The following is a 40,918-nucleotide window of genomic DNA, read 5'->3' as shown; positions in this document are numbered from 1 at the left end:
ATCGTTTCATTTAGTCGTTTGTAAAGGTCTGTTTTTTTTTCGACATATACAACTTTTTTGTTGTTTTTTTTTATTTTATCTCATTGCTAATGGGATAGATAACCCCTCTTTTATCCAAAAAGAGTCTTGTTTTTCAAATCATTTTCTTCTCTCTCCAAAAACGCAAGATTTAAACGATCGTTTCAACTAGTCGTTTTATGAAAAAACATTTAGACCATAAGTATTGATGAGTAATAGCTACAAGCTGTGATGTTGTGTCTATATGAAAAAATCAAATTGTTGAGTAGATTGTGTTTTTTTGATTTATACCTTAAATTCTAATTTTATGAGTAATGTAGTATTTTGGAGACAGGTGTTTCTGGGAGCCTCTTTATTCCTTTGCGGCGGATATCCCATCATCGCTGCGGAAGTTGGCGATTTAACACCAAACGTAGGAACTCGTAGCCTACAACAAGATGGACGTAGAGTCATTTGTACTATTTCAGACAAAGCCGGACCAATTGTAGGGGCAAATGTCCTTGTTAAAGGAACCATTATCGGAAATATCTCCGATATGGACGGACGTGTTATTTTAGAAGGTGTGCCTAGTAATGCGATTTTAGTTGTGTCTTACATTGGCTATGTCAGTCAAGAAATTCCTTTAAAAAGTAGTCAGACGAATGTGAGGATTCTATTGGTGGAAGATACTCAAGCTTTGGATGAAGTGGTAGTAGTTGGATATGGTACGCAATCGAAGAAGGACATTACCGGTTCTGTTGCTGTTGTTTCTACAGACGCTATCCACGAGACTCCGGTGGCGACTTTCGCCGAGGCTTTGCAAGGAAAAGCATCCGGTGTGTATATCTCTAATTCCGGAGGTCCCAGCGGTGAGACTACGATCCGTATTCGTGGTGTGGGTTCTCTTAATAGTTCAGACCCGTTGATTGTTGTGGATGGTGTATCCGGGGTGGATATCAGTTCCGTAAACCCGAATGATATTGAGTCTATGCAAGTGTTGAAGGATGCTTCAGCTACCGCTATTTATGGTGCACAAGGTGCGAATGGCGTAATTATCATTACGACGAAGCAGGGTACGCGTGCTGATCGTGTTCGTGTCTCTTATAATGGATATTTTGGTGTCGCTAAGATGGCTAACAGCGGTTATGATTTGTTGAACGGTTGGGAATCGATGGAATTCGAGGAATTAGGACAGCAGAATCTGTATAACTATCGTGGTTTGGCAACCTCTCATCCTCAATTCGGGCAAATCGCCGCTACGGGTGGTAAAGGTATTTCGATGCCTTATGCGATTAAGCCGGCCGGTTATAGCGAACAGCAGATTATTGATATGTATGGGAGCGTAGAGGCTTGGGAAAAGTCGTATGTAGACGATGGAAGCAGCTCTTGGGCCCGATCCGCATATTATCAGATGTTGGCCGACGGTTATTCCGATGCGGAGGCTCGTAAGGGTACCAATTGGTACGATGAGATTGTACAGACCGGAAAGATCCAAGATCACCAGATCTCTTTGGTGGGTGGTGGCGAGAAAGCTACTTATTCTGTCTCTTTGGGTTATACAAATCGAGAGGGTACGATCCAGAATTCTTATTTCAAACGTTACTCTTTACGTACGAATACGACCTATAATCCTAATAAGTATTTCACGATGGGCCAAAATACGAACCTTGCCGCTATGGAAACGGGAGGAGAGTCTGGTCGTCAAGGAGATGCGAACACGTTCGCTAAGACTTATACCATGAATTCGTGGGTACCTATATATAATGTAGGAGGTGATTATACGGGATCCGTGGCACCTAATGCGGGCCGTGATATTTCCGCCGTGCATCAGGTAGCTATGAATGAGAATGATTGGACACGCATGTTTCATGGACAGACTGCGGTTTTTGCCGAGCTTTCCAATCCTTGGATCGAAGGTCTGAAGCTTCGTTCTCAGTTTAGCGCTCGCTTGAATGGTATGTGGAGTTTGGAGATGACCGAACGTCAAAATATGGCGAACAAAGAGGCTTCTGCCAACAATACATTGACTGAGACGGGCAACTGGCGTTTGAACTGGCAGTGGACAAATACGGCTACTTATACCAAGAAGATTCATGAAGATCATAATATTACCGTTGTTTTGGGTACGGAGGCTATCAAACAAGGTGTCGGCCGTTATATGCAAGGAACCCGTATCGATTACATCTTCGAGAGCGATCCGAATACTTGGACGCTGGATAATGGTTCTTCTTCTAATATAGGTAACTCTAGCCGTTATCAAAGAAAAGTGACTATGTTCGGCCTTTTCGGACGTGCGGACTATTCTTATAAGGGTAAATATTTGGCGACATTCACGATTCGCCGCGACGCTTCTTCCAAGTTTGGTTCCAAGAACCGTTGGGGTAACTTCCCTTCCGCCTCCTTGGGATGGCGTATGTCTGACGAGAAATTTATGGAGCCTACCCGGAAATGGTTGGATGACTTTAAGCTGCGTGCCGGTTATGGTACGACCGGTAATTCGAATATTGGTTCTTACAACTATGCGTTCCAGTATGGTACGGGAAATTATTATATGTATCCTATCACGGGATCGGATTCAGAGACTTCTCCCGGTTATGTGCTCTCGAACTTGGGTGACTCGGACGCTAAATGGGAAACCACAAAAATGTTTAATATAGGTTTCGACCTTACGGCTTTGAGTAACCGATTGACCGCCGGATTTGACTTTTATGTAAAGAATACCTCAGACTTGCTTGTGCCTGCTAACTGGTCTGCGCTGGTTGGTAACGCATCAAAGCCTAGTATCAATATCGGTGATATGAAGAACAGAGGTATTGATTTGTCCATTGGATGGAGGGACAAAGTTGGCGAGTTCGGTTATAACATCACGGCTAACATCTCAAGATACAAGAATGAGGTTACCCGGTTGGGATCTTCTGATTTGTTCAACGATACTCGTTTGAGCAAGGTGAATATTACTACGGTGGGCCAACCTGTCGGAATGTTCTACGGGTATCAGATTGATGGTATTTATCAAAATGAGCAAGATGTTATTTCCTCGGGCGTTCTGCCTTATGGTGTGGCTACGGAAAACGATTTGGTCGCTTCCGCATGGGTAGGCCGATATAAGATGAAAGACGTGAACAACGATGGTAAGATCGATGCGGATGACCGTACGATTATCGGTAATCCTCATCCTGATTTGACCGGAGGTTTCAATATCTCTTTGACTTGGAGAGATTTTGATCTAAGTACTTACATGTATTACTCGATTGGAAATGATTTGTACAAACACTACGAGTACTATACGATGTTTGGAAACTTGCAGTCTAATTATTCGAAAGATCGTTTGGCGAAATCTTGGGATCCGGTGAATAATCCGAACGGTATTTATCCTTTGTGGACAACGACCTCGACCGAGGGCCCCGAGGCTGGTAACGAATCGAACTCCAATTATGTGCAAGATGGTTCTTATCTTCGGATGCAGACGTTGACTTTGGGGTATTCATTGCCTAAGAAGTTGCTGAAGAAGATCGGTTTCGAGAAGATACGTGTATACGGCCAGATCAGTAACGTGTTTACGATAACCGGTTATGATGGATTGGATCCGGAGGTTCGTTCGCATACTTCGTTCGAGAACGAATATGTATCAAGCGATATGAATAAAGGTATCGATTATGGATCTTATGGTATGCCTCGTCAGTTCTTGATGGGTGTGAATGTGACATTCTAACGTATGTGCTTTATAAACGATTAATTTGAATTCATTATGAAAAAAGTTCTTATATATTTTGCGATGGCGGTGGTTCTTGCGTTAGGCAGCACATCTTGTTCCGATTTCTTGGAAATCGAACCTGTAGGTGCGGTTAATGAAACCAATTTAACGGATCAGGAAGGTATTAATTATCTTCTTACCGGCATGTATTCAGCGTTAAATATTCCGGCGGCTACGACGAACTCTTATTTTGGGGCAAGCTTGACGAACTATACGTATGGTGATGTGATGGGCGGTGACGCTAATAAGGGGTCAACGGCTGCGGACCAATCGGACTTCACGTTGTTGGAGACTTTTAGCTTTACGACCGATAATTCCTATATCAAGCGTAAATGGGTGGCAGTATACGATGCGGTGGCTCGTGCTAATAATGTCATGCATTTGGCCGGTTTGATTAAAGATGAGCTTTCCGCTATACCGGGACAGGAGAAAGATTTTTATACCGAGGCCATAGCCCAAGCTCGTTTCATGCGTGGTTTTTATTTGTTTGAGGGTATCAAGAATTTTGGGGCGGCTATTCCTTATGTATCTTTGGAGGATTATGAGTCGTCCGTGAACCCACTGATATCGAATGTGGATGAGAGCGGTAACTATATTTATATTTGGGAACAGGTGGCTGAAGATTTGCAGTATGCTTATGATAATCTTCCCGGCGCATGGCCGGAAGAGCCCGGTCGTGCCAACAAATGGGCGGCTGGAGCGTTTTTGGCGAAACTGAGAATATTCCAGTCTTCTCCCTATAATGGAACGAATGGAACCTCCAACAAATGGACGGAGGCTAAATCGATTTTAGAAACGGTTATCGCTAATGGTACGGATAGCAAGGGCACGAAATATACCTTGACCCCGAGTTATGAGACGCTTTACACGGCGGGCGAGAGCGACTGGACGGGCGAGTCTGTGTTTGACGTCCAGATGGCAATCTCCGGTACGCAGTATTATACCAACGCGATCAATGGTAACTCTCATATCTCATTGTCTGGCAAGATTGGTTCCGGCTGGGGATTCTACCAGCCTTCTTATGACTTGGTGAATGCGCATATGGTGGATGAGAATGGATTGCCTTATCTCGATAAGTCGTATCAAAGCAAAACCTCGGTTACGACAATTGATGGCGATAATGTACCTCATACGGATTTGACGGTTTATACGGATCCTCGGGTTGACGTATCTGCGGGTCGTTTCAATGTCCCCTATATGGATTGGGATATACCGGTTACTATCGATGGCTGGATTCGTGATTTGGCGAATGGCGGTCCGTTCTTGAATAAGAAGAACCTGCCGAAAAAGGCGGATAAGGGAGGCTTGAGCTTGACTACAACCGGTGGCTCAACTGCCAAGAACTTCCACTTGATGCGTGTAGCTGAGCTTTACCTGCTTTATGCTGAGGCTTGTATAGAAACGGGTGATATCAATACTGCCAGAGAATATATCAACAAAGTTCGCGCACGTGCCGCACAAAGTTGTATCATGGCTGCCGACGCGAATAACAATATGGCTTTAACTTCTTCTCCATATGTATTGGAGGATAAGGTGAGCGGAAATACCATTGCTAATACGGCGGCTAATTATCGCATCGGCTTGTATCCCGCGAGTGGCTGGACAGTGGATAAGGCGATAAAAGCCTTGCGTTTCGAGCGTAGGATCGAGTTGGCGATGGAGGGGCATCATTGGTATGATCTTGTGCGCTGGAATGCGGCTTCTGAGGAGCTGGGTAATAAAGGTTCGGGCTTCTTGGCTTATGAAAAGAGATATTTGCTGAAGTACCAATCGGCTACGTATCCGGATAGATTAGTGACACTTCCGATCCCTAACGATGAAATTGTCACCATGGAAGGCGTATTAGTCCAGAATGAGAACTGGAAATAAATTGTAGGTTGATAATCATTGTGGGCCGGGCATGTGATATGTCCGGCCTTTTGTATATTTGTACCGTGAATTCAACAACCCGGTGAGGTTCGGTGTTCTTAAGATAAACAATAAATGAGGATCATTATGAGATTGGTGTATATTTATCATAGCGGATTCGCTTTGGAAGCGGATGGCTTTTCGATCTTGATCGATTATTTCAAGGATAGCGATCCGGACCCGGCCAAGGGATACGTGCGTAGCGAACTCTTGAAGCGTGCGGGCACATTATATATATTAGCGTCGCATTTCCATCCGGATCATTTTAATCCGGAAGTATTGAAATGGAAAGAGCAGAAGCCGGATATCAAATATATCTTTTCCAAGGATATATTGAAGCGTCGGAGGGCCAAGGCTGATGATGCTATTTATTTGAAGAAGGGGGATGCCTATCAGGATGAACTTCTGACCATCAAGGCATTTGGTTCCACGGATGTGGGGATCTCTTTCCTGATAGAGACAGAAGGCAGACGGATCTTCCATGCCGGCGACTTGAATAATTGGCATTGGAAAGACGAGTCCACCCCGCAAGAGGTAGCCGAGGCTGAGGGTAATTACTTGAAGGAACTGGATATAATAGCGAAAGAAACCTCTGTGATGGATCTCGTCATGTTCCCGGTCGATCCTCGTTTGGGTACCGATTTCATGAGGGGCGCCCAGCAATTTATCGATCGTATAAAAACAAGCGTATTTGTCCCGATGCACTTTTGGGAACGTCCGGCGGAGGTTATGGCTTTCGGCCCTTACGCCGAATCGAAAGGATGTCGTTATATCGTATTGTCTGTTCCGGGAGAAGGGACGGATATATAATATATTATTAATGTATAGGTTATTTTAAACGCATAAATTTATTAGGTATGGAAGTTAAAGGTAGATTTGACCATTTCAATATTAATGTATTGGATTTGGATAAGAGTATCGCTTTTTATAATAAAGCGTTGGGATTGAAAGAGCACCATCGTAAGGTCGCGGAAGACGGTTCGTTTATCTTGGTTTATCTAACGGATGAGCAAACCGGTTTCTTGATGGAGCTGACTTGGCTGCGTGACCGGAAAGAACCTTATGAGCTAGGCGACAATGAGAGCCATCTTTGTTTCCGGGTAGCCGGCGATTATGAGGAGGTACGTAAATACCACAAGGAAATGGGAGCGGTTTGCTTCGAGAATACCAAGATGGGATTGTATTTTATTAATGATCCGGATGACTATTGGATCGAGATATTACCGTTGCGATAATTCTCCATTATTATATAACAATGTTGCTTAACATAAGTTTTCGAAAAAAGAAGATAAAATGACAGGAATCTGTAAAATTTTCTTCAAATCGTATTGCAACTTGTGTTAAACCTCTTATATTTGCTACCTAGAAAGAGGAAAATCATTATTAATCCTAAATATAAAATCATGGAGAAGCCTTATGTAGTAGGTATCGATATAGGTGGTACCAACACTGTTTTTGGTGTAGTTGACGCAAGAGGAACAATCTTGTATAGTGGATCAATTAAGACTGGTAAATATGCAGACGTTAATGACTATGTAGCGGAACTTGCTAAAGGTCTGAAGTCTGTTATTGATCAGGCTGGTGGTCCGGATAAGATTAAAGGTGTGGGTGTAGGTGCTCCGAACGGAAACTTTTTCAACGGATGTATCGAATTCGCTCCGAACTTGCCTTGGAAAGGTAAGATTCCTTTGGCTCAATTGATCAGCGAACAGATTGATGGTATTCCTGTTGCTTTAACAAACGACGCCAATGCTGCCGCTATCGGTGAGATGACTTATGGAGCCGCTCGCGGTATGAAAGATTTTATCGTGATCACTTTGGGTACCGGCGTGGGTAGCGGTATCGTAGTAGGTGGTAACTTGGTATACGGACATGACGGTTTTGCCGGTGAGTTGGGCCATGTTATCATGCGTCGTAACAACGGTCGTCAGTGTGGTTGCGGTCGTCAAGGATGTCTGGAGGCTTATGCTTCAGCTACCGGTGTGGCTCGTACGGCTCGTGAATATCTGGAAATCCGTAAGGACGAGAGTGTTCTTCGCGACTTGGATCCGGATGAAATCACTTCAAAAGACGTATACGACGCAGCTATGAAGAATGATAAGATCGCTCTTGAGATTTTCGAGGCTACCGGCTCTATGTTGGGAGAGGCTTTCGCTGATTTCGTAGCATTCTCTAGCCCGGAGGCTATCATTTTGTTTGGCGGTCTTACGAAAGCTGGCGATTTGATCATGAACCCGATTAAACGTTCAATGGAGAAAAATATGTTGAAGGTTTACGCAGGTAAGACTAAATTATTATTCTCTCAATTGAAAGAGAGCGACGCTGCCGTATTAGGAGCAAGTGCTTTGGGTTGGGAAGTAAGAGACCAAAGCGCTGGTTTGGAAGTCTAAATCCGGTTTTACGTATAACGAAAAGACATTTGCGAAATAAGGCAAGCCGCATCTATATTTAGGTGCGGCTTGTTGTTTTTAATTGAATTATAAATCATAAAGTATGAGACATCCGTTGTATCAATTTCAGTTTTGCCCGGTTTGCGGGGCAAAAGCTTTCGTGGAACATAACGAGAAAGCGAAAAAATGTATGGCGTGCGGTTTTGTTTATTATTTCAACCCGTCATCGGCTGTCGCTTGTTTCATAAAGAACGCTAAGGGGGAGTTATTGCTGGTTCGCCGAGGAAAAGAGCCGGCTAAAGGTACATTGGATTTGCCCGGTGGCTTCGTCGATATGTTTGAGTCGGGGGAGGAGGCCGCTCGCCGGGAAGTAAGGGAGGAGACGGGGTTGCATATCCAGAATTGCCGTTATTTGTTTTCCTTACCTAATTTATATATGTATTCCGGCTTTGAGGTGCATACGCTGGATATGTTTTATGAGTGCTTGGTAGATGATTTCAATAACGTGCATGCGGAAGATGATGCCGCCGAGATCGTGATCCTTCGCCCGGAGGATGTGAATCCGGAAGACTTCGGTTTAGACTCTATCCGAAAGGCGGTACCAGCCTATCTTAGAAAATAACAATTAGGAAAATTGTACGAAAATGAAAGATGATATATCTTATCGTTGCAACATGATACATCTTGTCGTTGTAAGATAATACATCTTCTCCCTATAAGGTGTATCATCTTCCATAGAGATAATTTTAGAACGTGTTGTCCTAAATATTAATAGAACTTGCCTTCTGTTTGGCGCATATTACTTATATTTGCGAATTAGAACGAATAGGCACTGAAGTAAGTGCTTGTATTAAAAAGCAAATGAGTGATGAAAAGAATACTTATTCCGCTGTGTCTGGTAGTAGGCAGCCACATGGCAAGCGGGCAGAGATCGTATCAATTTGATGCGCCGAACCGTTTGTTTGTCGAAGGCAAGGAGTTGTTTAGTTTGAAGAATTATTCAGGTTGCATCGATAAGCTGGAGGCGTATAAACAGCATTCCACGGATGCTGACTTGATTCAAGAAGCCGATTATATGTTGGTCTACTCCGCTTATGAGCAAGGCCGTCCCAATGCCGTTGAGTTATTGAAAGATTATCTGGATGTGTACCCGGCTTCCCGTCATGCGGACGAGGTGAACTTCTTGATCGGTTCCGCCCATTTCGGACAGGGAGAGTATCAGAAAGCTATCTTTTGGTTTAACGAATCGAACATTGATATGCTAAGTCCGGAACAACAGGAGGCTTATTGTTTCCGTCTGGCTTATTCCTTGTTGCAAATCGGGGATATGGAGAAGGCCCGTGGTTATTTCGCACGGATCGAGCAGATTGGAACGAAGTACCGGGAAGCGTCTACCTATTATGTCGCTTATATCGATTACGCAACCGGTAAATACAACAATGCCTTGGTGGAATTTACCCGCTTGAAGGACTTGCCTGATTATAAAGAGCGATCCTTGTACTATATCACGCAAATTTATTTTATCCAGAATAAATACGAGAAAGTGATCAGCGAAGGTAAGGAATTGCTAGCCTCTTATCCGGATAGCGAGAACAATAGCGAGGTTTACCGTATCATGGGTAACGCCTACTATCATCTGGGAAATGAGGATCAGGCGATTAATATGCTGAGTAAATATGTATCCTCGACGGATAGCCCGTTGAGGGGCGATTTATATATCTTGGGCGTATGTTATTACAATAAGGGTAATTACAGTAGCGCCGTGAACGCTTTGGGGCGGACCGTACGTGAGAACGATGCCCTTTCGCAGAACGCTTATCTGTATCTGGGGCAAAGTTATCTGAAATTAAAAGATAAGAATAACGCCCGTATGGCCTTCGAGGCTGCCGCGACTTCTTCTTTCGATAAGCAAGTGAAAGAGGCGGCTATGTATAATTACGCTTTATTGATCCACGAGACCGCTTTCACGGGCTTTGGCGAGTCGGTGACAATCTTCGAGGATTTCTTGAATGATTTTCCGAATTCCAAATATGCCGATAAGGTAAACGATTATCTGGTGGAGGTTTATTTGACTACCAAGAACTATCAAGCGGCTCTGAACTCTATCGATAAGATCAAGCATCCGAGCACGAAGATCTTGGAGGCGAAGCAAGATATCTTATTCCAGTTGGGAACGCAGGCGTTCACGAATATGGAATTGGATAAGGCGGTCGATCTTTTCAGCCGTGCGATCTCGTTGGGCGCTTATAATCTGGAATCTCGTAACGACGCTTATTTCTGGCGTGGGGAATCTTATTATCGCCAAGGTGAGTATAACAAGGCGATTTCCGATTATCGTACCTATTTGAATAATACCCGCCAACGTAATACGGATATGTATGCCTTGGCACATTATAACTTAGGTTACAGCTACTTCAAATTGAAAGAGTATGGCGAGGCGTTGAACCGCTTCCGTCAATACGTGAATTTGGAAAGCAATCAGCAGACTCCGGCTTATGCGGACGCTTATAATCGTATCGGCGATTGTTTATTCCACAACCGTCAGTTCGCTATGGCGGAAGAGAATTATACCCGTGCGGCGCAATTGCAACCGTCCGCCGGAGATTATTCGGTGTATCAGAAGGGCTTCTTGCTGGGATTGCAGAAAGATTATAAGGGAAAGATCAGCGTGATGGATCGCTTGATCCGTGAGTTCCCGGAATCACAATATGTGGATGATGCCTTGTTCGAGAAAGGACGTTCTTACGTGTTATTGGATAACAATCAAGCGGCTGCGGCAAGCTTTGAGCAATTGATGCGTGATTTCCCGCAAAGCAGTCTGGCTCGTAAGGCCGGCGTACAGCTTGGTTTGATTTACTTCAACGACAATCAGCCGGAGAAAGCGGCCGACGCTTATAAGAGCGTGATTAGCAATTATCCGGGTAGCGAGGAGGCGAAAGTGGCCTTGCAAGATTTGAAGTCCGTATATATCGAGCTGAACGATATCAATTCGTTTGCCGCCTATGCGAATTCGTTAGGTGGAAATGTTCGTTTCGAGGTGAGTGAGCAAGACTCCTTGACCTATCTGGCGGCCGAGAAGTTATTTATGCGAGGCGATAATGAGGGCGCTCGTCGTAGCTTGACGAATTATTTGCAAACCTTCCCGCAGGGAGCGTTTAGCTCGAACGCTAATTTCTATTTGGCAAGTATCGCTTTTGCCAAGAAAGATCTGGAGGAGGCGAAACGTCTGTTCTCGTTGGTATTGGAGAGCGGTGATACGAAATTCAGGGAAGAGTCTTGGGCTCGTAAAGCTGAGATCGAGTATCTGGATAAGGATTACGCCGCCGCTATGGAAAGTTTCAAGCATCTACAGGCGGTAGCGGAGAATCCGGAGAATAAGGAGGCCGCTAAATTGGGCTTGATGCGTTGCGCCGAGTTGATCGGTCAGCCGCAAGAGGCTTTGCTTGCCGCCAACGATTTGCTGAAGGAACCGAAGCTATCTCCGGAGATCATGTCCGAGGCCCGTTATGTCCGTGCGAAGGCTTATATCAGCTTGAAGCAGGAGAACAAGGCGTTGGCCGACTTGAAGGAGATCAGCAAGGATACCCGTACGATACACGGGGCGGAGGCTAAATATCTATTGGCTCAATTGTATTATGATAATAAGGATGATAAGAATGCCGAGACTGTCTTGATGAACTTCATCGAGAACGGTACGCCTCACCAATATTGGTTGGCACGGGGCTTTATCTTGTTGGCTGATATTTATATCCGCCAAGGTGATGATTTCCAAGCTCGTCAATATCTGACCAGTTTGCAAAACAACTACAAGGGCGATGATGAGATCGCCGCGATGATCGAAGACAGATTGGGTAAACTAAAGAAATAAAAGAAAGCGATGAAGACTATATATAATGTAAAGGCGTTGTGTGTGGTAGCTTTGCTGGGTTCGGCTGCTGCTGCGAGTGCGCAAGAGGATGTTACGAAAGAAAAGAACCTGAACCGAGAGATGACGCTTGAACGGGAGTATGATCCTTCCGTGCAGGACGCTAGCAAGGTAAATACGCTTCCCGTGGTGAAAGAGCCGGAGGTTCGTAAGATCCCGATCGATTACTCGAATTATACGATCGCCGCCGATCCGCAGAAAGAGATTAGTTTGTTGCCTTCCGGAAATATCATGACGCAGATGGATTACAACAAGCGTCGGGGATATTTTAACTTTGGTATGGGTACGCGCATGAATATCAACGGAGACTTGGGCTATCATATCCTGAGTACTGAGAAGGATCAGCTGAATCTATGGTATTCGCATCGCTCCACGAACGGAAAGCCAAAGGATTATGATGTCAAGGCGAAAATCAATGACAACTTGGGAGGCATCAACTACAAGCACGCTTTCGAGAAGACGATATTCAGTATCGGAGCGAAGTACGGCTACTCCGCATTCAATTATTATGGGGCGGCATTGTCTGATCCTACATCCAGTTATGCCCCTTCGGAGGATTTGTTACAGAGAGATCGCGAAACCAACCAAGTGAACCAGACGATCGCTGCTACGATAGGTTTCGAGTCGAAGGAGGAGGCTGAGGTTGGCTATTTGTTGGACTTAGGTTATACTAATTTCTCGCATAAATATGGATTAAGTAGGGTGATGGACGGCCCTACGGAGCATACTCTAGAGGCAAAGTTTGATCTGAACGCTGGTTTCAATGGGAATATGCGAGTAGGCTTGGGCGGTTTGGTCGAATATTTCAATTACAGTTTGCCGGAGGTAGGAGGTTATGAATATGAGTTCAAGAACCATGTCGAGGCGATGTTGTCGCCTTATTATAAGGTAGAGGGTGATAATTGGAATTTAAAGCTGGGTGCGAACGTGATGCTGGCTACGGGCGACGAGACAAAATTCATGGCCTCTCCGAATGTAGCCGCCGATGTGGAGGTGGCCGACAAGACGGAGCTATACGTGAACGCTGGCGGCAAGATGTACTCCAACAGCATGTACGAGATGTCGCGTGTGAACCGCTACCTCTACCCGATGGCAGAACTATTGCCCTCGCGCAATTGGCTGGACGCTGTCTTGGGTATCCGGAGCGGCGTGGCACCGGGCTTTTGGTTTGATGTGTTCGCCGGATATAAGATAACGAGCGATGATGTGCTGTTTACTCAGTCTGATGTTTGGTCAGCGAATTATTTCGGCAGTTTCAGTGTTGCGGAGCCGGGTATCGACACGAAGCAACTTTTCGTGGGAGCCAACTTGAAGTATAGTTGTCAACAATGGTTCGATATTGCTTTGAAAGGTGTATATAATAATTGGAAAGCGGAAACGGATGAAGGCGAGTTGCCTCATGCGTGGGGGAAGCCGGAAATGGAACTGAATGCGAACCTGACCGTCCGCCCGATTGAGAAATTATCTATCGCTTTGGATTATTATTTGGCTACCGGACGTTATGCGAATGTACGGACTTGGGGTGTCAATGGGAACACTGGTATGACGTACGATAAAATGAATGAGTTTAAGATGGATAACATCAACGAGCTAAACCTAACAGGTACCTATACCTTCAACGATACCTTTGGTGTTTATGCCAAGTTGACCAATATTCTTTGCCAGAAGTACGAACTGTATTACGGTTATCCGATGCAGAGTTTTAATGCGATGTTGGGCGTGAATATCAATTTCTGATATCCGGAGGACAGGAAGGATGGGCGACATAAATATCAAACAACTGGAAAGCCTTCGCTGGAGGATGCGGGTGATCGAGACGCTGACCGTGATCGGGACGGCGTGGATCGCCTTGGCGGTTTACCAGAAGAAGGAAGAACTGGTTTATTATTTGGTGGGAGCCGTAGTCCTTCTATTCCTGTTAAAGTATTATACGCAATTCCGTCTGCGAAAAAGACAGTTCGTCTCTAATCTCGTTGAACAGCGGACGATGGAATTGCGTTTCCAGCGGGATGCGATGCAAGCGGAGTCGGAGAAACTATCCCGTGCCCTTTCTGCCTTGGCGGACGCTCAAGACGAGTTGGTTCGTAAGGAACGTCTGGCATCGATCGGCCAACTGACGAAAGGTCTGGTGGATCGTATCTTGAATCCCTTGAATTATATCAATAACTTCGCTCATTTGTCTGCTGCATTAGCGAAAGATATCAAGCAGAATATCGATGAGGACGAAGAGACCGATAAACACGATAATTATAATGATACGCAAGAACTGCTGGTTCTTTTGACTGGCAATCTGGATAAGATAGCCAAGCATGGTGATAACACGGTGCGGATCGTAAAAGCGATGGAAGAATTGCTGAAAGATCATTCGGCGAATCGAACCTGCGTGGATATTAATGATTTATGTAAGGTCAATCTGGATATCTTGCGAAAGAATTATGCGAAGGAGATCGAGAAGAATCAAGTGGATCTATCATTCTCTGGGCTTTCCGTACCGTTGACAATCGAGGTGAATATCGATCAGATGGGAAAAGCCTTGTCGCAGATATTGGATAATAGTATATATGCGGTCTTGAAAAAGGCCGGGGAACCGGGATATCAGCCTTCTGTCTCGTTGGTATTGCGTATTCAAGCGGATAAGTTGCAAGTGGTTATCCGTGATAATGGCGTCGGTATAGAAGAAACGATAAAGACGAAAGTCTTTTCTCCGTTCTTTACCACCAAACCGACCGCGGAAGCGGCAGGAACAGGTCTTTACTTGAGTCGGGAGGTCGTGTTGAACCATAAGGGTACGATCGCTATCGAGTCTGAGAAAGATAAATATACGGAAGTTACGATTACGTTGCCTATTTATAGTTAGGAAAGGAGGTTCATCATGATACAGGATTTACATACCGAGATCGATCGGTTAAAAAGGCGAATTAAACTTTGCGAGCGGGTTACGCTGGGTAGCTTGGTCGGTATTTGTGTATCTGTGAAGTTCGGTCATCAAGAATGGATCGGATTGCTTTTCTTGATTCTGTTTTGCCAGATCTCTAAGTTGGTTTTCAAGCGGAAACTCAAACAAAAAGAGTATTTGGTGAAAGAGGTAGAGGAGCGTACGCAGGAGATCCGTTCGGAGAAAGACGCTATCCAAGAGGAATCCGAGAAATTGGCGGCGGCTTTGAAAGCCTTGGGTGAGGCGCAGGACGAGCTGGTCCGTAAGGAACGGATGGCTACCGTAGGGCAATTGACCCAAGGTTTGGTGGACCGTATCTTGAACCCACTGAATTATATCAATAACTTCGCAAATCTGACATCGGGGTTGGCCAAGGATCTCCGGGAAAATCTGGATAGTCAGAAAGAGCATCTGAAACCGGATGTGTATGATGACTCGGTAGATTTGCTGAATATGATGACCAGTAATTTGGAGAAGATCTCTGAGCATGGTTTCAATACGGTCCGTATCGTTAAGGCGATGGAGGAATTGCTGAAAGACCGAAGAGGTAATCTTACGCTTACCAACATAAACGGATTATGCCGGATCGCCTTGGATAAATTGAAGAAAACGTATGAGCAGGATATTCAAGAGAAGAATATCCGGATTGTTTTCGATAATTTGACGCTGTCTTTGATGATGGAGGTAAACGTGGAGCAGTTCAGTAAGGTTCTGGCCGGGATATTGAAAAATTCCATGTATGCCCTGTTGAAGAAATCGGAGACCGTGACTTTTAGTCCGGAGATATTCCTTGGATTGAAAGTCAATAAGGATATGCTGGAAATAACGATCCGGGATAACGGGTCCGGTATCGACGAGAATATAAAAGATAAGATATTCGCTCCTTTCTTCACGACAAAGACAACGGGGGAAGCGGCCGGCGTAGGGCTTTACCTATGCCGTGAGATCGTGCAAAACCATCGGGGAACTATCGAGGTGGAGAGTAAGAAAGGAGAATATACCCAGTTTCTAATTACGATCCCTGTATATCAACCGAAAACAATTACACCGCCTAAAGAGGAGGAATAGATATGGAAGACCAGAGTAAGGAAATAGAACGGCTACGTTTGCAAGTGAAGAACTTAGAGAAATTATCTTCTTTAGGTATGTTGAGTGCCGGGATCGCGCATGAGATCCAGAATCCGCTCAACTTTGTCATCAATTTCAGTAAGCTGTCCTCTAAGTTAGTGGATGACTTGGAAGATATATTAGAAGAAGAGAAAGATGTCTTGCCTCCGGAATCTTGGGAGAAGCTGACCGCCTTGCATGAGGAGTTTAGCGAGATCGTTAATGATTTGCATGGTAACTTGAAGAAGATCGAGGAACATGGAAACCGGGCGACAAGTATCATCCGGGGTATCTTGCTTTATTCCAGAGGGAAGGATGACGAGTACATCCCTACGGATATCAAGAATCTGGTGAAGGAATATGTTTGGCTGGCTTATCATTCGATGCGAGCGAACTATAAAGGTTTCAATATCGCGATCCGGGAGCATTACGAGGAGGGGCTTCCGATGCTGAAAGTGATCCCGCAGGATTTGAGCCGTGCGGTATTGAATGTCATGAATAACGCTTGCTATGCGGTCTATAGTAAATCCAAGCTCTCGCCGATCGGGTATGAGCCGGTTATATCCGTGGATCTACGGAAGGAGGGAGATTCTTTAAGATTAAGTATCGAGGATAATGGTATCGGTATGCCGGAGAATATCCGGGAGCAGATATTCTCCGCGTTTTTTACCACGAAACCGGTGGGAGAGGGAACTGGCTTGGGGCTATCTATCACTCGATCCATTATAGAGGAGAAGCATGACGGGAAGATAGAGGTGGAATCGAAAGAAGGTGAGTTTACCCGTTTCATATTCCTTATTCCATTAACGAAATAAACAGAAGAATTATGGCGATCAAGATATTAAGCGTAGACGACGAACAGGATCTGGAAGCGTTGCTAACCCAATATTTCCGTCGGAAGATCCGTAAGGGAGAGTATGAGTTCTCCTTTGCCCATAATGGCTTGGAGGCGTTGAGGATGATGTTGGACCATCCGGACTTTGATATCATATTGAGCGATATCAATATGCCGGAGATGGATGGCTTGACATTGCTGACGAAGATTAACGAGATGCGTAACCCGGCCTTGAAATGTATCATCGTATCGGCTTACGGGGATATGGAGAATATTCGTACCGCCATGAACCATGGTGCTTTCGACTTCGCTACCAAGCCGATCGATATGGAGGATCTGGAACGTACGATCGAGAAGGCGGTCGAGCAGATTTCTTTTATCAAGGAGGCCCAAAAGGAACATCATCAGCTAGAGGAGATACAATATGACTTGAACGTGGCACGTGAGATACAGCAATCGATTTTGCCGAAGCAGTTCCCTCCGTTCCCGCAATATAAGCAATTCGATCTTTATGCGACCATGAGTGCGGCGAAAGCCGTGGGGGGTGATTTCTATGATTTCTTCTTGGTGGACGATAATCATCTGGGTTTTACGATCGCTGACGTGTCGGATAAGGGGATTCCCGCCGCTATTTTCATGGCGATCAGCCGTACGGTGATCCGTGCTACGGCGCTTAGGCAGCTTTCCCCGGCGGTCTGCATGAAGGAATCGAATGATCTATTGTGCCGTGAGAGTGTCAATGGGATGTTTGTCACTACTTTTTATGCGATCTTGAATATCCATACGGGCGACGTGGTTTATTGCAATGGGGGGCATAATCGTCCGGTTTGGATTCGTAAGAACGATAAGGTATCTCTTTTGCCGATGACTGGTGGGATGGCCTTGGGAGTCGTGCCGGGATTAGCTTATAAAGAACAATCCTTGAAACTGGAGGCGGGAGACAGCTTGTTCCTCTATACGGATGGAATCAGTGAGGCGATGAACCTGAGGAATGAGCAATATGGAGATATCCGTTTGGTAGAGGCTTGTAGCTCCGTAAAGAACCAATCCCCCAAATCTATGATCGAAGGTATATCCGAATCCGTCCAATCATTCGTGAACGGCGCTACGCAGAGCGATGATATTACGATGTTGGCGCTGACTTATAAAGGGCAGATTTTATGAGAACGAGGGTGTGACGGATTTAGAAGTGACTATTCGGAAATGTTACTGATTGTAACTACTAAATTTAAAAGAGAGCCGTGTCAAACTCTATTCTTGAGTAATGACACGGCTCTTTTTGTTCTGATCATCGGATGAGAGGCTGATTAGTATCATTCGGAAGGCTTCCAGTCCTTCATTTGTTCTATGATATAGGCTATTGCTTCCTCGTCTGAGTCGTAAACATGATATTCTAAGCTGACGTTTTTATCAGGTGATAGCTCTTCTTGATAATAGAACTCACTTTTTGGGAAGATTGTATCATCGTCAGCGATATCATCCGGATAAAGGATCGTTGCGTGTAATAGATTGTCTCCATCCGTTTTTAAATAAAAACGACCACCTAGCTGCTCATGTACCAATAGCTGATCGGGGGTGATTAATCCATTTCCTTGAGATTCATACATGTATTTATGTCCGACAAGTAATAGTATGTTCCCTAGTCCTTTCTCTCGTTGATAAGCGTTCCATTTCTGCCATAGAGTGTCTTTGCTACTTATCTGTATTGGAATATATAGCTTACTGTCATGGAACCAAATAGTTGAGGGCGAATCAGCAAGATAGGATTTCCCTTCTTGCATTATTTCTGTCGAGCCATCTTTCTTTGTAAATGTCTTGGATGTCTTTATTGAGAAGAATCGGTTTTCCATTGTTACTCGAAATTCTTCTCCACTCAGTTCATCGTCTTTATCGCATGTACAGAAAAAGACCAAGGAGAACATAGATAGCATGAGGTATTTAAATAGTGATGTATTCATAATTAAAAGGATTATTTTAACATATAACGTTCTGTGTCATAAGTGGTATTTGATACCCAATCGCTATAGGAGCTAGCCTCGAGCCATAAATAATCATACGAGCCATCGTATCCCCAGTTCATTCCTAATTGATGTGTCGCATTTGTTAGGTTTTCTCTCTCATAAGTGAAAGTGTATCCTATTATGTTTCCAGCTTCGTCACGCTCGTTAGAGTCATTTCCTAGATTGTCTGTACCGACCCAACCGAAGGTGCTTGTCGTGGTTGTTGTGATTTTCTTATATCGGTCACAAATGAGAGTATGTCCGGCATCTTTATTGAATATGGAGATAACAGTTGGTATATTATTATACAACTGAGTTATGATGTATGAATAGTCGATGTCCTTGACTGTATAGTTGTATCCTAATTGGTTTAAGAAATCAGCTAAATAATATCTGTTTGAGCCACTCTCATTTATTCCATATTTAGTGTTGATCTGCTGCCCTACATATCCGATGAATATCGCTGCTGCCGCTTGTCCTGAACTAGCACTTTGGTTTTTTGCCATTTGATTCCATACCGTAGAACTATTACCTGTGTAGGTGTAGGTATTATTGCTACTGTTATAAGTGGCAGTGGTTACTGTAGAAACGGGCTTGTTATTTTTGTAATGTAGATAATACAAATATTGCGCTCCGGCTATGGCTGTACATCCCGCGGGACAGTGGCTTCCGGAAGTGCCATATTTGTAAGGAACATATTCGTTCCAAGGCGAATCTTGTCCCCAATTTGTTTTTATTATGTGACCAATGTTTGTGGTACTTGTTTTAGGTGCGCTTGTGCTAATTAATTCCCAATAACCGGATCCCGGGCTTAGTGCTGCGGCTTTCGGGAGCGTTTCCAAAACCTTTGGGTTGATTTGGATTGAATCCGGGTTTATCTCTTTGTTGCTTAAAGTGATGGCTTGCCATAGGTTGTATGTGTTTTCTTGTGTGTTTTCTATTTGTTTTATGAAAAATAGCTCTTTTTCTAAACTATTGAGATAGGCAAGAAGCGCAGGATTCATGCTCGTGGTATCACTTATATTAAATTGCCCTGTGTCGGAAGAGGCCATGACTAAAGGAACTCTATGATCGGTGGAGAGTAATTCCCAACCATCCTCGTAATTAGCAATATACATGATAGTATCCTCTTTGTATATGTAAGGAGTCAATGTATAACTTGTCAGGACACGGGCCTGCTTTCCTTGAAGTTTAATTTGGGAAATATAATTTCTTAAATCTTTGACAATTGCAGGTTCATTTTCGCTTATGGATAAATTCCCGGATTTTGTTTGAGTAATATTTTGCGTACCGATCATGTCCAAATCTTCCGATAAGTTAGTACATGAAGATAAGCCTGCTAATAATGTGAAGGTTAATAATGTTTTTTTCATGATGATTTAATTTAAAAGATTAATCTTATAGCCTTTTACATAAATGGAGTTTATTCTTTCCTCTTGGCTGCCGCCTTCGCCGCGCCGACGCGCTGGTTGTAGAGGGCGGTGGTCTCGTCGATAAGGGCGTTCAGCTCGTTGACGAAGCGGGCGGTCTCGGCGGTGGGAGCCGCTACGCTCTGCACGAAGGCGATCGTGGTCATATCATCGTAAAGGTCGTCCATACGTAGGCGTACGACCGCGCTCGCCTCTTTGATGGAGGCTGCCCTGTTGCCGGTGCGCTGGGCGGTCAGTTTCGCGTATTCGTCGTTCGCCGCACGGAGGCTATCTAGTATCTCTTTCAGCCCCAATGTCTGTATCAGCGCCGGAACCCCCTCCTTGTCGAGATCTAGCAAAAGACCCTGTATCTGCGCCGTCTCTTGCTGGTTGGCCGATTTATAGATGCCGATATAGGGTTTGATAATATTGTAGACAGTCTGTGCCGCCGTGCGTTGCGCCTCGATGGGGCTTTTCCTCATTTGCGACACCGAGGTGGTGAGATAGACCACGAGGTCGTCGCGTTGTTTGTCCAAGTCTAGCAACTGGGCGGTCTCGTCGCTGATGTGGGATTGGTTCACGAGGTCGGTCATTAGGGGCAGCTCCTTCTCGAAGGCCGTCTTTTGCGCGTCGGTGATGCCTAGCGGGTTATTGTCCAGACTGATCTCGTCGGGGCTTTCGGAGTCACCACCTCCCCCTCCGGCAGCGAACGCCAGCCGGTAGAAGGCGTTCATGAAGTTTGTGTACTCTGCGTTGTTCAATTTAGTCAGGCCCGCGGGTTTGATTTTCGTGTATGTTCCCATTTTTTTTTATTTAAGGTTTAACTTATTGTTTGTCCTCAGTGGCTAAAGGTAGGAATTAATTTGGATACTATGCTTATTTGGTAAATAATAGTCGCCGCCGGAGTCGGAACGGTAGCGAAGTGGGGGGCGAGGGGCGCCATACGTTTCGCTTTGCTTTGGAGTCGTGCGGCGGGGGTCGCCGTGCGTTTCGCTTAGCTTTGGGGTTATGCGGCTAGGGTCGCCATGTGCTTCGATACCGTTCCGACTCCGGCGGCGGGGGCCGTTCATCATCTTCTTAATGGTTGTACATATCCTTATTATAAAAATCCAGCACCTTGATCGCCATATCGTAGGCCGCTTGTGCCGGGCTTTCCGGATTGATCTCTATCGCTTGCAGGTAGCTGTTGAGGGCTAGGCGTACGTTGCCTAGTTTATAATGAGCTTTTCCGAGGAGAAACCAAGCCTCGTCGGATCTCGGTTGCTCCGTGAGGTAAGCGTCCAAGAGCCGGATCGCTTCTTCTAGTTTATTCTCTGAAATAAGTCGCTTTATCTCTTCCATATTTTTGAATAGCTTTTTGATTTTGTCCCGCGAAGGTAAATAGAAACGCATGACTATATATATAATGTATAGGAAAAAACGCTTTTTTAGTGATCGATATACTGCGTACGTTAATTATTTGTGTAAGTTTGCACCCGATTTCTAACCAGCAAAAAATAGATATGCAAAAGAATTTGGTAATAGTGGAGTCACCCGCCAAGGCAAAAACCATCGAGAAGTTCCTCGGAAAGGACTATAAGGTTATGTCTAGCTATGGTCATATCCGCGACTTGAAAACGAAAGATTTCAGTATAGACCTCGAACACAATTATGCCCCGGAATACGTGATTCCCTCTGACAAGAAGAAACTCGTGACCGAATTGAAGAACGAAGCGAAGAAAGCCGAGCAGGTTTGGTTGGCTTCCGATGAGGACCGGGAGGGAGAGGCCATCTCTTGGCATTTATATGAGGTATTAGGATTGAAACCTGAGAATACGAAACGTATCGTTTTTCATGAAATTACCAAGAACGCTATATTACATGCGATCGAGACGCCGAGAGATATCAATATCGATTTGGTGAACGCGCAGCAAGCCCGTCGTATCTTAGACCGTATCGTGGGTTTCGAGCTATCCCCCATTCTTTGGCGTAAGGTGAAGCCGGCTTTATCCGCGGGGCGCGTGCAATCGGTTGCCGTACGTCTGATCGTAGAGCGGGAGCGAGAGATCAACGAGTTTGTCTCGGAGGCCGCCTACCGTGTGATCGCTAGCTTTATCTTGCCGGATGGTACGACAATCCTCAAGGCGGAGCTGAACCGTCGTTTGAAAGATAAGGAAGAGGTGGAGGCATTCCTTGAATCTTGCAAGGACGCTTCTTTCACGATCGATGATATCTCGAAAAAGCCGGTGCGTAAAACACCAGCCCCTCCTTTTACGACATCTACCTTGCAGCAGGAGGCCGCCCGTAAGTTGGGTTATTCGGTCTCGCAGACCATGATGATCGCCCAACGCCTGTATGAGTCCGGATTGATCACGTATATGCGTACTGACTCCGTGAACTTAAGTGATTTGGCTTTGGGGACGGCAAAAGAGGCTATCTTGGATACCTACGGTGAGAAATATTATAAATTCCGTCAATATCATACCAAGAGCAAGGGAGCGCAAGAAGCGCACGAGGCGATTCGTCCGACCTATATCAGCAATGATGAGATAAGCGGGACCGCTCAGGAAAAGAGATTATACGAATTGATCCGCAAACGTACGATCGCTTGCCAGATGGCGGACGCCGAGTTGGAGCGTACGACGATCTCCGTAGGCATCGGCGGCAAGAAAGAGAAGTTCGTGGCTACCGGTGAGGTCATTACTTTTGACGGTTTCCTTCAGGTGTACCGCGAGAGTTTTGATGACGAGAATGAGAAGGAACAGGAAAACGGCCTTCTTCCTCCGGTTACCTTGAACGAGGTATTGAGTATGAAGGATATCGTCGCTACCGAACGTTTCACGCAACGTCCTCCCCGCTATACGGAAGCAAGTTTGGTTCGCCGTTTGGAGGAATTGGGAATCGGTCGTCCTTCTACCTATGCTCCTACGATCCAGACGATCCAGAATCGAGAGTATGTCGTGAAAGGGGATAAGGAAGGAACGGAGCGTACTTATAATATCATAACCTTGGCTCAGCATACGATCAAGGAAGTCCAAAAGACGGAGATCGTAGGAGCGGACCGGAATAAGTTGATGCCAACCGATATCGGTACGGTCGTGAATGATTTCTTGATGGAGTATTTCCCGGGCGTTATGGATTATAACTTCACGGCGAGCGTAGAGAAGGAATTCGATGCCGTAGCGGAAGGCGAGATGGTATGGACGGATGCGATCGATAAATTCTATAAACTATTCCATCCGATCGTGGAAGAGGCAGCCTCTGTCCGTACGGAGCATAAAGTGGGTGAGCGTGAATTGGGTATCGATCCGAAGAGCGGCAAACCTGTTTTCGTGAAGATCGGTCGTTATGGCCCAGTCGTACAGATCGGGCAGGCGCACCCAGAGGATAAAGAGGCTCCTAAACCTCAGTTCGCAACCTTGATGAAGGGGCAATCTATCGAGACGATTACTTTGGAAGAAGCCTTGAAATTGTTTGATCTACCCCGTACGATCGGTGAATATGAAGGTAAGGTCATGGTTGCCGCTGTCGGACGTTTTGGCCCGTTTATCCGTCATGACGGAAAGTTCGTATCCATACCGAAGGGCTTGAATCCTTTGTCGATAACAGCCGAGGAAGCTATCGAGTTGATCGAGGCAAAAAAACAAAAAGATGAGCAACGATTTATCAAGAAGTTCGATGAGGATCCGGAAATGGAGATCTTGAATGGTCGCTTCGGCCCTTATATCTCTTATAAGAAAAAGAATTACAGAATTCCTAAGACGATAGAGAAACCGGAGAACTTGACCTTGGAGGAATGCCAGAAGATAATCGCCGAGGCGGGAGAAAAACCTGCCGCGACGAAGAAACGTACGACACGGAAAAAGGCTTGATTATAGCTCTAAAAATTCATAGTTATGATTTACTAAACTCATAACTATGAATTTTTCAAAACATAACTATGATTTTTTTAGACATCGATGCCCGTAAATTCTTTTAACGCATATCCGATCAAGAAGCTTAATGCGGCCACGCTAAAACTAAGTACTGCCATCTCGGTAAAACGCTTCCGGAAACTCTCGCTTCTCGCTATGGAATAATAATAGTTGAAAAGGGCGATGATACTTAACGCTATGATGAGCATAAGCCCTAAAGCCATTAATACGTTTGATATAAAGATAAATGGAGCGACCAAGGCGACTACCGTAAAGATATAAGCTATTCCCGTATAGATCGATGCCTTGACGGGATGTTTCCCGTTTTCATTTCCATTCTCGGACTTGGTAGATAGATATTCGGAGGAAGCCATGGATAATGCGGCGGCTATTCCAGTGATGCTTCCGGTCAACGCTATTAATCTAGAGTCGCTCAAGGCAAGGGTAAAGCCTGCTAAAGCACCTGTAAATTCTACCAAAGCGTCATTTAGCCCCAGTACGACAGAACCCATATATTCCAACCGCTCCTCATTGATCAAGGCGATCAACCTCTGCTCATGCTCATCTTCGTCACGTGCGATTTGTTGCAAATCCGGATACTCATCATAAGAGGCGTAATCATTCTTGGCGCTTTCCTCGCTACCTTCCATTAGCTTAATGGCGAAAGTAATCCCCAAGATACGTGCCAACCAGTAGTATTTGGTGATGCGTAATTTATTCGGGGAGATCTCTTGCCCCGTATACTTTTTCAGGATCGTATAATGTCCTTTCTCGTCATTCGCTATCTGTAGTAATACTTCCTTGTTGCTTGGATCTTTCTCGATAGCGGCGAGTTGCGTATAGAGAAGGCTCTCCGTGATTTCATTTTGTTGAAATCGAAGGAGAGCCTTTCTTGTTTTCTCGTTTATGTTCATCTTCTATCGTTACATTCTTTCCGGAACCTCGATGCCTAATAAATCCATACCGGATTTCACGATCTTAGCTACATTGGCGGATAAGACTAAACGGAAGTTCTTCAATTCCGGATTCTCTTCGCGAAGGATGGAGAAATCGTGATAGAATTGATTGTATTCCTTTACCAGATCATAAATATAGTTGGCGACACAGGCCGGGCTGTATAGCTTACCTGCCTCTTTCACGATCTCCGCATAATCGGCGATCATTTGGATCAGGTTCTCTTCTTTCTCGGAAATGGCGAAAGTAAGCGGTAACTGCTCCGGTAATGCGATGCCCTGTTCCGCTGCTTTGCGCAATACGGAACGGATACGGGCGTAGGTATATTGGATGAATGGTCCCGTATTTCCGTTGAAGTCGATAGACTCTTTCGGGTTGAACGTCATATTCTTGCGAGGGTCTACCTTTAATATGAAATATTTCAAGGAGCCAAGACCTACGATACGGGCGATATTCTCAGCCTCTTCCGGAGTCATCTCGTCCAATTTCCCTAATTCTTGGGAAATCTCGCGTGCGGTACTGATCATCTCGGCCATCAAATCATCGGCGTCTACGACCGTTCCCTCACGGCTCTTCATCTTACCTTCCGGTAGCTCTACCATTCCGTAGGAGAAGTGGACCAATCCCTTGCCAAACTCGAAGCCTAACTTATCCAATAAGATCGATAATACTTGGAAGTGATAATTCTGCTCGTTCCCTACCACATAGATCATCTTATTGATCGGGTAATCATCGAAGCGCAGCTTGGCGGTACCGATATCCTGCGTCATATAGACGGAAGTTCCATCCGCACGAAGCAATAATTTCTCATCCAGCCCGTCTTTCGTCAAATCAGCCCATACGGAGCCGTCTTCACGGCGATAGAAAATCCCTTTCTCTAGGCCTTCCATCACCTTACCTTTTCCTTCCAGATACGTTTGAGACTCGTAATAAATCTTATCGAAATCTACGCCCATCATCTTATAGGTCTCGTTGAACCCGGCGTATACCCAATTATTCATCATTTCCCAAAGCGCACGCACCTCTTTGTCTCCGGCTTCCCATTTACGAAGCATCTCACGGGCTTCCGCCATCAAGGTGGATTGAGCCTCGGCTTCTTCCTTGGTAAGGCCTTTCGCTTCTAACGCATGGGTCTCCTCTTTTAATTTGTTGCTGAATAATACGTAAAAGTCACCGATCAGATGGTCGCCCTTCTTTCCGGTAGACTCTGGGGTAGCTCCATTTCCCCATTTCTGCCAAGCCAACATGGATTTACAGATATGGATACCACGATCGTTTACGATATTCGTCTTTACGATCTGGTTACCGTTCGCTTTCATGATCTTCGATAAGCTGTATCCTAATAAGTTATTGCGGACATGGCCCAAGTGAAGCGGTTTATTTGTATTGGGAGAGGAATATTCGATCATAACCAAAGGCGACTGCTCGGTAACCGGAATGATACCGTAAGCAGGCTGCTCATTGATCGAGTTTAGTAAATCGATCCAGCAAGAGCAAGCGACCGTCAGGTTAAGGAATCCTTTGATTACATTGAATTCAGCTACCGCTGGCTCGTTTCTCAACAAGTACTCACCGATTTCCTGAGCGGTCTGCTCCGGAGATTTCTTCGACATGCGAAGGAATGGGAATACGACTAGGGTCAAGTGCCCCTTGAATTCTTTTTTCGTTTTTTGTAACTGCACTTGGCTAGCGGTGACATCCGCTCCGTACAGCTCTTTGATGCCGGCTATGATAGCTCCGGTAATCTGTTGTTCGATAACCATATTCGTCTAACTATAATTCGGATTTTATTTGTACGCGAAGGTACACAAAAAAAGGATACAATTTGCATCGTATCCTTCTTCTATAGAGAATAATGGTGTTTCTTATTTGATTAGCTCGTTCAATTCAGCACCAGCCTTGAACTTCACGGCCTTGCGAGCTGCGATTTCAATGGTTTCTTTAGTTTTCGGGTTAACACCTTTACGAGCGGCCTTCTCTGACACAGAGAATGAACCGAAGCCAAGTAGAGCGACTTTACCGCCTTCTTTTAATTCGTTAGAAACTGTGTCAACAAAAGCTTCTACTGCCTTTTTGGCATCCACTTTGCTGAGACCTGATTTTTCAGCGACTGCACTAATAAATTCTGATTTGTTCATGATGGTTTGACTGTTAATATATTAAACAAAACTATGATAACCGATAGACGGCTCCAAATGTAGTTTTATTTTGAAATATCACAAAAGAAAAACCTACTTTTTTTACCGATTTACATATGTTTTAGTATTATTATGGGCAAAAACGGCTAAAATATATTTACCTTTGCCGCTAAATTAACGTAGTATATGATGAATCAGACAAATTCGGGGTTCTTGAATAGTATCCCGCCGGTAACGAAAAATCTTATCATTATAAACTTGCTATTTTGGGTAGCCAGCCTTGCACTGCCGAAAGTCGGCGTCGATTTAGTGGATTTATTAGGGCTTCACGTCCCGGGTGCTACCGACTTCAAGGCTTATCAGATCGTTTCTTATATGTTCATGCACGATACCCATTCGTTTGCGCATGTGTTTTTTAATATGTTCGCCGTTTATATGTTCGGCCGGGTATTGGAGAACGTATGGGGCCCCAAACGTTTCTTGATTTTTTACTTCGTGACGGGTATAGGCGCCGGTTTGGTACAAGAGGTGGTATGGTTCTTTAATTTGCGGGATGTGATCTTCGCTAGCCAAGACATGATAAACTTGAATGGAGCCCAGATTATCAGCAAAAGCGAGTTCTTGAATTATTTCGTGACCATTGGCGCTTCGGGTGCCGTATTCGGAATCTTGTTGGCATTCGCGATGATCTTCCCGAATGTCCCTTTGTACTTGATGTTCATACCGATCCCGATTAAAGCCAAATATTTCGTAATATTTTATGGTCTTGCCGAACTATTTATGGGTGTGGCTAGTTTTGGTGGCGATACGGTAGCGCATTTCGCTCATTTGGGGGGTATGTTATTCGGTTATTTCCTAATTCGTTATTGGAAAAAGAAAGATGCAGACAATGGACGGTATTTTTACTAATTTGAAGCGTATGTTTCAGTCGGGTAATATCCTGTCGAAACTGATATATATAAATGTAGGCTTGTTTATCTTGATACGTTTGGCCAGCGTATTGTTTATGCTCTTTAATGTGCAAGGGGTACCTTTTTTGCAGTATTTGCAGTTACCGGCTTCTCCGGAACTTTTGCTCTTCCGTCCGTGGACGTTGTTTACTTATATGTTCACTCATTTTGACTTCTTGCATATCTTGTTCAATATGCTTTGGTTGTATTGGTTCGGGGGATTGTTCTTGAATTTCTTCAATGAGCGGCAGTTGGGAGGCTTGTATATATTGGGAGGTCTTGCGGGTGCGATATTGTTTGTCCTTGCTTATAATATTTTCCCTTATTTCCAGAACGTGGCTTCTTTTAGCTATTTGATGGGGGCTTCAGCATCTGTTATGGCGATCGTTTTCGCCGTGTCGTTTTACCGGAAGGATTTGGAGATTAATTTATTCTTGATCGGAAGGATCAAATTAATTTATTTGGCTATCTTTACGCTGGTGATCGATTTGTTGGCGATGACTTCTGATAATGCGGGAGGACATATCGCCCATATCGGCGGGGCTTTGTTTGGTATGTGGTTCGCTTCCCGTATTCGTAATGGAAAGGACTTGACCGCTCCAATGAATCGGTTGATCGACTGGTTCGTGAATTTGGGCAAACGGAAACCGAAGATGCGTGTGACTTATAAACGTAACGAAACGGATTATGAGTATAACGCACGCAAACATCAGGAGTCGGTGGATCTAGATACTATACTGGATAAATTGAAACGTTCCGGTTATGAGAGCCTTTCCGCTGAAGAGAAAAAGCGACTTTTCGACGCCAGTAAGAAATAACAGATACTTATGAAAACTCTACGGATTTTTCTTCAATTCTTATTTGTCGTAGCGAATGTGGTGGCTGTCGTGTTGTTGATAGTCTCGGCTTACTCGGATCGGGTGTCTCCTGAGACGAGTATGACGTTATCTTATCTGGGATTAGCCTTTCCAGTCTTATGTGTAGTCAATCTTTGCTTTATTATCTATTGGCTGTTCTTATGGGAATGGAAGTTCTTATTGATCGGCATATTCTCCTTCTTGTTATGTTGGGGTCCCGTGAAACGCTATTTTCCGTTTCACTCGCATAAGGATGTCCCTCGGGAAGAGGTACTGAAGGTGCTGACTTATAATGTGATGGCTTTTGGGTACAAGAATCATACGAAGATAGCTCCGAACAAGATTATCCAATATATCGCTAACTCGGACGCAGATATTGTTTGTTTGCAGGAATATGCCACGGCTAAATCAGAGAAGAGCCTTACTGCCTCTAAGATCTATGATGCGTTGAGCATGTATCCTTATCGTTCCGTATTTTATCAAAGCTCCACGAAATTCCAGAGTTTCGGCATCGCTGTGTTCTCCAAATATCCGCTGTCGAATTCCCGGATGGTGAAATACGATTCGGATTATAACGGCTCTTCCGTACATGAAGTGAACATCAAGGGAAAGAAGTTGACCTTGATTAATAACCATTTGGAATCCTTTAAGCTGACGATGGAGGATCGGACCCGTTATTCATCCCTTATAAAGAGCTTTAGCTCGGATGGGTTGGACGATTTGAAAGGAGCGTTCGAGCAAAAGCTAGGACCTGCTTTCCGGATTCGGGCTAAGCAAGCGGAAGCGGTATCAAAAGAGATTAAGAACGCGAAAGGAGATTATGTCTTAGTATGCGGTGACTTTAATGATACGCCTATTTCTTATGCGCACCGTACGATCCAAGGGGATTTGACGGATGCCTTTGCCGAGTCTGGCCGGGGAATGGGCATTACCTATAATCAAAATTTCTTCTGGTTCCGTATCGATAATATCCTGCATTCCCCGAACATGACCTCTATGAATTGTTCCGTGGATAAGGTCGCTTATTCAGACCACTACCCGTTATGGTGTTATCTGAAACTTGAATAAAAGGGTTTCATCACTCGGATTCTGCGTTCTGCGCAGCGTCAAATACGTCGGCGAACAAGTTCTCGACAAAGAAGAAGGTAGCGTTACAGAATAGCTTAGGATCTTTGATCAGCGCTATCGTATTGCTATCCCCATTATTGGCGATTACATCTTCCGCTTTATAGGTCTTGTACTTTTTATCGTTTAGCGGATCATATTGATATACGATATCGCTCGCCTCGATCGTGTACCGGTTGTCGAAGCAGGTGATACGCATTTTATATTTAATGATAGTCTTGTCTGTATCATTCAACAATAATTCAACCTTAGAGCTTACGAAGATGGTCCCTTTGTTCTTGTTCGAGTTTACGTTGGATAAGAAGACATCTTTTCCATAAGATTTCTTAGCCCATGCGTTAATAGCGTTGAATATTTCTAGTTTAGAGGTATTCTCGATCTCTACATCATCGCTATAGCATACCTTCCCGTTTTTCATGGGGGCGCATTCGTCTACCTCGCCTTTATGCCCCTGCGCCATGACTAGCACAGGGAACATCATATATATTAATAATAGAATCTTTTTCATAAATGCAACTCTCTTTTTCGTTATTTGATCCATACATTCGTAATCTCGCCGATTAACATCGTTTGCTGTCCTTCGGAGGTCTCGCCTTGTTTACGGCACTCGATAATAATCCATGGCGCATCGGCAGATGTGCCGGGCTTGGAGAAGGATAATCGATATACATCGTTATTGCCAATCGCTTTATAAGCAGGACTATCTTTGGATATGGAGATTGTACTGATCGTTTTACCGAACATATTGCCTATGCCTTTCCATTCAACGTTTGCGTCGGTCGTATTTCCTTTTACGGCTTTGATTTGTAAAGCGTTGTCCGGTAACATTTGGAGGATCGTGCTAGGTATTTTGTCAGCTTGGAACGCTACGAAACCTTCCATCGGTGCCACAGCTCGTGTTTCCCGTTGCGGAGCGGATACTGGTTCTACCGGTGCGGTTGTCAGCAACTGTGCGCCTAATGTGTTGGTTGCGCTATCGAACGTCTTGTCTGCGAAGTCAATCGTGGCCTTACGGAACTTACCGCTGATACGGTTCAATTTCGTCTTGCTCTTATTCAAGGCATACTCGTCCGTGATCCATTCCTCGGCTAGGTATTTCTCCGGCTCGTTCTGGTAAGACACGTTATATTCATATCGGATGCCCGCAAGTTGCAGGGTACAAGCATGTTCCTTACATTCAATGATAATACGGTATTTCATCATCGCCCGATCGAGGGATAAGGCTGTGCTGGAGAATACTATATATTCTTCTCCGATAATGGCGATCTCGCCTTTTGCCTCATTTTGATAAGCTACTCTACTTTCCTTTGTGTTAAAATTTTCTTGTCCCCATTTTAATAGTTGTTGGTAGATTTGTGCCTTGCTTAAAGAGGGGGCATTAATCTCTCGGGTAAAAACGACTTTACCGTCTGCAACCGGAACGGCCCCTGCCAGATAGTGTTGATCCTCTTGCGCGAATAGCAGGGCGGGGATAAATAACAGAGCGAATAATAACTGTTTCATGGTATATTTTCCTTATTATTTTAGCCCCAAAGATATACATTTGCGTTTGAAATAAACTATGAGCGTGACAAATAATTATACTAATTGCTCTTTATCAAAGAAAAAAAGTCTATATTTGCACCCTGTGAAAAAACGAATATAAATAATGTAATAACATAAACCTAAGATTCAGATGCAAAACAAAGGATTTGTAAAGGTCTTCGCGGTGTTACTTACGCTTGTCTGTTTGTTCTATTTGTCGTTCTCGTTCGTGACGCAACATTACAACAGTAAAGCCGCTGAGTATGCGGGTGGAGATCCTGCGAAAGAGAGTGCTTATTTAGACTCACTATCTACTCAGAAGGTATGGTTAGGCTATACGCTTAAGCAATGCCGTGAAATGGAAATTAGTTTAGGTCTTGACTTAAAGGGCGGTATGAACGTTGTCCTTGAGTTGAACGTGGCGGATGTAATCCGTTCGTTGTCTAACAACAACCAAGACGAGAATTTCAACAAGGCGTTGGATTTAGCTTATGCGCATCAAGCGACTAGCCAAAAAGATTTCATCGACCTTTTCGCTGAGGAGTATAAGAAGTTAGATAGCGGCGCACGTCTTTCCGCTATTTTCAGTACATTCGAGTTAAAAGATAAAATCACGCCCCAGAGCTCAGACGCTCAGGTTGTTTCTGTTTTGAAACAAGAGTTGCAGAGTGCGATTGATAACTCATTCAACGTATTGCGTACTCGTATCGACCGTTTCGGTGTGGTTTCTCCGAACATCCAACGTTTGGAGACAGCGGGTCGTATCTTGGTTGAGTTGCCGGGTGTGAAAGAACCGGAACGTGTTCGTAAGTTGCTTCAAGGTAGCGCTAACTTGGAATTCTGGGAAACTTATAAGTTACCGGAAATCTATCAACAATTGGTTGCCGCTGATAATGTGTTGGCTACTATCCTAAGTAAGGAGGCTTCCGCTGATTCTGTAGCTACCGATAATGTTGAGAAAATCGCTGATGCCGCTGATGCGAATGTAAGTGAGGCCGATTCTTTGTTGGCTGAGCTTGGTCAAGATAAAAAAGATACGGAAGCTAATCAAAGCATGGAAGAGTTCGCTAAGCAACATCCATTATTTGCTTTATTGCAGATTAGCCAGTACAACGGTCAGTTGTCTCCGGGTTCGACGGTAGGTATCGCTCAAGCAAAAGATATGGAGAAGATCAGCGAATACCTGAACATGAAACAAGTGAAAGAGGTATTGCCTCGTAACTTGGCTTTAAAATGGGGTGTAAAGGCGATCGATGATAAAGAGCAGTTCTTTGAGTTATATGCCTTGAAGGTAACGAACCGTGACGGAAGTCCCGCTTTAGGTGGTGACGTAGTAACAGATGCTAACGCTGACTTTATGCAACAAGCCGGTCGTTCAGAGCAAATGGTTAACATGGTTATGAATGCCGAAGGCTCTAAGGCTTGGGCTCGTTTGACGAAAGAGAATATCGGTCGCCAGATCGCTATCGTTTTGGATGAGATGGTTTATTCCGCTCCGAACGTAAACGATGAGATCACGGGAGGTCGTTCACAAATCACCGGTCACTTTACACCGGAAGAGGCGAAGGACTTAGCGAACGTATTGAAATCGGGTAAGATGGCTGCTTCCGTACATATCGTTCAAGAAGACGTCGTTGGTCCGTCATTAGGACAAGAGGCTATCAATGCCGGTGTGATCTCTTTCGTGTTGGCATTGGTGTTGTTGATGATCTATATGTGCGCATTCTATGGATTGGTACCGGGATTGATCGCCGATGGTGCTTTGGTATTGAACATTTTCTTCACGATGGGTATCCTTGCTTCTTTCCAAGCGGTTCTTACCTTGCCGGGTATTGCCGGTATGGTGTTGACGCTAGGTATGGCAGTCGATGCTAACGTATTGATATATGAGCGTACGAAAGAGGAACTTCGTGCCGGTAAGTCTTTAGGAAAGGCTATCGCCGACGGTTACAGCAATGCGTTCTCCGCTATCTTCGACTCAAACTTGACATCTATCATTACCGGTATCGTATTGTTCTATTTCGGTACGGGTCCTATCCGTGGTTTCGCTACGACGATGATCATCGGTTTGTTCGCTTCATTCCTTACAGCCGTGTTCTTGACTCGTATCGTTTATGAGGCATTGTTAGCGAAAGATAAATTGAAGAACGTGACATTCACGACTTCTATTACGAAAGACTTGTTGACAAACCCGAAGATCAATTTCTTGGGTGCTCGCAAAGTCGGTTATTTGATTCCGGCCGCTATTATCGTATTGGGTGCTATTTCCATGATGACGATCGGTTTGAATAACGGTATCGATTTCACGGGTGGACGTAACTACGTGATTCGTTTTAATCAAGAGGTGAAGACTGACGATGTTCGTAATATGCTGGATGCTCAGTTAGACGGTTCTGTTAGTGTTATCCAGATCGGTACAGCAGATCAAGTACGTGTGTCTACCAACTATAAGATCGATGATAACGATCCTACGGTAGATCAAGAGATCGAGAATAAATTGTTTGAGGGCGTGAAATCCTTACTTCCGGAAGGAACTACATTAGATGAGTTCACGACTACTTTCATTCAGAGTTCGCAGAAGGTGGGTCCTAGCATGGCAGACGATATCAAGAATAGCGCTATCTTAGCGGTAATCTTCGCCATGATCTGTATGGCCGCTTATATCCTGCTTCGTTTCCGTGATGTGTCATTCTCTGTGGGTGCGTTCGCCTCTGTTGCTACGACTACATTGTGTATCATTTCTTTCTATACCTTGTTATGGAAGGTTCTTCCGTTCTCAATGGAGGTAGACCAGACGTTTATCGCAGCTATCTTGACGATTATCGGTTACTCTATCAATGATACCGTGGTTGTATTCGACCGTATCCGCGAGACGATCGCTTTGTATCCGAAGCGTGATCGTTATCAAGTGATCAATGATGCGTTGAACTCTACCTTGTGTCGTACATTTAATACATCATTGACTACGTTGGTGGTTGTATTGTGTATCTTCATCTTGGGCGGTAGCACGATCCGAAGCTTTACGTTCGCTATCTTATTAGGTATCATTATCGGTACATACTCTACTTTGTTCGTCGCTACTCCGATCGCTTACGAGTTGCAGAAGAAGAAGATCAATAAGAAAGCTGCTGCTGAGAAAGCCGGAAAATAATATATTTCTTTAAGGATTTTATGAAGATCCTCTATCTTTCCTGTGTAAACGGAGAGATAGAGGATTTTTTTATGTATTAATTCTTAAGGAGATAAAGTATGAATGAGAATGATTTTGTGGTGGGTGTACTTACGTATATCACCTGCCTGCGTGAGAAAAAGCGTTATTCCACGGCGAAGAGTTATCAAGATGCGTTGAGATCGTTTAAATGTTTTTGTGGCCGGGAAGAGATTCCTTATGCGTATATTAATCGGGATACACTTTTGCGTTATCAATCTTGGCTGTTGGCCAAGGGATGTGCTCGTAACACGGTATCTACTTATATGCGCCGGATTCGTCACATCTATAATTTAGCGGTAGAGGTGGGTGAGGCTGCCTATATCCCTCATTTGTTTAAGAATGTGTTTACGGGGGTTGAGAGTAAACGTAAAAAGGCGTTGCCTTCGGAAAGCCTGCGCTTGCTGATGACAAGCCCAGTGACAGATCCGCAACAGAAGAGGACTCAATCAGCCTTTTGCCTGATGTTTTTGTTTTGCGGGATGGCTTTCGTAGATTTGGCGCATTTGCGAAAGGAGGATATCAAGGAAGGGATCTTGTCTTATTATCGGCAGAAAAGCGGATCCCTTATACAGGTGGAGATCCCAGCGGAGGCACAAGGGCTGCTGAATGAGTTGGCAGCCGATACAACCGAGGATTCGCCCTATCTGTTTCCATTTTTAGAGGGAATGAAGACCGGTGAGGATGCCTACAAGGAATATAATACCGTATTAGGAGGTTTTAACCGCAGATTGAAAACACTGTCGGAATCCATCGGTATTCGTACTCGGGTTACCTCATACACGATTCGTCACTCTTTCGCCACGACCTTGAAGGAGCAAAACGTACCGATTGAGATGATCAGTGAACTGTTAGGGCATAAATCTATCAAGACTACGCAAATATACTTGAAGAGTTTCTCTTTAGAAAAGCTCTCGACCGTAAACAAACTTTGTTTCGAGAGTGTGTATAATTATGCGCCGAAAGTAGGGTGAAGAAAAGTACGCTACTTGGCGAGTAGCGTTCATTTCATGCCGCAAATGTAGTAAAAAATAACATAACACAAGCAAACATTAGGCTTTGTTTGTGTTTCAACCTTGATTCTCTTTAAATCTTCGTTCTTATTTCTGATGTATAGACATGGCAATAGAAACGAAATGGCCTCGTATTCCCGAAATCATCACGTTATCCGAAGTAAATTCTACATACATCATATAGAGACGGAGCGTGCTCCGTCTCCCACCGCCTGATAGTAACTAAAATACCATTTTAAGGGGATGAAACGGAACACGCTCCGTCTCTACAACTAAGGAATATCCTTTCACTCCTCTTGTTAAGGCTACTCGCCAAGTAGCAGTCAGTTTGGCTACTCGCCAAGTAGCATGAGTATTGAAGGGATGCAAATTTTCAGTAATTCCTTTTTGTTTTCATGTAAGTATTTATTTATCAGGATATTACGATGATATCTTGATAAGGCTCTGAATTATCTTCCTCAATGAATATCATGACAAGTAATAGCTCTGATAGAGCTATGAAGCATATACGCAATCGCCGTAGTCAGGAGGCTGTACGCTGGTACGTATTGACACTTCCTACCGCTGTTGGGGGACGTGATAATATCTATTCGTCAAAAGGATTAGATGCCGAGCTTTCCCGTCGTAAACGTTGTGGGGAACCCTTGTTCGAGTACTTTGCCCCCTCGTATGTCGAGGCTCGCAAGGTGGGAGGCAAGATGGTCAATACGAGGAAGCCTCTTTTATACAACTATGTGTTTATCCATGCTTCGGAGAATGAGATTTTCCGTTTGAAACGTATCATGCCCTTATATAATCTTCTTCCTCGGGTATCCGTGGGCGAACACTCTTATTTCCCTTACCTGTCAGATCATGAGATGGAGACCTTACGCTGGATGGCAGAATCTTACTCCAATGAGCTTCCGGTGTACGTACCGGATAGCGGTCGCTTGCTGAAAGGTGACCGTGTACGTATCACCTCGGGTTCTTTCATGGGGATGGAGGCTGAGGTGGTGGTGCAACCGGGTGGAGGTCATAAGGATGTCATGGTACGTATCCTTGACTGTATGTGGGTTCCTCTATTTGAGGTAAGGCAAGGCGAGTATGAGCTGATTGAGTTGAATACGAAAGGCAAGCACGTTTATACCCATTTGGATAACGATCGTTTATCGGAAGGTATGCACAAGGCGTTGGGGCGTTATTATCTCTCGGGCAAATTGGGAAAGGAAGACGAACTTCTGGTTCGTGAGGTGCTGAAGGGCTATGCTTCCCTTCGTGTGGAGACCGACGTGATGCGTTGCAAGGTTTACTCATTACTCCTTCCGGCCTATAAGCTGTTGGATCAGGAAGAGGAGTTTGAACGCTTGTATTCCACCCTACGCAATATGCTTCCATTGGTTAAGGCAGTGAATTCTCGTGCCTTGCTGCTCGTCACGCTTTACGGCTGCACGAATAGCAACCTGTATTACCGTATGGCGCATGAGCTGGTAGATCCCTGGCGTGATGACCCTTCGCCTAAGAGAAGCAAGGCGTTGTTGATACAGCGTTTACACGATTACGATATTTGGCTAAAACATTAAATAGTAGACTGTCATGAGCAAGGAAAGCGAAACTCCTTCCGGTATCCGTTTGATGCTATTGCTGAAAGAACATTTGAGAGAGATCATGAATCGTGAGTGTGCGAATCAGGCCTCGATCCATTTATATTGTACGGGATCTTATTGGGTTGCGTTCGAACGTTCCGCTTATCAATTGCGTCGTGCCTTTCCGGATAGTGAGATCACGCCGATGCGCCTGTACGCTTATCCTTTTCCGGTTGTCATGGTTTCCGTAACGGATCGATCACTTCGTTTGTATGAACGAAAACATATAGCTAAGCAGAACGGGGCGGATTACAAGTTATTAACTGTACCTGAACTCTCCGCTCCCGCCTACCAAGCGTGGCATACGAGGGAGGTGAAGGGACTCCCTGCGTTAAACTAACGATTGATATTGGTTGACAGAATGTTGACTGCTAGAGGATATAATCGGCAGAATACGGGGCAAAGCGAGTAAGACATGGAAGAGAAAGTATCCGGTGGACAGGAACTCTCGCCGGAGGCGAAACGTCTGTTTGCCTATATAAATAATGTAGAGGAACTCACGGTGTTTCTAACTCGCCTATCCGGTTGTACCACTGCTGCGGAGTTGGCGTTAGTTGTGGTTAGTATGGTGGAGAACAAGATCGGAGTCAGCAAGGAACTGATGGTACGAGAAAGTTTTATCAAGTTACTCTTACCGTTTACTCCGGGAATCACGAGTGGGCGGTCTATCGATAACATCCGTGCCCGTATCAATGACGCATGGGCGAGAAGACCTAAAAAAGTATGTTAGCTGACTTGCGCTACACACCTAAGATACTTTGGAATAATAACCTTAAAGAAAAAATTACGATATGACAGAAAACCATGAGCGGGCGGAACAAGCACGTTTCGTCTTCCATATCTACGGTTGCAATGTGCAGATCCTGCCCAATGCAATCCATGCGATCCAAATCATCCACCAAGGTGATGGTACGATCTTGCGGACGGAAAGCTGTATTACGCCCGCCGCTTCGGGACGCCACGAGTCACAGGCGCCGCCGTTGGGAAAAGTTAGGGCACTGAATATAAAACAAACAAAATACAAATGATGGATTTTCATAAGGGCAGATGGCGATTGGCCTTAGGCCGTCTGGTGAATTTGCGGTATATCAACCGTTGGATCATTTTTAGTGCGGACCTTTTCGTTTCGCTCTCCGTGTCGTTGCTGGGCGTACTAGGAATGTTCTCCATTCTGCATATACGTATAGGAGAGTCTGATGTGCTGAAAGTAGGCCTCTCCTCATTTGTGGGCAGTATCGTTTCGTTCTTGCTGTTCAAAGCATATCATGGGGTTATTCGCCATTCCACGCTGCGTGGCTTGTGGCGGATCGGTGGTGCTGCGATCGGCAAGTCGCTCTTAATGTTCCTGCTGCTTTGGCTGTTGAAAGCCCGTTTCAGCCCTTCTATCTATTGGTTGGGTGGAATCATGGACAGTACGTTGACGATCGTGATGTTGGTCACGTTGCGTGTCTTCGTGATCAATGTCTATAACAGCGTCCTCCTGCAACTCGGCAAGAAACGCAAGCGGGTACTGGTCTTTGGCACGGAGGAGGAGAGCGTGATGATCGCCACATCGGCGAACCGTCAGGTATTCATGCAGAATTATAGCATCATGGGCTTCCTTTCCTTTGGCAATTCCAAGAAAAGCATCCGGATCGCGGAGTTGCCAGTCTACCAGATCGAGAACGTGGAGGATCTGTATCGCTTGATCCCTCGCAACAGCTTGGATGGCGTTCTCTTCCCCAATATAAAGGTTGCCCATCAGGAGCGTGACCGTTTGATCCGTTATTGCGAGCAGGCCTCCTTGAAGACATTGGTAGTCCCGGAGATGGAGGAGCTACGTGGAGGTGAGGCGAAGCGTTCGGTCCGTGAGATCCGTATCGAGGATTTGTTGGGTCGTGAGGAGATCCATATTAATCTGGATGAGATCGGCAATCTGTTGGAAGGGAAGACCGTGCTTGTCACGGGAGCTGCCGGTAGTATTGGTAGCGAGATCTGTCGCCAGCTGGCTCATTTCCCGATTAAGAAGTTGGTTTGCTTCGACTCCGCTGAGACCCCGATGCATAATCTCCGTCTGGAATTGGAAGAGAAATACAAGGGACTAAACTTTGTCCCAGTAATCGGCGATGTCCGTAGCCCGGACCGTGTGGATTATGTGTTCCGCAACTGGCCCCCCCAAGTGGTGTTCCATGCGGCGGCCTATAAGCATGTCCCCTTAATGGAAGAGAACCCCTGCGAGGCGATCCGAACAAACGTGTTCGGTACTCGTGTGATGGCGGATGCCGCTGTAAGCTATGGTGTGGAGAAATTTGTGATGATCAGTACGGATAAGGCGGTGAACCCCACGAACATCATGGGCTGTAGCAAGCGCTTGGCTGAAATCTATGTACAGAGTCTGAGTCTTGCGATCGAGCGAGGAGAGGTGAAAGGCGAGACGCGTTTCATTACGACCCGCTTTGGCAATGTCTTAGGTAGTAATGGTTCGGTTATCCCCCGTTTCCGTGAACAAATCGCTCAAGGAGGCCCAGTGACGGTCACCCATCCCGATATTATCCGTTACTTCATGACCATCCCGGAGGCTTGTCGTCTGGTATTAGAGGCCGGTACGATGGGTAAGGGCGGTGAGATCTTTATCTTCGACATGGGAGAGCCGGTGAAGATAGCGGATTTGGCGAAGCGCATGATTGAACTGTCCGGATTGCAGGTAAACAAGGATATCGAGATCAAGTACACAGGTCTCCGCCCCGGTGAGAAATTGTATGAAGAGTTACTGAATAATAAGGAGAACACGAAAGAGACCCCTCACGAGAAGATTCGGGTGGCGGCGGTTCGTGAGTATATCTATAAGGATGTAGTAGAACATATTAATAGATTAACCGAATTGTCTCTCCGTGTCCAGATCCTCTCGATGGTGAGGGAGATGAAAGCCTTCGTGCCTGAGTTCAAGAGCCAGAACTCCCGGTTTGAGGAGTTGGATTGAATGTATTCGTAGGAGTGTCATCCCCTCGTGTCATGGTGAACTAGTCGCCTTCTATCCTATCGGTTGATTATCTATGTGGAACAAGATCCATCCGCATGTTTATCTATGAAGAGGGTACTGTGGAGTAAGGAAAACTTCTTGAGGAGTCTTGTAAATTATAGTGGAGGTATGTAAGAGGATCAAAAAACGGTTTATAGGAACGAGCGGTTAAATTATAAGGTAACTCAGCCTAGGATTTCAATGGATCACATTGACTACTAGCTAATATTAAAATTAGAATTAATTATTAACATAACTCGATTTAGGGTATTGCAAAGTACTTTTGTATGTATATTGGGTACGTTATAAAAACTTGTTTCTTTAGGGCTTAACAGGTCTAAAGTGACTGCTTATATTTTAATGTCTGAATCTCTTA

General features: G+C 44.9%; 33 protein-coding genes (1 of these 33 running past the window's edge). 24 read left to right on the top strand and 9 right to left on the bottom strand.

Features of this window, described 5'->3' with window-relative positions:
• Positions 1 to 325: 325 nt before the first annotated feature.
• The 12 genes from D7V92_RS12190 (at position 326) to D7V92_RS12135 (ending at position 18,015) form a co-directional block, all read left to right on the top strand.
• On the top strand, positions 326 to 3,709 hold the full coding sequence (locus tag D7V92_RS12190; protein WP_121772971.1) for a TonB-dependent receptor: 3,384 nt from the start codon (positions 326 to 328) through the stop codon (positions 3,707 to 3,709).
• Positions 3,710 to 3,745: 36 nt separating this feature from the next.
• Entirely contained in the window at positions 3,746 to 5,620 is a 1,875-nt protein-coding gene (locus tag D7V92_RS12185; RefSeq protein WP_005859287.1) for a RagB/SusD family nutrient uptake outer membrane protein, read from the top strand.
• A gap of 126 nt (positions 5,621 to 5,746) precedes the next feature.
• Complete coding sequence (locus tag D7V92_RS12180) at positions 5,747 to 6,469, top strand: MBL fold metallo-hydrolase (protein ID WP_005859285.1); 723 nt, start codon at positions 5,747 to 5,749, stop codon at positions 6,467 to 6,469.
• Positions 6,470 to 6,516: 47 nt separating this feature from the next.
• Positions 6,517 to 6,894 (top strand): VOC family protein, encoded by a 378-nt coding sequence (locus tag D7V92_RS12175; protein ID WP_005859283.1) that lies wholly within the window; start codon positions 6,517 to 6,519, stop codon positions 6,892 to 6,894.
• Between the two features lie 168 nt (positions 6,895 to 7,062).
• Positions 7,063 to 8,049, top strand: a complete 987-nt coding sequence (locus D7V92_RS12170) for an ROK family protein (RefSeq protein ID WP_005859281.1) — start codon at positions 7,063 to 7,065, stop codon at positions 8,047 to 8,049.
• Between the two features lie 103 nt (positions 8,050 to 8,152).
• Complete coding sequence (locus tag D7V92_RS12165; protein WP_012056082.1) at positions 8,153 to 8,671, top strand: NUDIX domain-containing protein; 519 nt, start codon at positions 8,153 to 8,155, stop codon at positions 8,669 to 8,671.
• A gap of 246 nt (positions 8,672 to 8,917) precedes the next feature.
• Complete coding sequence (locus D7V92_RS12160; protein ID WP_005859277.1) at positions 8,918 to 11,917, top strand: tetratricopeptide repeat protein; 3,000 nt, start codon at positions 8,918 to 8,920, stop codon at positions 11,915 to 11,917.
• 9 nt (positions 11,918 to 11,926) lie between these two features.
• Positions 11,927 to 13,711, top strand: a complete 1,785-nt coding sequence (locus tag D7V92_RS12155; RefSeq protein WP_121772968.1) for a TonB-dependent receptor — start codon at positions 11,927 to 11,929, stop codon at positions 13,709 to 13,711.
• A 19-nt stretch (positions 13,712 to 13,730) separates the two neighbouring features.
• On the top strand, positions 13,731 to 14,831 hold the full coding sequence (locus D7V92_RS12150) for a sensor histidine kinase (RefSeq protein ID WP_005859273.1): 1,101 nt from the start codon (positions 13,731 to 13,733) through the stop codon (positions 14,829 to 14,831).
• A 15-nt stretch (positions 14,832 to 14,846) separates the two neighbouring features.
• Positions 14,847 to 15,977, top strand: a complete 1,131-nt coding sequence (locus tag D7V92_RS12145) for a sensor histidine kinase (RefSeq protein WP_008779247.1) — start codon at positions 14,847 to 14,849, stop codon at positions 15,975 to 15,977.
• A 2-nt stretch (positions 15,978 to 15,979) separates the two neighbouring features.
• Positions 15,980 to 16,831 carry a sensor histidine kinase gene (locus D7V92_RS12140; protein ID WP_005859269.1) on the top strand — a complete coding sequence of 284 codons (852 nt, stop codon included), beginning with the start codon at positions 15,980 to 15,982 and terminating at the stop codon, positions 16,829 to 16,831.
• Between the two features lie 11 nt (positions 16,832 to 16,842).
• Entirely contained in the window at positions 16,843 to 18,015 is a 1,173-nt protein-coding gene (locus tag D7V92_RS12135; RefSeq protein WP_036617741.1) for a PP2C family protein-serine/threonine phosphatase, read from the top strand.
• Between the two features lie 149 nt (positions 18,016 to 18,164).
• Here D7V92_RS12135 and D7V92_RS12130 read toward each other — a convergent pair whose 3' ends face one another.
• The 4 genes from D7V92_RS12130 to D7V92_RS12110 form a co-directional block, all read right to left on the bottom strand.
• Positions 18,165 to 18,809 carry a hypothetical protein gene (locus D7V92_RS12130; protein ID WP_008772734.1) on the bottom strand — a complete coding sequence of 215 codons (645 nt, stop codon included), beginning with the start codon at positions 18,807 to 18,809 and terminating at the stop codon, positions 18,165 to 18,167.
• An 11-nt stretch (positions 18,810 to 18,820) separates the two neighbouring features.
• Positions 18,821 to 20,224, bottom strand: a complete 1,404-nt coding sequence (locus D7V92_RS22245; protein WP_080707621.1) for a C10 family peptidase — start codon at positions 20,222 to 20,224, stop codon at positions 18,821 to 18,823.
• Between the two features lie 50 nt (positions 20,225 to 20,274).
• Positions 20,275 to 21,063 (bottom strand): DUF6261 family protein, encoded by a 789-nt coding sequence (locus D7V92_RS12115; protein WP_009276211.1) that lies wholly within the window; start codon positions 21,061 to 21,063, stop codon positions 20,275 to 20,277.
• A gap of 274 nt (positions 21,064 to 21,337) precedes the next feature.
• Complete coding sequence (locus tag D7V92_RS12110) at positions 21,338 to 21,601, bottom strand: tetratricopeptide repeat protein (protein ID WP_005859264.1); 264 nt, start codon at positions 21,599 to 21,601, stop codon at positions 21,338 to 21,340.
• 161 nt (positions 21,602 to 21,762) lie between these two features.
• On the opposite strand from D7V92_RS12110, the gene topA reads away from it, so the two are divergent.
• Complete coding sequence (topA, locus tag D7V92_RS12105) at positions 21,763 to 24,111, top strand: type I DNA topoisomerase (RefSeq protein WP_008772731.1); 2,349 nt, start codon at positions 21,763 to 21,765, stop codon at positions 24,109 to 24,111.
• A gap of 77 nt (positions 24,112 to 24,188) precedes the next feature.
• Here the strand turns inward: topA and D7V92_RS12100 are convergent, their stop codons facing one another.
• The 3 genes from D7V92_RS12100 to D7V92_RS12090 form a co-directional block, all read right to left on the bottom strand.
• Complete coding sequence (locus D7V92_RS12100) at positions 24,189 to 25,067, bottom strand: VIT1/CCC1 transporter family protein (RefSeq protein WP_036633378.1); 879 nt, start codon at positions 25,065 to 25,067, stop codon at positions 24,189 to 24,191.
• Between the two features lie 9 nt (positions 25,068 to 25,076).
• On the bottom strand, positions 25,077 to 26,870 hold the full coding sequence (gene argS / locus D7V92_RS12095; RefSeq protein ID WP_005867661.1) for an arginine--tRNA ligase: 1,794 nt from the start codon (positions 26,868 to 26,870) through the stop codon (positions 25,077 to 25,079).
• 102 nt (positions 26,871 to 26,972) lie between these two features.
• Positions 26,973 to 27,245, bottom strand: coding sequence for an HU family DNA-binding protein (locus D7V92_RS12090; protein WP_005859256.1), 273 nt, complete (start codon positions 27,243 to 27,245; stop codon positions 26,973 to 26,975).
• 186 nt (positions 27,246 to 27,431) lie between these two features.
• Here D7V92_RS12090 and D7V92_RS12085 point away from each other — a divergent pair, with 186 nt between their 5' ends.
• The 3 genes from D7V92_RS12085 to D7V92_RS12075 are packed head-to-tail and all read left to right on the top strand — an operon-like array spanning position 27,432 to position 30,120.
• The gene (locus tag D7V92_RS12085; protein ID WP_005867662.1) at positions 27,432 to 28,154 is read left to right on the top strand and encodes a rhomboid family intramembrane serine protease; all 723 of its coding nucleotides are present in this window, start codon (positions 27,432 to 27,434) and stop codon (positions 28,152 to 28,154) included.
• A complete protein-coding gene (locus tag D7V92_RS12080; protein ID WP_012056087.1) occupies positions 28,135 to 29,013 on the top strand; it encodes a rhomboid family intramembrane serine protease in 879 nt (292 codons plus the stop codon). The genes D7V92_RS12085 and D7V92_RS12080 overlap by 20 nt, the downstream gene beginning before the upstream one ends.
• 9 nt (positions 29,014 to 29,022) lie before the next feature.
• Positions 29,023 to 30,120, top strand: coding sequence for an endonuclease/exonuclease/phosphatase family protein (locus D7V92_RS12075; RefSeq protein WP_009276208.1), 1,098 nt, complete (start codon positions 29,023 to 29,025; stop codon positions 30,118 to 30,120).
• Between the two features lie 10 nt (positions 30,121 to 30,130).
• Here the strand turns inward: D7V92_RS12075 and D7V92_RS12070 are convergent, their stop codons facing one another.
• Both D7V92_RS12070 and D7V92_RS12065 read right to left on the bottom strand, forming a co-directional pair.
• Positions 30,131 to 30,685, bottom strand: a complete 555-nt coding sequence (locus D7V92_RS12070) for a DUF4468 domain-containing protein (protein WP_005859247.1) — start codon at positions 30,683 to 30,685, stop codon at positions 30,131 to 30,133.
• 20 nt (positions 30,686 to 30,705) lie between these two features.
• Positions 30,706 to 31,680 carry a DUF4468 domain-containing protein gene (locus tag D7V92_RS12065; RefSeq protein ID WP_057316376.1) on the bottom strand — a complete coding sequence of 325 codons (975 nt, stop codon included), beginning with the start codon at positions 31,678 to 31,680 and terminating at the stop codon, positions 30,706 to 30,708.
• Positions 31,681 to 31,852: 172 nt separating this feature from the next.
• On the opposite strand from D7V92_RS12065, the gene secDF reads away from it, so the two are divergent.
• The 8 genes from secDF to D7V92_RS12025 all read left to right on the top strand — a co-directional run.
• A complete protein-coding gene (gene secDF / locus D7V92_RS12060) occupies positions 31,853 to 34,852 on the top strand; it encodes a protein translocase subunit SecDF (RefSeq protein ID WP_121772967.1) in 3,000 nt (999 codons plus the stop codon).
• Between the two features lie 98 nt (positions 34,853 to 34,950).
• Positions 34,951 to 35,883: a site-specific integrase gene (locus D7V92_RS12055; RefSeq protein ID WP_022192007.1), complete on the top strand. Its 933-nt coding sequence runs from the start codon at positions 34,951 to 34,953 to the stop codon at positions 35,881 to 35,883.
• A gap of 500 nt (positions 35,884 to 36,383) precedes the next feature.
• Entirely contained in the window at positions 36,384 to 37,481 is a 1,098-nt protein-coding gene (locus D7V92_RS12050; protein WP_087342275.1) for a transcriptional regulator, read from the top strand.
• Positions 37,482 to 37,494: 13 nt separating this feature from the next.
• Positions 37,495 to 37,884 carry a hypothetical protein gene (locus tag D7V92_RS12045; RefSeq protein WP_087342278.1) on the top strand — a complete coding sequence of 130 codons (390 nt, stop codon included), beginning with the start codon at positions 37,495 to 37,497 and terminating at the stop codon, positions 37,882 to 37,884.
• A gap of 75 nt (positions 37,885 to 37,959) precedes the next feature.
• A complete protein-coding gene (locus D7V92_RS12040; protein WP_121772966.1) occupies positions 37,960 to 38,274 on the top strand; it encodes a hypothetical protein in 315 nt (104 codons plus the stop codon).
• Between the two features lie 61 nt (positions 38,275 to 38,335).
• A complete protein-coding gene (locus D7V92_RS12035) occupies positions 38,336 to 38,572 on the top strand; it encodes a hypothetical protein (RefSeq protein WP_121772965.1) in 237 nt (78 codons plus the stop codon).
• On the top strand, positions 38,569 to 40,503 hold the full coding sequence (locus tag D7V92_RS12030; protein ID WP_121772964.1) for a nucleoside-diphosphate sugar epimerase/dehydratase: 1,935 nt from the start codon (positions 38,569 to 38,571) through the stop codon (positions 40,501 to 40,503). Before D7V92_RS12035 ends, D7V92_RS12030 begins: the two co-directional genes overlap by 4 nt.
• A gap of 399 nt (positions 40,504 to 40,902) precedes the next feature.
• Positions 40,903 to 40,918, top strand: the beginning of a protein-coding gene (locus D7V92_RS12025; protein WP_121772963.1) for a lipopolysaccharide biosynthesis protein. Its footprint extends 1,418 nt past the window's final position; only the first 16 of its 1,434 coding nucleotides appear in the window; it begins with the start codon at positions 40,903 to 40,905; its stop codon lies beyond the right edge, outside the window.

The organism is Parabacteroides sp. CH2-D42-20 (assembly GCF_003670185.1).
Taxonomy (GTDB): domain Bacteria; phylum Bacteroidota; class Bacteroidia; order Bacteroidales; family Tannerellaceae; genus Parabacteroides; species Parabacteroides distasonis.
This window is presented reverse-complemented; position numbering and strand designations above follow the sequence as displayed.

What these genes read in the sequence shown, in the direction of transcription:
- D7V92_RS12100 (WP_036633378.1), bottom strand. Translation starts at nt 25,067, where the DNA reads ATGAACATAAACGAGAAAACAAGAAAGGCTCTCCTTCGATTTCAACAA.
- D7V92_RS12030 (WP_121772964.1), top strand. Translation starts at nt 38,569, where the DNA reads ATGATGGATTTTCATAAGGGCAGATGGCGATTGGCCTTAGGCCGTCTG.
- D7V92_RS12080 (WP_012056087.1), top strand. Translation starts at nt 28,135, where the DNA reads ATGGACGGTATTTTTACTAATTTGAAGCGTATGTTTCAGTCGGGTAAT.
- D7V92_RS12130 (WP_008772734.1), bottom strand. Translation starts at nt 18,809, where the DNA reads ATGAATACATCACTATTTAAATACCTCATGCTATCTATGTTCTCCTTG.
- D7V92_RS12040 (WP_121772966.1), top strand. Translation starts at nt 37,960, where the DNA reads ATGGAAGAGAAAGTATCCGGTGGACAGGAACTCTCGCCGGAGGCGAAA.
- D7V92_RS12050 (WP_087342275.1), top strand. Translation starts at nt 36,384, where the DNA reads ATGAATATCATGACAAGTAATAGCTCTGATAGAGCTATGAAGCATATA.
- D7V92_RS12185 (WP_005859287.1), top strand. Translation starts at nt 3,746, where the DNA reads ATGAAAAAAGTTCTTATATATTTTGCGATGGCGGTGGTTCTTGCGTTA.
- D7V92_RS12165 (WP_012056082.1), top strand. Translation starts at nt 8,153, where the DNA reads ATGAGACATCCGTTGTATCAATTTCAGTTTTGCCCGGTTTGCGGGGCA.
- D7V92_RS12085 (WP_005867662.1), top strand. Translation starts at nt 27,432, where the DNA reads ATGATGAATCAGACAAATTCGGGGTTCTTGAATAGTATCCCGCCGGTA.
- D7V92_RS12150 (WP_005859273.1), top strand. Translation starts at nt 13,731, where the DNA reads ATGGGCGACATAAATATCAAACAACTGGAAAGCCTTCGCTGGAGGATG.
- D7V92_RS12110 (WP_005859264.1), bottom strand. Translation starts at nt 21,601, where the DNA reads ATGGAAGAGATAAAGCGACTTATTTCAGAGAATAAACTAGAAGAAGCG.
- D7V92_RS12170 (WP_005859281.1), top strand. Translation starts at nt 7,063, where the DNA reads ATGGAGAAGCCTTATGTAGTAGGTATCGATATAGGTGGTACCAACACT.
- D7V92_RS12045 (WP_087342278.1), top strand. Translation starts at nt 37,495, where the DNA reads ATGAGCAAGGAAAGCGAAACTCCTTCCGGTATCCGTTTGATGCTATTG.
- D7V92_RS12055 (WP_022192007.1), top strand. Translation starts at nt 34,951, where the DNA reads ATGAATGAGAATGATTTTGTGGTGGGTGTACTTACGTATATCACCTGC.
- D7V92_RS12065 (WP_057316376.1), bottom strand. Translation starts at nt 31,680, where the DNA reads ATGAAACAGTTATTATTCGCTCTGTTATTTATCCCCGCCCTGCTATTC.
- D7V92_RS12140 (WP_005859269.1), top strand. Translation starts at nt 15,980, where the DNA reads ATGGAAGACCAGAGTAAGGAAATAGAACGGCTACGTTTGCAAGTGAAG.
- D7V92_RS12190 (WP_121772971.1), top strand. Translation starts at nt 326, where the DNA reads ATGAGTAATGTAGTATTTTGGAGACAGGTGTTTCTGGGAGCCTCTTTA.
- D7V92_RS12070 (WP_005859247.1), bottom strand. Translation starts at nt 30,685, where the DNA reads ATGAAAAAGATTCTATTATTAATATATATGATGTTCCCTGTGCTAGTC.
- D7V92_RS12075 (WP_009276208.1), top strand. Translation starts at nt 29,023, where the DNA reads ATGAAAACTCTACGGATTTTTCTTCAATTCTTATTTGTCGTAGCGAAT.
- secDF (WP_121772967.1), top strand. Translation starts at nt 31,853, where the DNA reads ATGCAAAACAAAGGATTTGTAAAGGTCTTCGCGGTGTTACTTACGCTT.
- argS (WP_005867661.1), bottom strand. Translation starts at nt 26,870, where the DNA reads ATGGTTATCGAACAACAGATTACCGGAGCTATCATAGCCGGCATCAAA.
- D7V92_RS12160 (WP_005859277.1), top strand. Translation starts at nt 8,918, where the DNA reads ATGAAAAGAATACTTATTCCGCTGTGTCTGGTAGTAGGCAGCCACATG.
- D7V92_RS22245 (WP_080707621.1), bottom strand. Translation starts at nt 20,224, where the DNA reads ATGAAAAAAACATTATTAACCTTCACATTATTAGCAGGCTTATCTTCA.
- D7V92_RS12090 (WP_005859256.1), bottom strand. Translation starts at nt 27,245, where the DNA reads ATGAACAAATCAGAATTTATTAGTGCAGTCGCTGAAAAATCAGGTCTC.
- D7V92_RS12175 (WP_005859283.1), top strand. Translation starts at nt 6,517, where the DNA reads ATGGAAGTTAAAGGTAGATTTGACCATTTCAATATTAATGTATTGGAT.
- D7V92_RS12180 (WP_005859285.1), top strand. Translation starts at nt 5,747, where the DNA reads ATGAGATTGGTGTATATTTATCATAGCGGATTCGCTTTGGAAGCGGAT.
- D7V92_RS12115 (WP_009276211.1), bottom strand. Translation starts at nt 21,063, where the DNA reads ATGGGAACATACACGAAAATCAAACCCGCGGGCCTGACTAAATTGAAC.
- D7V92_RS12135 (WP_036617741.1), top strand. Translation starts at nt 16,843, where the DNA reads ATGGCGATCAAGATATTAAGCGTAGACGACGAACAGGATCTGGAAGCG.
- D7V92_RS12145 (WP_008779247.1), top strand. Translation starts at nt 14,847, where the DNA reads ATGATACAGGATTTACATACCGAGATCGATCGGTTAAAAAGGCGAATT.
- topA (WP_008772731.1), top strand. Translation starts at nt 21,763, where the DNA reads ATGCAAAAGAATTTGGTAATAGTGGAGTCACCCGCCAAGGCAAAAACC.
- D7V92_RS12155 (WP_121772968.1), top strand. Translation starts at nt 11,927, where the DNA reads ATGAAGACTATATATAATGTAAAGGCGTTGTGTGTGGTAGCTTTGCTG.
- D7V92_RS12035 (WP_121772965.1), top strand. Translation starts at nt 38,336, where the DNA reads ATGACAGAAAACCATGAGCGGGCGGAACAAGCACGTTTCGTCTTCCAT.